The organism is Mesorhizobium sp. NZP2298 (assembly GCF_013170825.1).
GTDB lineage: Bacteria > Pseudomonadota > Alphaproteobacteria > Rhizobiales > Rhizobiaceae > Mesorhizobium.
In genome coordinates this window covers 3,000,123-3,054,570 of sequence record NZ_CP033365.1, presented here as the reverse complement: position 1 = coordinate 3,054,570, position 54,448 = coordinate 3,000,123, and the positions used below count along the sequence as shown (strand labels likewise).

The following is a 54,448-nucleotide window of genomic DNA, read 5'->3' as shown; positions in this document are numbered from 1 at the left end:
GTCGTACATCATGCTGGGGCTGGCGATCGCCGCTGTGGTGGCGGTGCTTGCCGCACTGTGGTGGTGGCTGGGGTAGCTGCGCCTGGACCCCGCGGTCCGAAGCGGAACCAACAGCTGTATCCCGAGTTTCGCCTTCAGTCTTTCATGGATTGGAGTCCAAGCATGGCACCGCGCAGCAAACCACGCACCAACGATGACGATAGCCCTGAGGTCGAGGGGCCTACCATCGCGCAACTGGACTGGGATGCCGTCAAGGGCGGCCAGATCCTGCCGGATTCCGTCTCCGAAAACGGCGACATGCGTTACGGCACGGAAAAGGATGGCGAGCTGCCGGACGAAGACGACGACAACGCCAATCAGGACAGCGACGACGCCTTGCCCGACGACGAGGAAGAAGCCGCGATCAAGCGCCACCCGACGCGCGAGGGTCGGTTCGACGAGACGTGAGGGCTGGAAATCACCGGCCCTTTTCAGAGCTGCAAGCACCTCTTCCCGCAATTTCGGCGTAGTCCCTTGCAGCTGACCCCACTCCCGCAACGGTGTGGGGATGCATCTTGAGTTTCGAAACGAGCGAGTGTGCCTGGCCGCGGGAAACCGGCAATGTCTTCAGCCAGCTCATCGATCTTTGCGGGCGGCTGCGGCAATCCAGGATTTTCCTGCTTCGCCTGCAAGCCGGTAAGCCTCTTCAAATGGGTCCGCTTCCTCGCGGACTTCCGTCGTCGGCATCGGCATCGGCATCGGCATCGGCATCGGCTGGGGTGCCGCATGACGACCTGCCGCGCAAGAAGCCCTATAAATTCTTTGTCCCTGGGCTGCGGCCTTTGCCTGATGAAATGTGGCGAATTACACCTCGCAGCCACATGTCGCCGGCTGATAATTTGCCCTTCCCAACACCCTTCTGCCTCTCGGGAGGGCAAGGGCATTATATCTCCTTTGGCTAAAATAACGGAACGTCCAATGGACATTGCCGGAACCGAACAGGGCCTCCCGGACCTTTGCTACAGATACCCAAGACCTTGGTCCTGCAAGGAAACGCAAAGGGCCGATGACGCTCCTCATCGGGAACATCCCGCCTCTGCCATCGTTTGCCGCAAGGTCCCCAGACCGGATCATTTAGGAGGAAAAGCGATGTCACATCGGTCCATCATCACCAGGACAGGCCACGGCCCCGGTACGGCGATCGCCGTGTTGATGGTCGGGCTGATGGCGGTGGGAATTGTGTTCCTCGTCCTTGGCGGCGCGCTCTATTTCGGCGAGGCGTCTTCGGACTCACACGCCCTGTCTTCGGTGCCGGCGCGATCGTTCCAGCAAGCTGATCGCGGAGCGGCGAATTGATCGATCCGCGCTTCGGAGCGCCCTCTCGCCTCATGTCAAGGACGCCGCCTCAGCGCGCCAGTATCGTCTCGTCCCCGGCCACCGCCTTGCCCCGGCGATAGACCGTGCGGTCCTTCGGCACGGCCACCACCGCCTCGGGCACATGCAGCGCCCGCATGGCCACAAAATCGGCCTTGGCGCCAACCATGATGCCCTAATCCACCACCACATCGAAGGCAGCAGCCAGGTCGCGGTTCCTCGTAGAAGCCGGAGCGGTAGAGAAATCCGCCAGCGACCCATCGGCCAGCTTCGCGTTGCGGAAAATCGTCAGTTGGCTCACCGGTCCTGTTGAAAGCGCCGGTCCTCGCGCCCGCGCGCCGCGGGTCAATGCGGCGGAGGCGAGAACTGTTTCACGCAACAGCCCCGGCCGGGAACCACATCTTGGCTCCTGCCTATTCCGCTTTCGCGGAAGTTTCGGCGGGCGCCGCGATATGCAATGATGCTGTCGCGGCGGTACGAGCCGCCCTGGTTGACGCGGGCGCCCAAGCACACCAACAATGCGCCCCGCCCGCGTCGGCCACGGCAAGCGCATGGCGCCAGACGACGCCGCCGCGCGACGTGATGATCGCGATAGTCCAACATTGCGGAGCAGATGCTGCCGGCAATCCAGCAAAAGCCGATCCACCAATTCATCCAAGCGTCTTATCGGACCAATCGTCAGCTCGGAATTAAGCCGTCGTTGTATACACAGTGACAAATCGTCAAGGCGCGAGCCGAACATGGCTTGTCTTGCCCTCGGCCTCTCCAGCCCTCACTGCGGCGCACCGGCAAACAGCACCACGCCGTCGCCGCCGGCCGCCGGCCAATCCCTGATGGTGCGGTCGTAGCCGCCGGTCAGCACCGTGCCGTCGGGGGCGAAGGCCACCGCGTAGATCGGGCCGGTCTGGCTGTCGAACATCGCGATCTGGTTGCCGGTTTCCATGTCCCACAGGCGCGCCGTGCCATCGAGCGAACCCGACAGCAGGCGCTTGCCGTCCGCCGACAGCGCCACCGTGTAGACCGTGCCCTCATGGCCGTCGAAGCGCTTCACCTCGCGGCCGCTGTCGAGATCCCAGACCTTGATCGTCAGGTCGCCGCTGCCGGTGATCAGATGGCGCCCGTCGGCGGTGAACACCGCGCCATAGGTGCCTTGCTCGTGGCCGTGCCAGCTGCGCAACTGCTTGCCGCTTTCGACGTCCCAGAGCTTCAGCGTGCCGTCGATGCTGCCGCTGAGCGCCTGCTTGCCGTCGGGTGAGACGGCGACCGCGCTGATCGACCAGTCGTGCCCGGTCAGCACATGCAGCACCGAATTGTTGACGAGATCCCAGACGATGACGTTGCCGGTATCGTGTCCGCTGACGGCGCGCTTGCCGTCCGGGCTGATCGCCAGCTTGTTGACGCCGCCATTCTGGCCGGCCTGGAAGACATGCAGCACGGCGCCATCGGCAAGTTTGCGCAGAACGATCTCGCCGTCGTCGCCCCCCGTCAGCGCGCTGACGCCGTCGGGCATGTAGAGCGCGGTGCGCGCCATGTCCTTGTGGACGCCGAGGTTGCGGATCAGGTGCTTGCCGCCCATGTCCCAGAGCTTGATCACATGGTCGGTGCTGGCGCTCATGATCGATTGGCCATCGGGCGCCACCGCCAGCCACACGACCGCGTCGCGATGGCCATCGGGCTGCGTCGGAACCGCCGGTGGCGGCGGCGGCAACGGCGCCACGGTGGGCGGCGGAATGACCGCGACCTCCGGCGGGGCGACGGGCGCCGGCGCCGGTGCGGCCACGGGCGGTGCTGGCGGCGCCGGTGCCGGCGGCGGATTGGCGGCTACCGGCGGCGGAGCTGGTTGCGGGGCTGGCACGGGAGCCGGCTCCGCTGCCGGTGGCGCGCTGGCCACATCCTGGCCTTTTGGTTCACCGGGTTTGGGTTCGGCAAGTTTGGGTTGATCTGGCTTGGGTTCGCTGAGCTTGGGTTGATCTGGCTTGGGTTGATCTGGCTTGGGTTCACTGGGCTTGGGCTCGCTCGGCTGGCTGGCCACGTCGCCGCCATCATGCCACGGGCCGAACCGGTCGGCGGCCAGCGCCGCCAGCACAACCAACGGCAAGGCGAAGAACACCTTGCGCAGGCCGGGCCTGCCAGTCTCCCGCACCTCGGCCGTGCGGCCGAACAGCGGCGCCCCGGCGGCATGCGCCGGCCGCCCAGGCAGAAGACCGGCCCAGAACAGCAAGGCGCCGACCAGGCAGGCTAACGCCGCCACGGAGAAAGCCGCCAGCCGGGGCAAATTCGCGCCCGGCCCGGAAAAGCCGTGCAAGGCAACAGCGCCGATCAGCGGATAGATCAGCGCCAGGCAGGCGATCGCAAACGCGGCAAGGACAAGCGCAGCCAACCTGTCAGCCAATCTGTTCATCGCGCTCCCCCCTCGCCGGGCTCTCGGGCCAGACTACCAGCGTCAACCGTCTATCGCAAAACGCATCCTGTGCCTGCATGCGACGGATGGATGCGTCTAAAACCTTGAAGAAGATCGGTTAGTGACCTCGATCAAGAGAGCAGTTCGAAGCTGATCGCGATCGCCCGCGTCGCGGCGCAAAAATGTGTTCTTCGGCTTGATCAGGCGCTACAAAAAGAACCGATGTCAATTTACCACAGTCATCACTGATACGCGTTGGACTATCCCCTGCGAAATATTGACACCAGGCGGCACTGTGTCACTGTCGCGCTGGGATATAGTGGAGAGTCTGCATTATGAAGAGAATTTATGAACGGCCCGTATTGGTCAAGAAGGGCAATCTGAAATCCGTCGTCGCGGTGACGCCGTCGATCCAGCCGCAATAAGAATATCGCGTCTTCGCCGGGTTTTCCGGTATGGCCGTGGCTGTCAATGGTGTTGATTTGACGGCTTTAAGTGATTTACGCCATCACCATTGTCGAGAGCTGGAATATGAAGAAGACCTATGTACGGCCCGTCCTGGTCAAGAAGGGCAATTTGAAATCGGTCACGGCGACCGCCTCGGCTCCGCCGGTCTTGGATTGACCCTCGGAACCTGATCAACCAACACGACCGCGCCTGGATTGACGGCGGGCACGGATAGGCCGCTGGAGATTTTGTAGGCTACGTGTTGGCGCTGCCTGTTCGTGTGACGATTGTCGCGCGGCCGCTCACTTCAACTCCACCCAGACCGGCGCATGGTCGCTGGCGCCGTCCTGCCCGCGCACGTCGCGGTCGATGCCTGCCCCCATCAGCCGGCGGACGAGCGTCTTTGACAGCAATATGTGGTCGAGCCGCAAACCCGCATCGCGCGGCCAGCGGTTCCGGCGGTAATCCCAGAACGTATAGAGCGTCTCCTTCGGATAGACTTTCCGCAACGCGTCGACCCAGCCCTGCTCGATGAGGGCGGCGAAGGCGGCGCGGCTTTCCGGCTGCACCAGCGCGTTGTCGTCATAGGAGCGGGTGGCATAGATGTCGCGCGGCTCGGGCACGATATTGTAGTCACCGGCCAGCACGACAGGCAGGCCGGTGCCGAGAAGCTGTTCGGCATGCGCCTCCAGGCGCTTGTGCCATGCGAGCTTGTACTTAAATTTCGGCCCCGGCTGCGGATTGCCGTTCGGCGCGTAGAGGCAGGCGATGACGATGCCGTTCACCGCTGCCTCGATGTAGCGGCTTTGTTTGTCGGCATCGTCGCCGGGCAAGGCATCGCGGGTCAGGACGGGTTCCGCGCCGCGCGCGAGAATGGCGACGCCGTTCCAGGTCGGCTCGCCCTTCCACACCGCGCCATAGCCGGCGTCCGCCAGCGCGGTGCTCGGGAACTGCATGTCACGCGCCTTGAGTTCCTGCAGGCAGACGACGTCGGGTTCTGCCGCCGCCAGCCAGGACAGGAGGTTTTCCAGCCGGCTGTTGATGTTGTTGATGTTGAAGGTGGCGATTTTCATGGCGCTTCGTCATCCTCGGGCTTGACCCGAGGATGACGAAGTCGATGGTTGCACCATCCAAACCTTCACCGTCTCGGCCAGCGTCTTCAGATGATCGGCCGCCGAAAATCCCGAAATGCTCTTGCGCGGCTTGAGATCATGGTCGCCATCCTCGAGCCAGATCACCTCGATCGCATCGGACAGCCCATAACCGGCCACCTCGTCGCGCGTGCCGAACTCGTCGCGCGTGCCTTGAAAAATCAGCGTCGGCGTCTTCAGCCCTATCAGATGCTTCGTGCGCAACTGGTCAGGTTTGCCGGGCGGATGGAAGGGATAGCCGAGGCACAGCAGGCCTGATATTTCGCCCTTGGCGAACATCTCGTCCGCGACCATCGAGGCAACGCGCCCGCCCATCGACTTGCCGCCGATGATAAGCTTCCCGGTCACGCCCCTGGCGCGCAAGTCGGCGATCGCCTTGATGTACTCCGGATTCACCGTCTCGGCGCGCGGCGGCGGCTTGCGCTGGCCGTAGCGGCGGGCCGCCATATAGTGGAATTCGAAGCGCGCCACCTGGAAGCCAGCGGCGGCCAGCGCCTTGGCGGTGGCGGTCATCGAGGGCGAATCCATTGACGCGCCGGCGCCATGCGCGAGCAGGATGGTGACGGGGGCGGTGTCGTCGCCGTCGAAGAGGAAGGTTGTCATGGCAACTCCAGCGTTGACGACCCCTTCTCCCCTTGTGGGAGAAGGTGGCCGAGCGAAGCTCGGTCGGATGAGGGGTGTTCCAGCTTGGCGCACACGGTCATCAACGCCTCGGCAAACAACAAGCTGGTCAACCTCTCATTCCTTCCAGCACCCCTCATCCGTCTCGGCGCTGGCGCGCCGATCCACCTTCTCCCACAAGGGAGAAGGAAAGGCCCTCACCCCGTCGTCCGCGCCAGCTGCAAATCCACGAACTGCACCCCCCTGGCCGCCACACCGGCCCATTCGGACTCCGCGTCGAGTTCCAGATACCGCACCCACAGCCGCCGTGCCTCGGGCAGATTGCCGGCGTCGAATTCCAGCCGCGCCAGATTGAACACCGGGTCGGCATAGGCCTTGTCGAGCGCGATCGCCTTCTGCAGATGCTTTCGCGCCGAGGCGTCGCGGCCTTGCTCGCTCATCAGGCCGGCAAGGTTGAACCAGGCTTCGACGAAGGCGGGGTCGAGCTTTATCGCCCTGGCATAGTCATGCGCGGCCTCGGCAGCGTGGCCGCCGGCGCGCAGGCAATTGGCGCGGTTGAAGGCGGCGATAGCGTCGGTCGGGTCGATGGCGAGGCAGCGCTGGTAGAGCGCGGCGGCACCTTCATGGTCGCCGCCCTCCTCCGCCGCTTCGGCCTCGGCGAACAATTCTTCCAGCGTGTCGTCGCCCTGTGCAGCGCTGCCAAGATCGAACAGCAATTGCCCGTCGAGCTCGCTTTGGCCGCCCTCGAGATAGATCGCGTCGGGCCGGCCGTGCTGCGAGCCGACAGCGAGCGACTTGGCGGTGAGCGAGGCGACCGGACCGGAGCGGTGCACGGAGCGCGCGATCGCGCCCCAACTCGCCCCGCCGGCCACCAGCCCGGCATATTTGCGCGCCAGGATCAGGTCGCGGAAGGAATAGGGTTCGCAATCATGCTCGAAGGCATCGAACAGCGAGAGCAGATCGAGGTCGGCGCCGGACAGCCGCGACTGATCGATCAGCGACTGCCTGGACAGTGACGATACCTCCGGCGCCTTCATCAGCCCGAGCAGGCGCAGAAAACCATTCTCGCTGATCAGCACGCGCCCTGCCGCACGTTCGGCGGCGACGCGGCGCCCGATCCCGGCATCGCCGTTTTTCGTCAGACCAGCCTTGGCGAGAAGCGTGCGGCCGAACACGACATGCGTGGTGCGCCGGGTGATGCCGCGCCTGAGCTGGCCATGCTGGCGCTCGACCTCGCGGGCGGCGAGCCTGAGCGGAAACGCCGACAGCGCGCCGACAGTCCCGAAGACGGCGCCCGGTAGCCCGACGGCCGGTGCCGTCATTTCTTGCTCTTGCCGACCGCCTTGAGCAGACTGGCCTTCAGCGGATTTTCAGGGGCACCGCCCGCTGCCGCCTTCTTGGCGGCGGGCTTGGCCGCCACCTCGTCGGCCTTGCTCTTCGACTTGGCCGGCGGCTTCGACTGCGACAGGCTGGCCTTCAGCGCGTCCATCAGGTTGATGACATTGCCGCGCTCGGGCGCCGCCGCGATGATCGGCTTGTGGCCCTTGAGCTTCTCGCGGATCATCGCCATCAGCGCGATCTCGTAGCGGTCCTCGTAGTTCTTCGGATCGAAGGTGGTTTCCTTCTGCTTGATCAGCGCTTCGGCGAGTTCAAGCATTTCCGGATCCGGCTTGCCGGCCGGAATGTTGCCGAAATATTCAGCCGTGCCGCGCACTTCGTTCGGATTTCTCAAGGTACACACGAACATGCCGTTCTCGCGCGCGCCGATCGTCACCACCCGCTCGCGGCTGGACAGAACCAGCCGCGCGATCGCCAGCTTACCGGATTTGCGCATGGCCTCGCGCAAAACGGCGAAGGTCTCCTCCGCCATCGCCCCATCCGGCGCCAGATAGTAGGGCGCGTCCTGGTAGATGACATCGACCTCGCCCTCGTCGACGAAGGCTTCGATGTTCATCGTATGGTTGGACTCGATGCGCACCGCGTCGAGGTCGGCATCATCGATGATGATGTACTGCTTGTCCTCGTACTCGTAACCCTTGACCAGATCCGAGCGCTCGACAAGCCCGAGTTCCGGGTCGACGGGCTTCATGTTGATGCGGTTGTGGGTCTTCTTGTGCAGCTGGTTGAACGAGATGCGTTCGCTGGTGGTCGTTGCGGGGTATAGCCGCACCGGACAGCTGACGAGGCTGAGCTTGAGGTAACCCTTCCAACTTGCCCTGGGCGCCATGATACACTCCTACGCGGCCATGCACTGACATTTTAGCTTGAACATGATCTTACCCAAAAACCGGTTCCCACTTTTTGGGATCATGCTCTCTGCAGCGCTTTCGTCCGAAGGACGATTGGCGCCGTGGTAATCCTACACCGACCCCGCACAATACCAGCAAATCCCTGACGAAATCTTCCATCTCGCCGGAGGGGTCAGGGGCGGAGAATAATTCAAATTGTCGGAAGCGTCGATGGTGGGCGAGGCGCTGGTGATTGGCCGATTGCCTCGAAGCTTCGTCACCCTAGGGCGGAGCAAGGAGCGAAGCGACGCGCGCAGACCCCAGGATGACGAATGCGAGGGTCGCGCGCCATCACGAATGATCTACCGCGCGGTCCCAAACACCGGCAAATCCCGCGCGAACTCATCAATCTCCGCCCACGGATCGCCCGACGTCTCCAGCAACCCCGGCAGCGAGGAATAGTTCAGATCCTGCGGCGCATCGATCGCTTCCAGGTCGCTCCAGCTCACCGGCGTCGAGGCCGGCAGATTGGTCCGCGCCCGCAGCGAATAGGGGGCGGCGGAGGTGTGGCCGCGCGCGTTGCGGTGATAGTCGATGAAGATGCGCTTCTTGCGGTTTTCCTTGCCCATGGTGGTCGTGAAGGTGTCGGGCGCGGTGGCCGCCAGATGGGTTGATATGGCGCTGGTCGCCTGATGCAGCTTCTTCCAGTTCTGTTTTGGCGTCACCGGCACGGTGATGTGGATGCCGTTGCCGCCGGATGTCTTGGCGAAAGGAACCAGCCCCAGCCCCTCCAGCTCGCCCTTGATATGGACGGCCGCCTCCACCACCTCGCGCCACGAAATCCCCTCGCCCGGGTCGAGGTCGAAGACGATCTGGTCGGGCTTGTCGAGGCTGGCGCGGTGCGTGCCCCAGGTGTGGAACTCGACGACGCCGAACTGCGCCAGCGCCAGATAGCCCTTGGCGCCTTCGACCGAGAGATAGGATTTGGTTTCGCCTTCGGAATTGGTCGCCTGGAACGTCACCACCGAGGGCGGCATGCCGGTGAAGGCGTGGCGCTGGAAGAAGCAATCCTTGGGCAGGCCGGTCGGACAGCGCACCAGCGACACCGGTCGGCCAAGGATGTGCGGCAGCATGAAGTCGCCGACCAGCGCGTAATAGACGGCGATGTCGAGCTTGGTCGGTCCGGTCTTGCCGAACAGGCGCCGCTCCGGATTGGTCACCCAGATGGTGGCGAGGTCCGCCTCGGATATCAGCCGTTTGCGCTTGGCCGAGACCGGTGTCGACAGGCCGACATCCCTCAGACCGCGAAACACGCCATGGCGCAGCGAATTGTCCGCCGTTCGGTTGGCATAGTGGATGCGCGCCGAAAACAATGGCTTCACCCAGTGCATCTCGCGCATGATCTCGCGCGGCACGCCTTCGGGCGGCGTCGCGCCCGCTGTCAGCGGCTCCAGCCGTGCCAGCAGGTCCGAGGCCGTCTCGGCATCGAAGCCGGTGCCGACCTTGCCGCGATAATGCAGTTCGCCGTCCTCCCACTCGGCCATGCCAAGTGCGGCCAGCCCTTCCGCCGCTTGCGAGGTCGTGTAGCCCGCGATGACGAAATCGTCCTTCTGGAGCGCCTTGCTTTTGGTCCAGCTCTTGGTGCGGCCGCTCTGGTATATGGCGTTGGCGCGTTTGGACACGACGCCTTCGAGCCCGATCTCCGTAGCCTGATCGTAAAGCCCCTGCCCGGAGCCTTCGACATGGTCGGAGAACTGGATGGCGGAGTTGGCGCCAAGGCCGGCAAGCAGTTCCGCCAGCAGCGCCTTGCGCCGGATCAGCGGCACCTTCGTCAGATCCCAGCCGTCGAGATGCAGGAGATCGAAGGCATAGAAATGCAGCTTGCTGCCGGCACCTTCGGCCAGCGCATCCTGCAGCAGCGCGAAGCGGCTGATGCCCCGGCCGTCGAGCACGACGATCTCGCCGTCGACGATTGCCTCGCGGCACGGCAATCTGGCGAAGGCGTGCGGCAGGTCGCCGTAGCGTCTTGTCCAGTCTATGCCGCCACGGGTGATCAACCGCACCTGCCCGTCGGAAACATGCGCCATGGTGCGGTAGCCGTCGAACTTGATCTCGTGCAGCCAGAGCTCGTTTGTGTTCTCGGCAACGCTTTCGCCGCCCGGCGGTTTTGGCACCTGCGTCGCCAGCTGCGGCTCGATGCGGCTGAGCGCCGGCGCCTTGACGGCGCCAGGCAGCGTGCTTGGTTTCAGGGAACCCGGCTTGGGCGAGGACTTCGCGGCCGGCTTCGCCGTTGCGGCCAGTTCCTCGATGCGCAATCCCGATTTCACGCTTTCCGGCCGCGCTTCGAGGATGTTCAGCGTCGTGTCTGCGGCAAGGTCGCGCTCCTTGAACAGCAGCCAGTTTTTCTTCTCCGCGCCCTCGCCGGGCTTGGGCTTCAGGCGCGTCAGCATCCAGCCGCCATTGAGCTTGTCGCCGGCCAGCCGGAACTTGAAGGCGCCGGTCCTCAGGCTCTTTTCCACATCGTCCATCGGCGCCCATGTGCCGGTGTCCCAGACGATCATCGGCCCGCCGCCATACTCGCCCTCGGGGATGACGCCCTCGAAGTCGATATATTCGAGCGGATGGTCCTCGGTCTCGACCGCCAGCCTCTTGTCGGCCGGGTTGAGCGAGGGCCCGCGTGGCACCGCCCAACTCTTCAGCACATCGCCGACCTGCAGGCGCAGGTCGTAATGATCGGCGGTGGCATGATGCTTGTGGACGACGAAGCGGTTGCCGTCGCCGGTAATGAGGCCGCCCGCCGGCTCCGGCGTCTTGGAGAATTCACGCTTGGCGCGATAGGGTTTGAGCTTGGAGGAAGCGGGCATGGGTCAGCGCCCAAAGCGTTTGGCAAGCAGGAGCAACCGCCGCGTTCCGTAACCGATGGACGTCACGCTCTCAATCGTCGGCGGCCGGCGTGAGTTCGAGCTCGGCCGGCGACAGCCCCTGCCGAAGTTGCTCGAGCCGGAACTCATCCACCCAGTAGGCCTCGCCGTCGACCAGCACGCGCGCCCTGTAGGCACCGTCCGAAAAGCTCTGCGCGGTGATGTAGACCTTGTGGGCGTCGAGCGCCTTGCGCACCGCGGCGCGCTTGGCATTCTGGCTGGTTACGGGACTGAACATGACGCTGCCCTCGGTCGCCCTGACACATCGGGCGACTGGGCTCAAGGATGACGGAGACAAGCAGTCCTGTCAATTTCGGGCGCGGGACCATGCCGCTGGTCCCGCGAAAATCCGGCATCGCTGTCGAAATCCGCTCCCGGCGAACGACATTGGTGCGGCGCCGACGAGGCGCGATCACCTCAAGCAGGGAGCTCCACCATGGCCAAGATGCTTGTCATCTACAAAACTCCCGCCGATCCAGCGGCGTTCGAGCGCCATTATCACGACATTCACGTGCCGCTGGCCAAGCAATTGCCCGGACTGCGGCGCTACGAGATCAGCCGGTCGCCGATCATGAATGTCCTGCCGGGCGAGACGCCCTACAGGGTCGCCATCCTCCATTTCGACAGTCCGGAGGCCATTCGCACGGCCTTTGCCAGCGAGATCGGCCGGGCCTGCGCGGAGGACCGGCGAAAGTTCGCCGGCGATGATGATCTGGTGACGATGCTGCTCTTCGACACCGAGCCGCTCTGAACCATCACGTCATCGCGCACGGCCATCAATTCCTGCTCCCGAAGCCGCTTCGGGAGCCGTTCTTCAGTTCTTCAATCGCCGCAGCCGGCGCATCACACCCTGCACGGTCTTGTACAGTTCCGGCTTGGAGCGCACGAAAAGCTCGATCCTGCCGCGCAACTTGATATAGGCCGTCGCCCCGCTGCCTCGCAGCGTGATCGGCTCGCACAACTCCGCCAGCACCGAGCTTGAAGCGCCGATATGCTGCTTGTAACCCTGGCTGCCGACCGACAGGTCGAAATAGCCGAGCCCTTGCGCCACCCCCCACATCATCAGCTTGCCGATTGTCGCCAGGCCCGGCGAGGCGTTGGCCACCGCGTCCTGGTCGATCCCGAGCAGAAGGGCATGCAAGGTGCCCTTCATGACCAGCACATAGATGACGGCGAGATAGGTTTGCCCGACACGCAGCCCGAACAGCCGCACCGAGCCGTCGGACAGGCCTTGCAGGGCGGCGTTGCGATAGAACTCGACGACCGGTGCCTGCGTCAGGAGGTCGAAACGCCCGAGCTCGCGGAAGCGATTGAGCCTGAGCTCCAGCAGCGTCGCGAACTGCTCTTCCACCATATCCGGTGTCTCGGCTTCGGCCAGGTCGAGCTTGCCCATCTGTTCGAAGCGGCGGCAGTGCTTGTGGAAGTTCTTGGCGAAGGACGATTTGCAGATGCGCTTGATCAGCGTCGCCGGCTCGCCATGCATGGCCAGGCCCGAGGCGATCTGGATGGAATCGCGCGTCGCCGAAAGCAGCGCCAGCGGATTGGCGACGCCATGGATCTGTTGCGGAATGCCCGCTATGTGGATGCGGTCCGCCGGCGGCAGCACGGCGCGGACCGCTGCCCATGCGGCATCGGCACCTTGCCTGGTCCAGGGTCTCGCATCGGCCAGCAGCGGCGCCGAATAATCGCACACGCCGCAGCTCAGCCATTCGATGACATAGTGCCCAAGCGCCCGGCGCCGCATCAGGGGCAGCAACATGGCCGGCCCGCCCGTAACGGCGTCGTTGACCTCGACGACCAGCAGCTCGGCGCTTCCGGGCATCAGCCGTTTGGCGATCCCTTCCACCCAGGCAAGGCCCTGATGACCGGTGCATAGGCCGGTCGCCTCAAGGCGCTGCCACAGCGGCCTTACGCTGTCGAAGCTGGTGTGCAGACGCGCCGTATAGTGCGCGACGGCGCCCAAACCGGCGACATCGGGGGAAACCAGCTGGCCCGATACATCCGCCGCCGCTTCCATTCGCATTGCCTGGCCTGCCACGTACTTCTCCCGTCGTTCAGGCCCGCCTTCGTCATCCCCCACGAAGACGCCGCAAACCCCGCATCATCCCCTGGGCCGCGCTGCGCAGCCGGGGGTTGGAACGCACGAAGGCCTCGGTCCGGTTGCGGAGCTCGATGGCGGTGCTCGCGACACTGCCCCGCACCGTCAACCCATGGCGAAGCTCGGCCAGCACCGAAGCCTTGGCGCCCATACGTTCCTTGTAGCTCTGGTCGCCGACCGACAGGTCGAAATAATCGAACCGCCGCTCGCGCGCCCAGCCTATCAGCCGGCCCATGATCAAGAGGCCCGGCGAGACGTTGGGCACCACGCTCTGGTCCATGGCTATCAGCAGAGCATGAACAGTCCCTTGATGGACCACCGCATATTGGACGGCGATCAGGGCATCGCCGACGCGCAGCCCGAAGAGCCGCACCGATCCGTCCGGCAGGCCCTGCAGGGCGGCGTTGCGGTAGAAATCGACAACCGCCTCCTGCGTCAGCAGGTCGAAGCGGCCAAGTTCGCGAAAACGGCTGAGCCGCATCCGGATCAGTTCGCCGAAGAGCTGCTCCACCTCGGCCTGCGTGGCGGCCTCGACCAGTTCCACGCCGCCGAGCCGTTCGAGCCGCCGCCAGTCCTTGCCGAATTCCTTGACGAAGGATGGCCTGCACAGGCGCTTGAGGACGGTTTCCGGCTCGCCGTCGATGGCCAGGCCGAAGGTGGTCTGCAACGAATCGCGCGTCGCCGGAAGCAGCGCCAGCGGATTGGCGACGCCGTCGATCCGCCGCGGAATTCCCAGGATGTTGACGCGGTCCGCCGCCGGCAGCACGGAACGCACCGCCGCCCACGCGGCCTGCGCGGATTGTGCCGTCCACGCGCTCGCATCGGCCAGCAGCGGTGCCGAATAGTCGCAGACGCCGCAGCTCAGCCATTCGATCACCCGATGGTGGAAGGCTGGCCGCAGCATCAGCGGCACCAACATCAAGGGCGCGCCCGTCACCGCGTTGTTCACTTCAACGATGAGCGGCTCCGCGCCTGCAGGCATCAGCCGCGCCACGATCCCCTCCACCCACGCGAAATGCTGGTGGGCGGTGCAGACGCCATCCGTCTGGAAGCGCAGCCAGAGCGGCCTGACCGTTTCGAGGCTGGTGTGCAATCGCGCCGTGTAGGCGTCGTTCGCGGCGACGATGGCGGGATGAGAGGCCTGCCCGTCGGGCAAGTCGGTCGCCGCGGCAATGTGCAATGCCTGGTCTGTCACATCCCTCTCCTATCGCTTTGCCGCGGCGAACGTGACCGCCCGCCGCCAGGAGCCCAGGCGGCTGTGCCGCTGCTGGTCCGGATGCTCGATGTTCCACATGCGGTGATGCGCGAAATACCATGATGCCACGAGCACGAAGGTCTCGGAGACCGCCGAGCCCAGCAGCGCCCATGGCGGGGACGCGACGGCCAGCAGGATCGCGATCAGCGCCAGCCCGACGATCGCGCCGCCCATGGTGATGAAGGCGACGATCCGGAAATCACCGAAGATCTCGAGCACGATCCGGGGCATGATGTAGAGCATGATCGGCACGAAATTCGCGATCGCGAAAAGCCCGATGAACCCGACCGAGGCATCCTGCAGAGCCTGGGATTTTATCATCGGCAGGACGAACATGATGGCGCATCCATAGGCCAGGCCGCCGAGCCCCATGACGAGCGACCAGATCTTCGCCTGCGTCCAGACGCGGCGCGTTTCGTTGTTCTGCATCAGCTTCGCGAGTTCCGGCTGCGTCATGTTCACGAAGGCAAGGCTGATGATGCGCAGCGGAGCAAACAGCACGAGGACCGCCGCCAGCGGCGCGTAGGCGGCCGGTCCGGCAATGCCCGCGACCAGCAGCGCCAGGGATTGCCCCTGGATGTTGGTGGTGGTCGCGCTGAAGCCCGACCAGCACAGCTGGCGCCAGAGCTTGGTGTAGCGCCGGCGCGTCGGCATGCGGAAACTGACGCGAACCCTGCGGCCCGCCAGCCGGACCAGGACGAAGATGCCAAATAGGTTTGCCGCCGCGAGGGCGTAGAACACGGTCTGCAGCACGTCCCTGGCGAACCAGATCGCAGACCCGGCGAGCACGGTGCCGGCGATCGTGAAGGCGGCGTCGCTGATGGAGACGACCACCTGCTGGCGACGCGTGAAGAATGCCGTTCGCATATGGCTGCGCAGCGACCAGGCGCCGACGAAGCAGCCGGCGGCAATGCCGCTTGGGTCGCCCAGGAGATGCATCAGAATAGCCGTGCCGGCGGCCATCAGCAGCGCCACGACCAGCGCCGCCGTCCCGAAGGCCACGTCATGGGCATCGACGCCGGCCCTGTTGCTGCTCTTGCTCATCCATATCGAGGCGGGGACGGCGGTGAGCGACCTGATGTAGGAGAGGCCAACGCCGCCCATCACCATGGCGAGGGCGAAAAGGCCGTAGCCTTGCGCCGACAGCATGTGCAGCAGCGCGAGGTTGAGGGCGAAGTGAAAGCCGCTCTGCATTGCCTCGCCGCCGATCATCAGCACGAGGCGCCGCACCAGATGGACGGGGAACTTCACGGCTGCGTCTCCGCCTGGCGGGTGGTAGCCGCCTTGCCTGGCCTTGCCATCGCCGCCTTCAGCTTGTCGGCGGCGATCGCGGCGATCGCCGCGGCCGCGACCGGCTCGCTGAACACCGTCTCGTAGCGCTTGCGCCCGGCGGCGACGAACCCGCGCCAGGCTTCAGGGGCGAGGACGATCTCCTGCAACTTCGCGGCAAGCGCGGGAGCATTGTCAGGCGGAACATGCCAGCCGGTCTCGCCGTCGCTGACCACCTCGACAAGTCCGCCGATCGCCGACACCAGCGGCGGCCGGCCATAGGCCATCGCCTCGATGGCGACGCGGCCGAGCGATTCCGGGCGTCGCGACGGCACGGTGACGATATCGGCCCAGCGATAATGCTCGGAAGGGTCGGATATGAAAGGCAAGGTGCTGACCTGGTCGGCCAGCCCCATGGTCCCGACGAGTTCGGCCAAGGCGCGCTCGCGCTCGACGCTTTCGAAAGCGCCGCCGACCAGCCGCACCTCGATCCTCGACTTCAGCTCCGCCGGCATCGAGGCGATCGCCTCCAGAAGCACTTCCTGGCCCTTGATCCGGTTGATGCGGCCAAGCAGCAGAACCCGCAGCGGGCGTTTGCCGTCATAGGTCATCGCTTCGGCCGCCGGCGGGCCGGCAACGCCGTTGTAGACGACGTATGAGCGCGCGGATTTGGGATCGCCGAACGCGGCGCGTGTGGCGCGCGAGTTGAAGATGAGATCGGCATGGCTCCAGTGCATCAACCCGACCAGGATCCGGCGCAGCACGCCTTCGGGAATCTCGTGGATGTGCAGCAGGGCTTTCGTCGGCAGCAGGCGCGAGGCCAGCGCATAGTCGGCGACGATCGAGGTGTTGACGTAGACGAGGTCGCAATCGCGCAGGCGCCGCCATGCCCGCCACAGCGCGACCGGCAGCCGCGCCATCTCGATGGTCGCCAGCCTCAGCATCGCCTGGCGCCGCAGCACCCAGAGCGGTTCGAAGACGATCCGGCTGGCATGAGGCTCCAGGATCTGCAGGATCGGCCCGCTGCGCGGCAGGACCACTTCGATGTCGGCGGACGGAAACGCGGCGCGCAGCGCCGCCACGCTCTCCGCGAAGCTGCGGTCGGAGCCGTAGAGTTCGTAGCCTTGGTGGATGCAGGCAATCCGCATCTTCACATGCATCTTTCTGTCAGGGGTGGTGTGACGATCCCGCCGCCTGACGCTACCGGCGGCCGGAAACACCCCTTTGGACTTCACTGGTTGCGAGTGTGGTCGTGAACGGGATCACCACACCAATGCTGCACGCCCTCCGCCGATTCCGGCGCGCAGAAGTCCATCAGCAAGGATCATACCGGGCTAATATACCCATCCGCGGGCCGACTGGCCCCGGCATTGCCTCGTTTCGATACACATACGTGCGGAAAGTTGACCGATAGTGAAACAACTCCGGCGGTTGGAAGAAATATTTTACAACCCCAGTGCGATGATGGCCGGAACTGAGTCTGGCATGGATATCGCTAGGCTGCGGTTCTGAGATGACACAGCCTCGCGTCACGGATCGAGCGGACCTGAAAGTACCAGCAGTCATGAAACCGGAACAGCCTTCCATCCTGATCCTGGGGACGCGCGGCATTCCCGCGGCCCATGGCGGCTTCGAGACCTTCGCCGAGAAGTTGGCCCTTTTCCTGGTCGCACGCGGCTGGAAGGTCGGCGTCTACTGCCAGGAAGAGGTCGAGCGGGTCGACCAGCGGGTGCGTCTCGACAGCTGGCGCGGCATCGACCTGATCCACATCCAGGTCGCCTCGAAAGGCCCGCGCGCGACGCTGGAATTCGACTGGCAGTGCGTGCTCGATGCAGCGCGCCGGCCCGGTGTCTGCCTGGTGCTAGGCTACAATGGCGCGGTCTTCCTGACCTGGCTCAGGCTGATGCGGCGCAAGATCATCACCAATATGGACGGCATCGAGTGGCGCCGCCCGAAATGGGGACCAGCGGCGCGCACCTGGTTCTGGCTCAATGAATGGATCGGCGCCTGGGCTTCGCACCGCCTGGTCGCCGACCATCCTGTCATCGCCGATCACCTGGCGACGCGCCGGCCGCGCAGCGCCATCGCCACCATCACCTATGGCGCCGACCCGGTGACATCGGCACCCGAGGCGCCGGTACGCGCGCTCGGGCTCGAACCTGGAAAATACCTCATCTCGATCGCGCGCATCGAGCCCGACAACAACATCCTGCCCATCGTCGAAGCCTTCTGCAGCCAGAAACGCGACATGAAGCTGGTGGTGCTGGGCACGCTCTCCGACCAGAATCCCTATCATGTCGCCATCCGCAAGGCGGCGAACGCCTCGGTGGTCCTGCCCGGCGCCATCTACGACCAGGCGGCGGTGAAGGCGCTGAGATATCATGCGCGCGCCTATATGCATGGCCACACGGTTGGCGGCACCAACCCGTCGCTGGTCGAGGCGCTGGCCGCCGGCAACATGGTGATCGCGCACGACAATCCCTACAACAGGTGGGTCGCCGGGGCCGCCGCCGTCCACTTCACCGATACGCAGAGCTGCGCCGAGCGGATGCGGCAGGCGATGGAGGATGACGCGCTGGTCAAGGCCTGCGGTGAAGCCGCCAGGACGCGCGCCCGCGAAGCCTTCCGCTGGGAGGATGTGCTGCTTGCCTATGAGGATGAAGCCTACCGGCTTCTCGGCGTGACATCAGAGCGGACAGCCGCGATCGACCGCCCCTCGCCCGGCGCCGTATGACGGGCTGGTCGCGGCGGCGGTTGCTGCGCACCGCGCTGTCGACGGCGCTGGTGCCCGCGGCGCTGGCGCAGCTTCCCGCGCGGTCCGCCTTTGCCGGCGCCGGCGAATGGCGTTTCCGCCGTGGCGTCAACGCCTGGCCCTGGTTTGCACTGACACGCGAATTCCCCGCCCCGCGCACCGACTATGACTGGCCGCCCTTCCAGTCGCAGCGGCCGGTGCCAACCCCAGACGACCTAGGTCGGCTGCGCCAGACCGGGCTCGATTTCATCCGCCTGCCCGTCGATCCCGGCCCGTTCCTGGCAGCCGACGCCACCACGCGCGGCAAGTTGCTGGATATGCTGGACGCCGCCGTCACCGCCACGATCGACGCCGGTCTCGGCATCATCGTCAACGTCCAGGCCAACGGCGCCACCCATTACTGGAACCCCGACCGCATGGTCTCCAGCACCGCGGCACCCGAATTCGCGGCCTATCGGGCGCTGGTCGGCGAGCTTGCCGGCAGGCTGGACCGGTTCACGCGGGGCATGGTGGCGCTGGAGCCGGTCAACGAACCGCCTCAGTCCTGCGACTCCAATGTCTGGTCGCAGGTCCAGGCATCCCTGCTGACCGCGGCCAGGGCGTCATCCCGGGCCTTGCCGCTGGTCGTCACCGGCGGCTGCGGCTCGATGGTGAGCGGGCTGGCCGCGCTCGATCCGGCGCCGCTGGCGGCCTACGAGCCGATCCTGTTCACCTTCCACTTCTACGAGCCCTATCTGTTCAGCCACCAGGGCGCGCCGTGGATGCGCGAGCCCGTCTACCGCGCGCTGAACAACGTGCCGTGGCCGGCCTCCGCCGGTTCGCTCGAACGGACGCTGGCCTCCGTCCGGGCGCGCATGGCCGCGGATACCGAGACCTCCGAAGCGGACAAGAAGGCCGCCTATGCGGAGACCGAGCGCGTGCTGAAGGTCTATTTCGACGCCCGGCCCGACCGCTGGTTCATCGACAAATATCTCAGCCAGGCGCGCGACTGGGCAGACAGAAACGGCATCGCGCCGCAGCGCGTCATCATGGGCGAATTCGGCGCGCTGCGCACCGACGCGCGTTATGTGGCAGCACCCAACCCCGACCGCGCCCGCTACATCGCCGATGTAAGGCAGAGCGCCGAGGCCGCCGGCTTTCCCTGGGCGTTCTGGGACCTCTTCGACGGCATGGGCATGATGGACGACACCACGCGCGCGCTGGATCCGGCGATGGTCGAAGCACTTGGGTTGAGGATGCCGGCGGAATAGCGCGCCGACCGTCGAGATTGAGCTTCCCCCTTCGTCACCCTAGCGCGAAGCAAGGAGCGACGCGGCGCGGTGCCGCCCCTCAAAACACCATCTTCACCCCGACATTGGTGTCGATGCTGGCATTGTTGTTCAAGGCCGTGCCGTTGACGGCGCCGTAGAGCGAGACGGTGTCGCTCATCTTCCAGTTGCCGCCGAGACCGAAGCTGATGCCGAAGAGGTTGCTGTCGCCTTCCGCCACGGTCGAGGCGATGCCGAGAAGGCTGACATCCGTGCCCGAGCCCTGGACGCGCTGCAGGGCGACGACGCCGAGAGTGGTGAAGAGGCTCCAGCGCTCATTGTCGAATTGAAGCTTCGCCAGCGCCCGCTCCTCCAGGAAGCCGGTATAGTGCGAGGACACCGTCATGTCGGCGCTCGAGCCGGTTTCGCCATAGCCCTCGGCGTCGACGCCGAGATAACGGACGCGCAGTTGCGGCGTCAGGCTGGTGCCGGGCTGCAGGGCGACACGATAGCCAAGGGCGAGCTCGGGCGATACGAAAGTCGAGCCATAGTCGCCGCTGGCCGTTTCCGTGGCGAGGCCGTTGGTGACCATGCGCTCGGAACGGTTCTCGGCATAGCCGCCAGTAAGGTTCCCCTCGACAAAGGCGGCACCGGGCGACCAGCTGCCATAGAGCCCTGCATAGTACCATTTGGACTTGAGCGAGGAATTGCTGTCGGTCTCGGTGCGGCTGTCCGCGAGGCCGAAGAAGCCGCCGAGGCGCAGCGTGTCCGAGACGCGATGATCGCCGCCGAAGGCAACGCCGACGAAATTCATCCAGGAGTCTGCACTGGCCGCGTCCTGCGAAGCCACGCTCCGCCCGGCCAGGACACGCGACCAGACGATGTTGCCGGCAGCATCGCCGACAGCCCCGTTCGAGAAGCCCGAGAACGCGTTGTCCTGGCCTGAGCCGGTCAGCGCCGCGGAGGTAAACCTCCGATCGACGGCATTGTCGTCGGCATAGGCGAGCGCGCCGCCGGAGGAACTGGCGCCGGAGGAACTGGCAATGGGCAAGGACGACGGCGACAGTGACAGGGCGTCGCTGGCGAGGCCCGAGAGCGAGCGGGTGATGTCGAGCGCGCTGCGCGCGCCGGCCTGCACCGCGGAGCCATCGGCGACGATGATCTGGTGTCCCTTCACGACATAGGCGCTGCCGCCGGTGACGATCGTGTTGTCAGCGGCATCGTAATTGGCGACGTCGAGGATCCAGCTGCCACGGCTGAAGCGGGTGGTGTTGCCGGTGGTGCCGGCATAGTCGATGGCACCATCGAAGCGAGCACCCTTGTCGAGGCCGATGCTGTTGCCGTCCTTGTTCAGCAGGACCGCGGCAGCACCGCCCGAGATCAGGCCTGTATTGGTGAGCGTGAGCAAGCTGCCTGCGTTGATGCCGTATTGGTCGCCGGCGATGGTCCCCGAATTGTCGATCGTCGTCGTGGCGACCATCGATGAGACGCCCACGTTGCCAGTGATCGTGCCACTGTTCGTCAGCACCAGGGATGCGCCGGAAAGTGAGCTGTAAGCACCGATGCCAACGCCGAAATAGGCCGCACCGGCGATCGTTCCGGCGTTGTCGATCGTCGTCGTGGCGACCTGTGCATTGACGCCGAAGCCGCTGGTGATCGAGCCAATGTTGGTCAACAGCAGAGACGAGTCGGCGCTTCTGCTGAAAGCATAGACGCCAGTACCGAAAGCGCCCGTGCCGGTGATGGTCCCCGAATTGTCGACCGTCGTCGTGGCCACCTGCGCGTTGACGCCGAAGTAACCGCCGGCGATCGCCCCGCTGTTGGTCACCGCCAGGGACGCATTGGCAAGCGCGCTGAGCGCAAAGACCCCGGAGTCGCCTGTGCCGGTCATGGCCCCCGAATTGGCGACCGTCGTCGTGGCAAGCTGGGAATTGACGCCTTCATAGCCGCCTGTGACCGTGCCGCTGTTGGTCAGCGCCAGGGACGCGTCGGCAAGTGCGCTGCGGGCAAAGACGCCGGAGTCGCCTGTGCCGGTCATGATCCCCGAATTGGCGACCGTCGTCGCGGCCACTTGCGAGGAGACGCCGGACACGCCGGTGATCGTGCCGTTGTTGGTCACCGTCAGGGATGCGGCGGCGGCGGCGTTTTCGGCATAAACGCCGGCATCGTATACGCCGGTGATGGTGCCCGAATTCGTGATTGTCGTTGTGACAAGCTGCGAATCGACACCGTACTCGCCGGTGATCGTGCCGCTCTTGCCGTTGGTCAACGCCAGAGACGCGTTGGCGGCCGCGCTGTCCGCGTAGACGCCAGCGCCACCCGTGCCGGTAATGCCTCCGGAATTGTCGATCGTCGTCGTTGTGACCTGCGAGGACACACCGAACGTGGCGGTGATCCGGCCGCTATTGGTCAACGCCAGGGACGCGTTGGCGTCGGTGCCGTCGGCAACGATGCCCGTGCCATAGACGCCGAAATTGTCGATGTTGCCCGAATTGGTGATCTTCGTGGTGACGCCGTGGGCCGCGACACCATCCCAATCGCCCGAATTGCCGATGGACTTGATCCAGCCTGAATTATCGAGGGTCAGATCTCCATCGGTTGAAATGGCCGCCGAAGAGCCAGAAATCGTACCGGAATTGACAATAGTCGCACTGACAGTGCTGAGACTATTGGAGGCGGTATAGACTCCGATGTCGCCGCCGATCGTGCCGCTGTTGGTCAAGCTGAAAGAGCCGACGGAAACGTTTTTTACGTAGACCTCCGCGTGGATGCCATAGCCGCTGTCGCTCCAGATCAGCCCCGAATTGGTGATCACGGTGGTGCCGCCCCAAGCCCTGACAGCCGTGCTGTTGGTCGATGGGTCGGTGTCCGTGACGATGTCGCCCGAATTGTCGAGGGTCAGGTCGCCGATGGCCCTGAGCGCGAAGTAGCCACCCGAGATCGTGCCGGAATTGGTCGCCTTCACCGTGTAGCCGTCGATGCCGAATGACTGCCCCGCCATGACCCCGGTGTTCGTCAGGTCAAGGTAGTGGTCCCCATCGAGGGCGTAGATGCCTTCGATCCTGCCATCGTTGACGATCGTGGTGAGGCCACTGGGGCCTACATTTATGGCTCCTCTCGATCCAAAGATGGTGGCGCCCAAGCGATTGGTCAGGGTCAGCGTTCCTTGCAACCTGATTGCCGAGAAGGAGCTGCTGATCGAGCCGGCATTGTCGATCGTCGTGGTGTCGGTGCTCGCCGTATCCCCAACGCCGCCTATCATGCCCGTATTGGTGTTGGTCAGGTCGACAACGCCGCTCGTGGTGACGAAGCAGATCGCCGTCGCATTGGTGTAGGCCTGGTTGTCGAGGGACAACTGAGGGCAGCTGGCTCGCGCCACCGCAGGTGCGGCGAGGAGCGCGAGGCTCGATGCGGAGGCAAGGAAAAACGGCTTGATCGGCACGGGGCGGGTCTCGAGGGCTGGAACCAGATTGTCCCACCCTTGCCATGAATCTCCTGCGTAATCTTCTCGTTCCAGGGGACCGCGTCAGACTTTTTCTGGGCGGACTTTTGCGACCGGGTCGCCTGGAACCCATGCCGCGAACATCAAATGAGGCAACGGTCGAAACCTGACGTGTTGCGCCTGACGATGGCCCCTGGGAGAAGCGCTGGCACGGATGACGAGGCGCGGGGGAATCTGACGCTAACGACGCAGCGGCAAGCCCTTTGGCTGACCATCCCCCGGTCCGCGCACTCCTTGCCTCACCACCCCCCTCGTCGGCCGATACAGCGCCAGCGCGATCACCACGAATTTGGTCGTGAGCGTCGTCTTCGACGCCAGGCTTTCGGACGTGTTGAGCAGGATCAGCCAGCCCAGCATCAGCAGCCAGATGCCGGCATGGCAACGGCGCGCCACTTCATGCATGAACAGCGCGAAGCCGACGAACAACAGCAAGGTGAAGAAGGCGCCCTGGTAGAGGACCATGCGGATGATGGGGTTCTCGATGCCTTGCTCGAGGCCGCTGATGCGGCGCAGGCTCTCGATGAGGTCGATATCCGGCCCCACGATCACGTCGCGCAATTCCAGATGATTGAAAAGGTCGAACATCTCGACGCGGGCGTTGGCGCTGCCGGAGTCCGACACGAAGCGCTCGAGCAGCGCGTCGAAAAAGCCGTAGGACGCCGCCACCGCGATGACCACCGGGACCAGCGCGGCAAGGATGAGGCCCAGGGCCGCGCCAAGCAGGTTGACGCGCCCCGTGCGCAAGCCGCGAAGGCCCTGGATGAGCAGGTAGCAACCGCCGAGCAAGATGGTCAGCACCATCGCGGAGCGGCCGCCGAAGGCGACGAGAGCCGCGCATTGCAGGCCGATCAGCCCCAGCCGCAGCGGCACGGACAGCGATTTCGAGCCGGAGAGCAGCGCCAGCACATAGATCGAGGTGACCGTGGCATTGGACAGCGGATGGCCCTGAAGCGCCGTCGAGCGCAGGTCGGTCATGAACGCTTCGCCGTCGAGGCGATAGGGAAAGATCAGCGTCTTGGTGGCGAACTCGAACAGGGCCAGCAGTGCGTTCACGGTCATGATGGCGTGAACCACGGTCTGCATCCGGGTGAATGTCTTCTCGTCGTCCTCGGCCAGCATCATCACCAGCAGCGCCGGCGCCACGAACGTGTCGATCATGCCGGCCATGCCGGGGCGCTGGCGCGCGATGACGACGACCAGCAGCACGATCGAGATGACCGCCATCAGCGTGCTGGCCGGCCGCCGGTCGGCGATGGCCACCATGTAGCCGACCGGATTGCCGAAGGTGCAGGCGCGCCAGGCAAACACCAGCACGAGCAGATAGGTCGACGGATGGATCTTGGTGGCGGGGTTGCCGGTCAGGCCGTCGTAATTATAGCCCACCAGCCACAACATGCCGCCGGAGATGGCGAACAGCAGCGCCACGACCGCGACCAGGCCGAAGCGCGTCACCCAGTCGACGGAGTCGGCGCGGGGTGCGGCCGCGACCTGACCCGAACCGGCCCAGCCGGCTGCCGGGTTGGCGGTCCGGATCGCGGCCATGTCAGGCCGCCTCGTCGACCAGCAAGGCGCCGGTCGGCAACCGCCCCATGACGGAAATGGCCTGCGAGGCCGTCGTGACATCGCGCATCGGCGTCGAGTTCAGTGTCGCGACCATCACGATCTCGTCGACCATGGCGACCAGCGGCGAGGCGTTGAGATTGTCGGCCAGCGCGCCGCCGTCGACGACGACGAGGTCGAAATTACGGCCCGCCTGCGCCAGCATGTGCTGCGTGAAGTAGACGGCCTGCGCCTCGGAAAGGACGGCCTTCTGTCGGCCCCTGCCCAGCACCGCGACATTGCTGCCGGCCGTGTACTGGCTCAGCGACTCGAAGGCATATTCGCCGCGCAGCACGTCGAGGAGACCGGGTTGCGGCTCCTTCTTGCCGCCGGCATTGTTGGTGTCGATGAACAGGACACGGCTGCCCCTGGCCGCCGCCGCATTGGCGAGCAGGCGCGCCACCCTGCCCCGTTGCGCGGCGTCCTCGGGCGGCGATGTCAGCAGGATGGACGGCACCAGCGGCCAGTTCGGCGGACGCCGGCTGGAGGCGAAAAGGCGCCTCAGCGCCAGGCCCGCGACCGCATCCGTTTTCTGCCCGGCCGAGGCGGCCGCGCCGCCGAAGGGCCACCAGCGGCGGCGCGCCGATTTCGCCGGCAGAACGCCAAACACCGGCGCGTCGATGGCCGATTGCATCTGCGCGCTGGAAAGCACGGTCGGCGAGGAATATTCCGCGATCAGCGCCAGCGCGGTGCCCAGCCCCAGCCCGCCGAAGAGGGCGCCGAAAAGCAGCAGCGGCAGCGGCGGCCAGCTCTTCTTCAAGGCGGGCATGGCCTGCGAGATGATGCGCGCATTGGTGCTGTCGACGTTGATCTGCTCGCGCGTTTCCTGCGCCCGCTGCAGATAGGTGGCGTAGACCGAGCGCACCGCCTCGAGGTCGCGCTGCAATTCACGCAGCTTGACCGACGCCTGGTCGGTGTCGAGCGACTTGCTCTTCATGCCGGCGACCTTGGCCTCCAGCGCCTGCTGGTTGGCCAGCGCCCGTTCGTAGTCGGTCTCGGCGGCGGCACTGATGCGGCCGAGTTCGCGCGCGATGAGGGCGCGCGTGTCGCGCAGCTGCTGCTGCGCCGCGATCATCGAGGGGTGGCGCGGCCCGAGTTCGGTGCCAAGCTGCGAAACCTGGTCGACAAGCGTCGCCTCCTGCGCCCGCAGGCTCGATATCACCGACGAGCGCATCGCTTCCGAGGTCGCGTCCGGCGCACCGCCGGACCGGCGCAGCTGGTCGACCTGCGCCTTCAGCGTCGCGGTGCGGCTCTGCGCGGCGGAAAGCTGCGTGTTGATCTCGGTCAGTTCCTGGTCGCTGACCAGATTGCCCGCCGCCATGACCATGTTGTGGGCGGATTTGTAGGCCTCCACCGCGTTCTCGGCCTGCTGGACGCGCTTGCGCTGTTCGTCCAGCCGCGCGGTGATGGAATCGGAAGCGTCGGTGGCCATCTTCGCGCGCGCGCTCGCCTGGTCGGCGAGGTAGGCCTGCGCGATGGCATTGGCGAGCTTCGCCGCCTTGTCGGGGCTCTTGGCGGTGACGATCACATCCAGGACCAGCACCTTGTCGGCCCGCTTCACCGCCAGCCGCCGGCGCAGCGCATCGAGCGTCTTTCCGGTCCTGTCGGTTTCGGCCGACCCCGAACCCAGCAAGCCGCCAAGCAAACGGCCCACCAACCCGCCCTGCCCGTTGAATTCCGGATCCTCGGTCAGGTTGGTTGCCTCGATGGCCCTGAGCAGCACGCCCGTCGACTGGACGACGCTGACCTGGCTTTCCACCATGGTGATGCCGCCATCGGGCGGAACGCGGCTCGGATTGACGTCGTTGGTGACCACCTGCAGGTCTTGCGGGTCGATGATGATCTCGGCCACCGAACTGTAGAGCGCCGGCGTGAACAGGCCGTAGAGCAGCGTCACAAGGGTCAGTAGCGCGGCGGTGGCGAGGATCAGGAAACGACGGCGCACCAATATGCGCTTCAGGTCACCCAGCTCGACGGTCGAGGATGCATAGGACGCCGTCGGCGCTGGCTCCGGGGCGTATTGCGTCACCTCTGGAGCATGTTGTTGCGGCAACGAGAGCAGGGATGATTGCAAAGGTCGCTCCGACAACACTCCATGTGCCTGCAAGATTAATTGCGGCCTCAGCCTAGCTATTCCTCCAACTGTTAAAACACTGTTAATTATGTTGGGAGCTCTCCTGATTTTTGGCACGGAGTTTGCCTGATAAAGGCACGAGCGTGGTGACGCGGGCGCAGGCGAGCAGGAGACGGACGCAAATGGGGCAACATTTCACTTCGACCCATCCGTCCGGGCCTCTCGCGTGTCCAATTTTCGAACACCGGCCAGATGCCGAACGTCGGAATGCCAGGGGTGCGACATGCGGGTGAGCCTGCGCCTGGACAGCGAGCGCGTCCGTGCTTTTCACCTGCTGCTCCTGCAGCGTCTGGCCGAGCTGGCCCCGGTCGAGGTTTCCGTCGACGCCAGGCCGGCCGGGGGCGGCATTCCAGGCAGCGCCACGGCGCTGTTTCAGCTTGAAACGGCCATCCATGGCCTGCCGGCGGACGGGCTGGCCAAGCGCCTGCCGCTTTCGGCTTTGGCGCCCTACCGGACGCAGCCGCCCGCCTCTCCTGATCTGGTGATCGACCTCTGCGGCGACGTCCGCCTGGAAGGAACGCGGGTCTGGCGCGTGACCTATGACGGCGCCGCCGGCGAAGCGGCCCTGCTGGCGCTGATCCTCGACGGCCGCACGCCGGTCGCCCGCATCGAGGAGAACGGCGCCGCCGTCGCCGAAGGGCGCCTGGGCACCGAATATGGCGGCATCGCGCTTGCCTCGTTCCAGGACATGCTGGCGCGCACGGCAAGCCTGATCGTCGCGGCGATGCCCCCGTCGGCAATGAATGGCACGGCGCGCACCGTGCCCGTCCTGCCTGAACCGGCGCAGGCCGGCGCCTCGCCGCGGATACCCTCCACCGCCAGGCTTGGCATCAGGGCGGGCAAGGCGCTGGCGCGACGCGTCGTCCAGAAGATCTATCACCTCTGCTACAATGCCCCGCACTGGAAGGTCGGCTGGCGCCAGACCAATGGCCGCGACCTGTTCGACCTGCGCGCCCATCCGGCAACGGGCTGGCAGGTGCTGCCCGACGATGGCAGCCGCTTCTACGCCGATCCGTTTCCGATCCTCTACCAGGGACAGGTAACCCTGTTCGTCGAGGACTATATCCACCGCCTCGGCAAGGCCATCATCTCCGCCGTGCCGTTTGGCCCATCGGGGCCGATCGGACGTCCCGAGCCGGTGCTCGACCTGCCCTATCACCTCTCCTACCCCTTCGTCTTCGAGCGCGACGGCGAAGTCTGGATGGTGCCGGAAAGCTGCGCCAACCGCACGGTCGACCTTTACCGTGCCACCGCCTTCCCCGGCGGATGGGTCAAGGAGGCGACGCTCTTGTCCGACATCGTCGCCAGCGACGCTACGCTGGTCGAGCATGGCGGGCGCTGGTGGCTGTTCGCCACCGTCCGCGACGGCGGCGGGGCCTTCTCCGACGCGCTGTATCTGTGGTCGGCGCCGGATTTTCGCGGACCCTGGACGCCGCATCCCAAGAACCCCGTATTGGTCGACATCGCCTCGGCGCGGCCGGCCGGCCGCATGGTCAAGCGCGGCAACGACCTGCTGCGCCCGGTGCAGGATTGCCGCAGGAGCTACGGCGCCGCCCTTGGCATCGCACGCGTCGCTCACCTTGATGTGAACGGCATGGAGCAGGTGGTCGAGACCATCTTAACCCCAGGCGCGCTATGGAATGGGCGCAAGTTGCACACGCTCAACGAGGCGGGCGGCCTGGAATTCATCGATGGCTCGGCGATCGCGCCGCGCTGGAAACAGGAGAGGCGCCCACCATTAACCTAAACATTGGTTACCACCAGCCACCCGTGCTGGTTGCTTGAGGTTGATATGGGCCCGGAAGATAGTTCCACCAGAGATTGTGGAGACGGAAATGACTAGCATAGAGGGCGTCGACATGCCCCCCGCCGAGGCTACCCCGACTGAAGTCGACGTGGCGATCATTGGCGCCGGGATGGCCGGCATCACCCTGGCAACACTGTTGGGAAACGCCGGCCGCAAGGTGGCGCTGATCGATCCGCACCGCGTCCATCACGACGAGTTCCGGGCCGAGAAGATCGGCGCGAACCAAATGCGACTGTTCGAGAAGCTCGGCCTCGACAAGATGGTCATGCCTCTCGTCACCCCGTTTACCGACGTCGATGTCTTTCGCCTCGGCCAGTTCTTCGCCCGTGAAAAGAAGTGGGAATACGCATTTTCCTACGGCGCGCTGATCAACGGCCTGCGCGACGCCTTGCCGCCGCGGGTGCCGTTGACGGTCGGCAAGGTAACCGAGGTCTCGACCGGACCGGACCGGCAGCGGCTGGTGCTGGCCGACGGCAGCGTCATCAATGCCCGCCTGCTGGTGGTGGCCACCGGCTACAGCGAGGCGGTGCGGCGCGCCATCGGCGTCGAACGCATCGAGCTGTCGAAGGCGCATTCGCTGTCGATGGGGTTCGACCTCGCCATTGCGCCGCGTGATTGCGCCTATCGGGCCGTCACCTCCTACGGCAAGCGGGCCTCGGACCGCGTCGCCTATCTCACCGTTTTTCCCATCGGCGACAGGATGCGGGCGAACATGTTCGTCTATCGCACCGTCGCCGACCAGTGGACGCGGGATTTCCGCGCCGATCCGCAAAAGATGCTCTGCGAGCTGATGCCCGAAATATCGGCGCAGTGCGGCAACTTCGAAGTGGCGAGCCCCGTCGAGGTCAGACAGGTCAATCTGACCATGACGCAAGGCCATCGTCGCGATGGGGTCGTCTTCATTGGCGATGCATTCGTGACGACATGCCCGACGCCGGGCGTCGGCATCGGGCGGGTCATGATCGACGTCGATCAGCTCCATTCGGTTCACATTCCGCGCTGGCTGGATACGCCAGGCATGGCGGCTGACAAGATCGGCGCTTTTTATGACGACCCGGTCAAGGTGGCTTCGGATGAGGAAGGTATGCGTGTGAGCGTCTACGCCAAGCAGATCACCACCGAAACCGGGCTGGAATGGCGCGTGCGGCGCCTGCGCAACAACACGGCACGTCAACTGATGATCATCGGCCGCAGGATGCGTCATCTGGGACCGCGGCGGGCGCCCGGCATCGCGTGAGGGGCCAAAAAGCAAAAGGCGCGATCGAGCGACCGCGCCTTGCGTTTCGGCAGGTGAATGCGCCAGACCGCTCAGGGCGGCGGCGTCGCACCTGATGATGGGCTCGCCTGGGCCGTGACGGCCGAAAGCCGCTCACGCTTCTGCCAGCTTGGCTTCTCGTATTTCTTCACCGGATAGTGCCCTCCGCGTTGGATACCGCGCCATAAAAAACCGCTTCGGCGCGCGATGTCAATTGTGCGAGCCGCCTCAGGCACGGCGCTATGGACGATGCGGCTGCTATTGTCGGTCCCCTTCCCCGGAAGGCGGGCCGCTGCCTGGCGAGCCAACGGATTCCCGCATCAAGACCCGGCAAGGTTCGAGCCGCGCCGTCGGCGGTCCCTCCTTGCCTTCGATCCTGGCAAACAGGGCGTCCATCGCGTGGCCGGCGATCTGGCGCACCGGCTGGACCACGGCGGCGATGGCCGGCCATGTCGCCTGCATCCATTCGGCGTCGTCGAAGCCGACCAGCGAAATGTCGTCGGGGCAGTGCCAGCCGCGACGGCGGAATTCCGACAACGCCACCAGCGTGCCCTTGAGAAACAGCGAATAGACCGCCGTCGGGCGCTCGCCTTCTGCAAAATAGTCGCGCAACCGTGCCCTGAGCGGCTCGACATCGGTTTCGGCAAGCACGACGTCGATGCGCACATCCGGCGCCAGTCGCAGCGCGGTGGCGCGGAACCCGTCGAGGCGGGCGCGCACCGTCGCCGCCTGCTCGCCGAGGCCGACGACCAGTATGTGGCGGTGGCCCTTGCCGAGCAGCTCGCGCGCCACTTCGGCGCTGGCCGAGGCACTGTCGGCCGACACCGTGTCGAAGGCATCGTCGGACAACACGCGGTCGATCAGCACGCCGGTCATGCCGTTGGCCTTCATGAATGCGGCCGCCGGGCCATGCTCGTTGCGCACCGGCGCCAGCACCACGCCGGCGACGCGCCAGTCATGCATGCGGGCCAGGATCTCCGTTTCGCGCGCTTCGGATTCGCGGCTCGACGCCGCCACCAGCGTGTAGCCGCGCTGCTCGGCGAGGCTCTCGAGCTGGGTGAGCATCTGGCCGAAGAACTCGCTTTCGAATTCCGGCATGATGGCGCCGATGATGCGGCGCCTGGCCCTGCGCATGTCGGAGGCCAGCGGATCCACGCGGTAGCCCAATTGCTCGACGGCATCGAAGACGCGTTGCGCATTCTCGGGCTTCACCGTGGTGACGCCGGCCATGACCTTGGAGACGGTGGCGGCCGACACGCCGGCGCGGCTCGCCACATCGTGGATCGACGGACGCCGCGGCTGGTCCTGCCTATGTGCCATGGCTCGTCCTCCCGAGGCGCGGCCAGAGGCATATTCTTGTCCGCCGAGGACATGAATAATCGATTTTTGCGAGTTGTAAATCGGTTCACGCGAGGTGATTATTGCCGCGAGAGCGCGGGTCGCGCCGGGAGGAATCATCATGTCGAACAAGGATTTGCCGCTGGTGATCAGCGCGCCGGAACCACGCACGCTCGAGCTGATCTTCACGCCGCCGCAGCTGGCGCGCTTCAAGGCGGAATACCGCGTCGTTGAAACCACGGCCGATGGCGTCGCCAGCCTGCCGGCCGATGTGCTGGCGCAGGCCCGCTACATCGTCGGCCAGCCGCCGATCGCGCCCGGAACCCTCGACGCCATGCAGGCGCTGCGCTGCGTCTTCAACGTCGAGAGCAACCTCCTCAACAACATGCCTTACGAGACGCTGTTCGCGCGCGGCATCCATGTCGTCACCACCGGCCTCGTCTTCGCCGAGCCGGTGGCCGAGCTTGGCCTTGCCATGGCGCTGAACCTTGCCCGCGGCATCGTCGACGCCGACCTCGCCTTCCGGCAAGGCAAGGAGTTGTGGGGCGGCGACGGCAATTCGACGGCACGGCTTCTGTCGGGCGCCGATGTCGGCATCGTCGGCTTCGGCGATCTCGGCCGCGCGCTGAACCGCCTGCTGTCGGGCTTCCGCACCCGCACGCGGGTCTTCGACCCCTGGCTGCCGCCATCGATCCTGTTCGACAATGGCGTCGAGCCGGCCTCGCTCGACGAGGTGCTGTCGCGCAGCGACTTCGTCTTCGTCCTCGCCTCGGTAACCTCCGAGAACCAGGGTTTTCTCGGTGCCGATGCCTTTGCGAAAATGCGCAAGGGCGCTGCCTTCATCCTGCTCAGCCGCGCCGGCGTGGTCGACTTCCCGGCACTGATGGCGGCGGTGAGAAGCGGCCACATCGTCGCCGCCAGCGACGTCTTTCCGGAAGAACCGCTGGCGCCGGACCATCCCGTGCGCACCCTGCCCGGCTTCCTGCGCTCGGCCCACCGCGCCGGCGCGCTCGACATCGCCTTCAAGCGCATGGGCGACATGGTGCTGGAGGACATGGACCTGATCGACCGCGGCCTGCCGCCGCTGCGCTCCAAGCGGGCGGAGCGCGAGACGGTGTCACGCATGCGCTCGAAGCCGGTGGACAGGAACTGACGGAGAAAGAGCGGAACCTTTGCGCGGCGTTTGCGTTTCAGGGGTGGATCGTCTCCCATTCGATCCGCTACTCCTCCAATCAGCCCCGCCAGGCCCCGGCCGGCGGGGTTTCTTTTATCTGGCGATCAAGGCCGCCCGCATGCGTCGCGGAAGACGGGCTTTTCGTCACGATGGAACGATCGTCCCGCTGACAGGTTTTGCAAACGGCCGGGCGGTGGGACGCCCGGTCTACTCCAGAAGGCCCGTCACCCCTCGCGTCGGTGGCGGGCCTTTTCGTTTGCCGCGCTCTCCATGGCATGTGGAGCACGGCATGCGGAACCTTCCCGACAAAGCGACGTTGGTCCTCGCCGGTCAGGCAGACAATTCGCAAAAAGGAACATTCCATGGGAAGCACCAGTGACAAGGCCTCGGGTCTCGCCAATCAGGCTGTAGGCAAGGCCAAGGAAGGTGTCGGCAAGGCCGTCGGCAATGATCGCCTGCGCGCCGAAGGCGCGGCACAGGAAGCCAAGGGCAAGGTCCAGAAGGCCGTCGGCGACGCCAAGTCCGCGGTCAAGGACGCGACCAACAAGACCGCCGCCGCGATCAACAAGAACCTCTGAGGGCTTCTTCGCTCTTGAAGCACCTGAAGGCCGCCGTACCAACCGGCGGCCTTCTTTACGTCCGGATTTGAAATCGGCAGGGAACACATTGCCCTGCCAGAGATTGAGGAACCAGCGCAGCCCGCGCATTGACCCCTCGAGGACTTCAGTCATGGCCAAGCAGACATCCAAGCCGGCCGGAACGGCCGCGACCATTCACGATCAGAAACTGCAGCGCGGCGAAGGCGGCGAACTGCACCAGACCGGATCCGGCTCGACGCCGGTGCTGACCACCGCGCAAGGCGGGCCGGTCTCGGACGACCAGAACTCGCTCAAGATCGGCGCCCGTGGCCCGACGGTGCTCGAGGACTTCCATTTCCGCGAAAAGATCTTCCACTTCGATCACGAGCGCATTCCCGAGCGCGTCGTCCATGCGCGCGGCTATGGCGCCCACGGCTATTTCGAAACCTATGAATCACTGGCCAGATACACCCGCGCCGACATCTTTCAGCGCGCCGGCGAGAAGACGCCGGCTTTCGTGCGCTTCTCCACGGTCGCCGGCAACAAGGGTTCGGCCGACCTTGCCCGCGACGTGCGCGGCTTCGCCGTCAAGCTCTACACGCAGGAAGGCAACTGGGACATTGTCGGCAACAACATACCGGTGTTCTTCATCCAGGACGCGATCAAGTTTCCCGACCTGATCCACGCCGCGAAGGCCGAGCCCGACAGCGATTTCCCGCAGGCGCAGACCGCGCACGACAATTTCTGGGACTTCATCTCGCTCACGCCTGAAAGCATGCACATGATCATGTGGGCGATGTCCGACCGCGCCATCCCGCGCTCGCTGCGCTTCATGGAAGGCTTCGGCGTCCATACCTTCCGGCTGCTCAACGCCAAGGATGAATCGACCTTTGTGAAATTCCTCTGGAAGCCGAAGCTCGGCCTCCAGTCTGTCGCCTGGAACGAGGCGGTCAAGATCAACGGCGCCGACCCCGACTTCCACCGCCGCGATCTCTGGGACGCGATCCATGCCGGCAATTTCCCGGAATGGGAGCTGCAGCTGCAGCTGTTCGACCAGGCCTTCGCCGACAGCTTCGATTTCGACATCCTCGATCCGACAAAACTCATTCCCGAGGAGGTGCTGCCGCCGATCGCGGTCGGCCGCCTGGTGCTCGATCGCATGCCCGACAATTTCTTCGCCGAGACCGAGCAGGTCGCGTTCATGACGCAGAACGTGCCGCCCGGCGTCGACTTCTCCAACGATCCCCTGTTGCAGGGCCGGAATTTCTCCTATCTCGACACGCAGATCAAACGGCTGGGCAGCACCAATTTCACCCACATCCCGATCAACGCGCCGAAATGCCCCTTCCACAATTTCCAGCAGGACGGCCACATGGCGATGCGCAACCCGGTCGGGCGCGCCAACTACCAGCCCAACTCATGGGATGAAGGTCCGCGCGAATCCCCGCAAAAGGGTTTCCGTTCCTTTGCCGAGGTCGAAGCCGGACCGAAGGCACGGCTGCGGTCGGAAACCTTCGCCGACCATTACAGCCAGGCGCGCCAGTTCTACATCAGCCAGGACCCCGTGGAGCAAGGCCATATCGCCGCCGCGCTGACCTTCGAACTGAGCAAGGTGCGGACGCCTGTCATTCGCGAGCGCATCGTTTCCCACCTTCTCAACATCGATGACGGCCTGGCCGGCAAGGTGGCGGATGCACTCGGCCTGAAAGCCATGCCGAAGCCCGCCGATGCGGCGGTGCCGACGCGCAGGGATCTTCCCGCCTCGGATGCGCTCAGCATCCTCAAGAACGGCCCCGGCCGTTTCGAAGGCCGCAAGCTCGGCATCCTGGTGACCGAGGGAACGGATGCCGGTTTGCTGAATGCCTTGAAGCAGGCGCTGACCAAGGCCGGAGCCAAGTTCGAGATCATCGCGCCTAAGGTCGGCGGCGCCAAGGCGAGCGACGGCGGCTGGATCGACGCGCAGCAGATGATCGCTGGCGCACCGTCGGTTCTTTACGACGCCATCGCACTCTTGCCGGCAAAACCCGCAATGGCCGACCTGCTGAAGGAATCGACCGCCCGCGACTTTGTCGCCGACGCCTTCGCGCACTGCAAGTTCATCGGTTTCGTCGAAGCGGCGGCGCCACTGTTGGACAAGGCCGGCATTGTCCGGGATGAAGCGGTGATCCCGCTTGCATCGGCCAAGGACGTGGCAGGCTTCGTCACCAGTCTCGGCGACCTGCGCTTGTGGGCACGCGAACCGAAGGTGAAGCTGGGCTGAAGCCGATCTTAGTGACATCAGCTGGAACCGGCTTCTTTCCCGGACATTACATCAGTCAGTCCGATCGGCCGCTTGCCGATCGGCAAGGAGCCCGCCGCCCTCATCGGCATGGCGGGCTCCTTGCATCCTCAATCGGAGATTTGGGTGGACAGACCTCTCTATGCCCTCGCCGAGTTCTTCTCCAAGCCGCCGGGCTTCTACGTGATGCTGGCCGCCGCGCTCGTCTGCGCACTGCTCACCAGCGCGACGCTCGGAACCTACATCATATCCATTTCAGCGATGTGCCTGACAGGCGTGGTCCTGATCCAGAACTACCGCGACACCTCGGCCATGCAGGCGAAGCTCAACGAGATAATCGTCGCCCTGGACGCCGCCCGCAACGAGGTGGTGGGGCTTGAACACGCTTCGCCCGCGGCCATCGATGCAGAGCTGAAGGAAATAGAGAGCCGGGCCACGGCCGCGCCCCCACGCGAGGCTCAAGGAGGCTAGGCCTTTTCCGCCTTTTCCGCCTTTTCCGCGTTCGCCGTCTTGGCCCGCTCGCAGGCGGAGCGAAATTCCTCCACCTCCCTCTCCGTGAGATGCTCGATCCCGATAAAGTCATTCTTGCCCAGACCGGACCGGATGAGTTCGTCCAGCTTGGCCTGGATGGCCGCACCATCCCGGTTCTGTGTGTTCTGGATGAGAAAGACCATCAGGAACGTGATGATCGTGGTTCCGGTGTTGATGATGAGCTGCCAGGTCTCGGAATAGTGAAAGACCGGACCGGTCGCCGCCCAGATCAACACCGATGTCAGGCACAGGGCGAAGGCCGAAGGTCTGCCGGTGGCGCGGGCGACCGCGCCGGCCATGCGGTTGAACGTTTTTTCCATGGAGCGGCTTTCGAAAGGGTTGAAGGAGCTTTGCCACAACTTCCCCGTCGACTCCCGGTTCCGGGCAATGAGTTCGTTTTCGTCCCATCCCCGTCGGAACATTTTCTCCTGGCGCGCATTCTGCTGCCAATCGAAGGAGAATTCCTTGGGCCGAATGCCGCAGGACAAGAACCGGATTGAACGCGCCACCCGCGAGTCTCGATCCATCATTGCCGGAGAACGTCAGGCGCGTGAGGCCAAGACCGCTCGGCTGCGGGCACAGCGGCTCTCTTCCGACGAACCAACTCCAGCAGAATCCGCCGGCTCCAAGCCCAGGACCGCCGCCCGCAAAGCCACACCGAAAGTCAGCGACGTCGACTGACGCCGTGCGGGTCCTCTTCGGCGGACGGCAAAGCCTACTTGGCCACAATCCAGTCCAGAACGTCCGGGTCGATCTCGTCAATGTCGGTCAATTCGCGCGCCAGCTCCTCGGCGTGCATTCGCCATTCCTGTTCGGCAATGCGATTTTCCACGACCGATTTCCTGAAGGCACCGCGAATAATCTCGCAGTCCTGGGCGGATATATTCTTGCTTGAATGGTAGTCAGCCATTTTAGCCTCCGCATTGGTGGCGGGAGCACCTGAGTTGGCTTCCAAGCGTCCGGATGCCGTGAAAGGCGGACGACCGGGGGACTGTACGCCTCCATGCAGCAATGGCGAGTCAATTCATCATGGGGAACGTTGCAACCACTTGGTGGTTGTAGCCTGAGGAGGGATGCCCGTGTCAAACCAACCCAGCGTTGTCGAGACCTTGCGGATCGTCAGGGGATTTTTGACCCTCGCGCGAAAGGCGGTCATCGATGCGCACCATGTCGAAGCCATGATCGAGATCGATACGCTGATGCAGGTCGCGCAGGTTGAGACCGACAGACGCATTGCCGTCCTCGAACGGGCAGCGTCAGAGAAATAGGTGCCGCGCGCGATCCCCGAGGGCACGGCGCGGGCCCCATTTGACAGTGCCGGGCCAGGGCAGCCGTCGAACAGTGCAAGGGCCTTATTGGCCAAAGGTCCCATTCGCGTCAGCGCGATGGTGTGAGAGATTGACGAAATATAAGCAATTTCTTGGATAGCGATCCGGACAGCTGTCGAGAGGCGGTGTCGTGCCAATCCGCGGGAATCTTGCCAGGAATCTCCGACGGCTGGTGAGCAGCCATGCGTCGGTGGCCGCCGTATGCCGCGGACTGAACATGAACCGCACGCAGTTCGAGCGCTATTTGCAAGGCAAGAGCATGCCCAACCGGGCGACGGCCAAGCTGATCTGCGACTATTTCCGGATCGACGAGGATGAATTGTACCGCGCGCCGGAAGCGCCCGCGGACGCGGGCCTGTCGCCCATCCACCAGATCCTTTACGAGAACATGGTGCGCGGCCCGTCCCCCGCCATCGCCAGCGGCACCTATTTCACCTACTTCGCGGTTCCGGACCGCCCCGACCTTGTCATGCGGTCGGTCACCTTCGTGCGGCGCGAGGCCGAGCGCGTGACTTTCAGGCGCGTGACCCGATGGGCCGAAGGCCACCGCCAGGGCGGAGCGCGCGTGCCCGGCTGGCACTATGGCGTGGCGATCTCGCGGCTGAACTGGATCTATTTCGCCGGCATCAACCGGCGCCAGACCAGGGAGCCGTCGGTGATGGCCGTGCAATGGGCGCCGTTCTCGGAACCGGTCCTGATCGGCAATGCCTTCGTTCTGACCGGATCCGGACCGGCCTGCGTCTCGGTCATAATGCGCCAGGCAGTCGGCGGGCTCAGCCTCAGGCAGACGCTGCGGATGTGCCAGCCTGTCAGCCTGGACGACCCGCTGCTTGACAGGCTCGTGGTCAGCCTTGTGCGCGAACGCAATTCCTGAAGAAGTGTGAAGCGGTTTCCCGGGAAAGCGTGCGCTTCCCCAGGGAAATCGCGTCAAGCAAGACAGATCGGTTCGGCGTTTCCGTAAAACGATGAACCGCCTAGAATGACATCCCCGCCAGACAAGGCGCCGGGAACGACAAGGATTCGCGATGCTCAACGGCTTCGACTATGGCGGCAAGGAAGCCGACACGGTGCACGCGCTGGAGGAGGACATCATCTTCGGCAGGCTGGCGCCCGGCACGCGCCTGGTCGAGGATGTGCTCCTCGCCCGCTTCCCGGTTTCACGCCACACCATCCGCCAGGCGCTCTACCAGCTGGAAAAACTCGGCATCGTCACGCGCGAGCGCAACAAGGGCGCCATGGTGCGCCGGCTCTCGCCCGAGGAGGTGCGGCAGATCTATGAAGTGCGCGAAATGCTGCAGCGCCAGGCGGCGCTGATGATCCCGCTGCCGGTCAGCGATGAACTGATCGCGCAATTGACCGACATCCACCGCACTTACAGCAGCCATGTCGACAACGGCTACCTCAGAGGTATCCACGAGGCCAATGACCGTTTCCATCTCACAATGTTCTCGGCCTGCGGCAACGCCTATCTCGTCTCCTCGATCGAGCATTACATGCGCCTCAGCCTGCCCGTGCGGGCCAATTCGCTGGCCGACCGGGAAAAGCTCGACGTCTCGCGCCAGCACCACACGATGATGATCGAGGCACTGAAACGCAGGGACAATTGGGTGCTGGCGCAGCTCTGCGTCGACCATTTGCAGCCGAGCAAGACGTTCTATCTCCAGGAGATCGAGGCGGCGCCGGCGGGCAACGACGCCGGCTAGGCCAATTCCAGGAAGAGTGTGAGACGGTTTTCCCGGGAAAAGCGCGGCCAGGCCGGCTCGAACAACAGCTCGAACCGGCCTTTACCCCTCGCCGCGAAAGCGGTGCGGATTTCGGTCTGTCAGGTCGCTTCGAGCACCATGTTGAGCGGCGTCTGGGCGGCGCGCCGGACACGCGAAAAGCCACCTGACCGGATGACCTCCGCAAGGCGGGTCTCTCCGGCCTGGGCGCCGAGCGCGAGCCCCGTCTCCTGCGCCAGCGAGGTCGGCACGCAGATCATCGTCGAGGCCGCGTAGTAGAGCCTTCCGACCGGATTGATGTTTTCCTCCAGCGTGTTGCCGGCCATCGGCTCGACCACCATCCAGGTGCCGCCTTGCTTCAGCGCCTGGCGGATATGCGCCGCCGCGGCCTTCGGATCGCCCATATCGTGCAGGCAGTCGAAGCAGGTGATGAGGTCGAAGCCGCTGCCGCCGAAATCCTGCGCCCGGCCGACCTCGAAAGTGAGGTTGGCCAGCCCGTGCGAGCGGGCATGCGCGGTCGCGGCGGCAATCGAGGCCGGATGGAAATCATAACCGGTGAACCGCGAGGCCGGGAACGCCTGCGCCATCAGGATCGTCGACAGCCCGTGCCCGCAGCCGACATCGGCCACGACAGCGCCCGCCTTAAGCCTGTCGACCACCCCGTCCAGCGCCGGCAGCCAATCCTGCACGAGGGCATTGACGTAACCCGGCCGGAACAGGCGTGCGACCGCGCAGAACAGGCAGCCTGCCTGATCGCCCCAGGCAACGCCGCGCCCGGTCTTGAAGGCCGCCTGCACCTTGGGCTGGTTCTCGACCATCGCGGCCGCGGTATCGAACCCGCCGATCAGATTGACCGGGCTGTCGGGCTCGGCAAAAACGAAGGACTGCTCCGGCGTCAGCGAGAACCGCCCCTGCTCATAATGCACGTAGCCGGAGGCCGCCTGCGCCGAGAGCCATTCCCTGACATAGCGGGGCGAGCAGCCCGCCGCGTCGGCGAGCTGGTCGGCACTTGCCGGGCCGATCTCCTTCAGCGTCTTGTACAGGCCGAGCGCGTCGCCGATGCGCACCAGCGGCACGCTGACCGCGCCGCCAAGGTCGCCAAGGATGCGGCCAACCAGTTCATTGAGCGTTGCTTCATTGAGTTGCGTCATGTCGGTTTCCCCTGTCGAACGGCGCCTTGTCGCGCCGCCGATCGAGGGGATAGACCCCGCAATGGCCCTTGGCATGATACGGCGGTCCCGCGCGGCCAGGAAAATCGCGGCCATCGAGGGACAGATGTCCCGCCTTCGCCCCCGCCTCGGCGACCGATGCGCTGTCGATCCGCCCCAAATGTCCGGCCCTTGCCGGACAATGTCACGATGGCGTCCGGCCCATGCCCGACAGGGCCATGACGATCGCCTGCGATCGGCTGTGCACGCCAAGCTTGCTGAAGATCGCCGACAGCTGGTTGCGCACGGTCTTGACGCTCTTGCCGAGGCGTTCGGCGATCGCTCGGTTGTCGAGCCCCTCCGCGACCAGTTCCAGCAGCGCCGTCTCGGCGGCTGTCAGGCCGGCCTCGCGGATGATTTGTGGCTGCTTGGGCCGCTCTCGCCCGAGGAAGGCGGCCAGTTCGTCCTGGAACACGGCCCAGGCCGGTTCGTCCGGCAACAGCACGTGATTCTTGCTTTCAAGCGGCACGAAGCGTGCGCCGGGGATCGCCGCGGCAAGCTTGCAGCCTTCGTCGAACGGCACCCGCATGTCGCCTCGGCTATGCGCGATCAGCGTCGGGACGCGCAGCCGGGCCGCAAGGTCCAGCACGTCGATCCCCTGCATGTGCGAGAGCAGCTGCGCGGCGACGTCGGCGGTTGCCGTCACGCGTTCGAGGTCACCCCACCAGCGATGCTGTTCGGGCGTCCCGTCGGGGATGAACAAATTGGTGAAGAACCGGCAGAACGCCGGGTTTTCGCGTCCCCAGCCGATACGGACAAAATTGACCAGCGTTTCCGCTTCCAACCGTTCGGCCTCGGTCTTGGCCCGCACCCGCCCGCCCTGGCCGTAAGCGTTCAAAAGCACAAGATGCGACACACGCTCGGGATGCCTCAGCGCGTACGCAATGCTGAGCGCGCCGCCCTGTGACAGGCCGAGCAGGACGAATCTTGGCTCCTCGATGGTTGCCGTCACCGCGTCGAGGTCGGCGTGCCACGCTTCGATCGAGAGATCGGCGACATGGCGGTCCGACAGGCCGCAGCCGCGCGGATCGTAGCGCACGAACCGGTTGCGGGCCGATAGCGCCTGCAGCCATGGCCGCCAGATGGGGCTTTCCAGATCATAGTCGACATGGCTCATCCAGTGCGCCGCCCGCACGATCACCTCGCCCTTCCCGCATGAGGCGACGGCGATGCGCGTGCCGTCGGCGGAGGTACAGAACCCTATGCTCTGGCCGAGTTTCATCGCCAGAGAATATCGCAGCGCGGCGCCGCGCGACAGGCCGGCCTCAGGGGCGGGTCGGGAGCCGGTCGATCCCGGCCACCCACGGCAACAGCCGCGCCCAGGGTCGTGAAACTTTTCGCAAGCCGTTCTCGTTGCTCCAGGGATCGCCCCCGGGCGGTAGCAGACCTCCGATCAATGCCCCGCTGGCCCTGCCGGTGGGGCCTTTTTCGGCGGCCGGCACGGAACAATCACGGGGCCGGGAAATTCTGAAATTGGCCGGATGCTGCCGCGTCCGGCCCGCCCATGCCGCCCGTGTTTCGCGTCGGCAGTGGGATTGCTGATGCAACAAAAGAGCTTTCATCCTGGATTACGACAAAATCCAGAAAAGTTTCAAGATTTTTCAGATATATTTTGGAAAATCGAGCGCCATTTCGCGCTGGAAACCGGAACTTTTATCCAAATCCTTCCGTTATGACCTTGATCGTTGCTTCGACGGTCACAAAGCAACAGGGAAGGATCCTATCATGAATATCAAGATGATCTGTCTTGGCGCCGTGGCGCTTTCAATGGCCGCCGGCTCTGCTCTCGCGGGCGGCAGCACCGGCACATCCGCTCTCGACGATCCGGCCAAGATGCAGCCCTTCTACACCGATTCCAGCATGAAGACGCTGCGCGGCAATGACGATTTCGTCAAAGCCTGGAAGGCGCTGACGCCGGACGACCAGGCTTCGATGAAGACGGCTTGTGCGGACGAGGCCAAGAACGCCACTCCCGCCAACTCCCATCCGGAATTCTGCAGCAGCGTGAAATTGAACGGCGGCAGCTGATAGCGTTTGCCCTCCGTTAAAAAAACAGCCCCGTTCGCGGGGCTGTTTTGTGATGGTGGGCTGTCGAACAGTCGAGGTGCCCGACAACGGTCCGCCTCGCCGCCCGCCTGCGAGCGGCGAAACCAGCCGGCTTAGACGGGCTTTCCCGATGCCACACTGGCCGCGGTGACGCGGGAAAGCTGCTCGCGCTTCACGAGCACCGGCTTTTCGTAGGTCTTCTTCATGATATCCCCTTGCCAAAATGACGAGCCGAGATCGCATCGCCGCCGCGTCGCGTCAAGCAAGGGCCAGACACGGTTCCGTGATCGCCGGCCGCGCGGCCGTGGCACGCCTTGAGTCTCTCCCTCGTCTCCTTGTTCTGGCCATGTTGCACTGCGAAAAACTTGCTGCATTGCGATAGCGACCTGCCCGGCCGAGATCGGCAAGCGCTGGGCTTGGGCAGGGTTGTTGGGCTTGGGCGCACGAAGGAGGCCTCGTGACGGCATCGTTCCGGCCAGACATACAGGGGTTGCGCGCGCTGGCGGTCGGCGGCGTCGTCGCCTATCATTTCGGCCTCACGGCCTTGCCCGGCGGCTTTGCCGGCGTCGACATCTTCTTCGTCATTTCCGGCTGGCTGATCACGACGCATCTGATGGGCGAGATCACCAGGACCGGCCGGCTCGACCTCTGGCGCTTTTATGCCCGGCGCGCCCGGCGGCTTCTGCCGGCGGCCCTGTTCGTCATCCTGGCGACGCTTGGCGCGGGCTATTTCATCCTCGCGCCGCAGGAGCAGGCGCTCTATTCGCGCGGCGCCATGTTCGCCTCGGCCTACGCCATCAATCTGTGGCTGCTGCGCTGGTCGTTCGACTATTTCGCCGCCGATGCCTTGAGCAATCCCTTCATCCATTTCTGGTCGCTGTCGGTGGAGGAGCAGTTCTATCTCGTCTGGCCGGCGCTGCTGCTCTTCGCCGCCTGGCTGCATCGGGGCAAGCGCATGGCGGTCGTGGTGATCGGCGTCGCCGGCCTCGCCTCCTTTGCCGCCTGCCTGTGGCTCACCAGCCTTTCGCCGGCCTGGGCCTTCTACTTCTCGCCATTGCGCGCCTGGGAGTTCGCCGCCGGCGGCCTGGCGACGCTGGCGCCGGCGGCCTTGTGGCAGCGCCGGCCAGGGCTGCGCGCGGCGCAGGGCTGGCTCGGCCTGGCGCTGATCGCGGCGGCCTATCTCACCTTGAGCGAAGACCTGCCCTTCCCCGGCTGGTACGCGGTTCTCCCGGTTGCCGGCACGGTGCTGGTGCTTTTGAGCGGCGCGGGCGAGGAACGCGACGGCCACAGAGCCAGCCCGACCGGTTGGCAGGCCCTGGCGCCGGCCACCATGCTTTCGCTGCCGCCCCTGCAATGGATCGGCACGCTCTCCTATTCGCTCTATCTCTGGCATTGGCCTGTCATCGTCTATGCCGGGATGCTGGCGCCGGACCTCACCACCCCGCAGCGCCTCGGCTGCGCCGCGCTGGCGCTGGCGTTGGCGTTCCTCACCTACCACCTGATCGAGAACCCGGCGCGCCTCGGTGGCGGGCTGATGGCCGGCGCGCGAGCGCTCGCCCCCGCCCTGGCGCTGACCGGGGTGGGCGTGGCCGTGGCCTATGCCAATGCGCATCTGGCCACGCGCAACATCGACCCGGCCCAGCGCGGCATCGAAGAGGCCGCCGAACAGCCCTCCATCGCGCGCGCCACCGACAAGAACTGCCTGCTCGACTTCCACACGGTGAAGCCCAAACCCTGCACGTTCGGCCCGGCCGACGCCGCCCACACCATCGTGCTGTTCGGCGACTCGCATGCCGACCACTGGTCGACACCGCTGGTCGAGGCGGCGAGCCGCAACGACACAAAAGTGGTCACCTATCTCAAATCCTCGTGCCGCGCCTCGCGCCTCTCGACCTTCAACACCGTGCTGAAGCGCGACTACACCGAATGCGACGCCTGGCGCGAACAGGCGATAGCGGAAATCATCCGCCGCAAGCCGCGCCTGGTGGTGATTTCGGAATTCTCGATCGGCAATCTGACGCGCGACATGAGCGCCGCCGGCCGCAAACAAGAAACCGCGCGCTGGCAGGCCGGCCTGCGCTCCACCTTGCAGGCCTTCAGCCAGGCCGGCGTCGAGACGGCGGTCATCCGCGACACGCCGATCGGCGACAGCTTCGCCGATTCCTGCGTGGCCCGCGCGCTGTGGTGGCGCGAAGCCCCCTCGCGCTGCGACACGCCGAGGGCGCAGGCCGCCAATGACGGCACCGCGGCGCAAGAGCGCGCCGTGGTGAAAAGCGTGCCCGACACGCTCTATGTCGACCTCACCGACCGCTTCTGCGGCCCGACCGAGTGCCACGTCTACATCGGTGGCAAACTGGCGTTTCGCGACCGGCACCACCTGGCGACGGCGTTCGCCGAGACGCTGGAGGGGCCGCTGGAGAAGGCGCTGTTTTGAGAAGAATTCCTGATGGGTGACTAATTGGGGACCGCAAGCTGGCTCCCATTCCATGTCGACAGACTGTCTTTACGACATCTGTGCGAACCTCATGCAGGTTCAATTGATAAATAGGCCAAAATGGCCAAAAGTGCACTATGATTCGGATAGAGAGCTAGCAGTGCAGAGCATGTCCGCCAAGGAAGCCAAGTATGGTTTCGGGCGATTGATCGATCTCGCGCGGGCGGAACCAGTCGTGGTTGAAAAGCATGGTCGCCCGGTCGTGGTCGTGCTGGCCATCGAAGAATACAAACGGCTTCACGAAGCCGGTAATTTGACCTCTGCATCTTAGGATGCTGAGCGTTAGGCTTGTCGCGAAGCGATAAAGAACGGTTGGTATGAGTCGCGACGACATCAATTGGATTCCGAATGAGGGGGGCGGCACCTGACGATGCCCATTCCCGCGCAGCCCAAGATCTATCACATCGTTCATGTCGATAATCTTGCGTCGATCGTGAAGGACGGGTTTCTCTGGCCAGACGCGGTGATGGTGAAACGGCAAGGCGCGGCTGTCATCGGTAACAATGAAATCAAGATGGACCGGCTTCACCTTCCGGTGGACTGCCATCCGGGAACATGCGTTGGCGATTACGTCCCCTTCTACCTCTGCCCGCGTTCGGTGATGCTCTATGTGATTTCCAAGCGTAATAATCCCAATGTTCCTTACCGCGATGGGCAAGGGCCGGTCGTGCACCTGATGGCGGACATGCGCGAAGTGGTGGAATGGGCGTCGAGGATCGAGAGGAAATGGGCCTTTACAGATATCAATGCCGCCAATCGAGCTGCTGACTTCTATGACGATTTGGCGCGGCTCGATCAATTGAATTGGGATGCGATTACCACGAGGCAATGGATGTCTTGCCGCGACCACAAGATGGCGGAATTTCTCATGCATGAAGGCTTTCCGTGGAAACTGATCCGTGGGATCGGTGTACAATCGGAAAAGATCGGTGCCCGAGCCATGGCCGCATTCGGTGCGAACACACATCGTCCGCCGGTCAGGGTAAAACGAGAATGGTACTATTGAGAACGAGATGGCGATGATCGAATTCAGGACTGGCGACATCTTGAGGGCGGACGTGGAAGCGCTCGTCAATACGGTCAACTGCGTCGGTATCATGGGCCGCGGTATTGCCCTTCAGTTCAAGAATGATTTTCCGGAGAACTTCAGGGCCTACGAGGCCGCCTGCGTGCGCGAAGAAGTGCAGCCAGGCAAGATGTTCGTCTTCGAAACCCGAACCCTGACCAATCCGAAGTTCATCATCAATTTCCCGACGAAGCGCCACTGGCGCGGCAAGAGCCGGATGGAGGATATCGAGTCCGGCCTCAAGGCGCTTGTCGAAGAGATTCGCGAGCGCGGCATCCGTTCTATCGCCATCCCACCACTCGGCAGCGGCCTCGGCGGGTTGAAATGGGGCGACGTGCGGCCGCGCATCGAAGATGCGCTACGCGGCATCACCAATCTGAATGTAATCGTCTATGAGCCAACCAGCGCGCCCGTAACTACAAAGTCGCGTGAGGTGCCAAACATGACGGCAGGTCGCGCTGCGCTCGTCGTGCTGATGCATAGGTATCTGAGCGGGCTGATGGACCCATTCGTGACGTTGCTCGAAGTCCACAAACTCATGTATTTCATGCAGGAAGCAGGCGAACCCCTGCGCCTGCAGTACACCAAGGCTCCTTACGGTCCATACGCCGAGAATCTGCGGCACGTCTTGCGTTCGGTCGAGGGCCACCTCGTTTCCGGCTACGCCGATGGCGGCGATGCGCCCGACAAGCAGATTGAGTTGGTTCCGGGTGCTGTGAAGGACGCCGAGTTATTTCTTGCTAAACAACGCGAAACGGTCGCCCGCTTCGATCGTGTCGGAGACCTTGTAGAAGGTTTCGAGACGCCTTTCGGCCTTGAACTGCTTGCGACCGTTCATTGGGTCGTGAGGAACGAAAAAGCAGCAAGCGCCGAGGATGCTGCTGATAAGGTCCATGCTTGGAGCGAACGCAAGAAACACTTCTCGCGGCGGCAGGTTAGGATTGCCTTCGAGACGCTTTACGCGAAGGGGTGGTTAGCGGCTGCATGAGACGGTGCACATCGTACATGCCTTCGGACGGCAGCTGCCGGTTGGGGCAAGGCTGTTCGTGGAGTTTCTGGCGCTGCGGATGGGGAGGCTGGGGCGCTAGGGCATTTCACCGTTTCACGGAAACGGCGAAACGCTCCAGCTCTTTGTTTTGACGCCGGACAAAGCGCACCGCGCTTTCCCGAGAAAACCGTTCACGCATGCCGCCTGTAGCGCAAATGCTCGACGAGGGCCGTAAGCGCGGCCGATTTCTGGTGCCTGCTCGGATAGTAGAGATGATAGCCCGACCAGACGGGGCAGAACGTTTCCAGACACGTTTCCAAACGCCCCGAGGCGAGATGCCCGGCAACGTGCGTTTCGAAGATGTAGGCCAGCCCCAGGCCAGCCAATGCGGCTTCGATCATCACGGGCGCATCATTGACGATGACGGCGCCCTCGACCGGCACGTCGACCGTGCGCGCGCCGTCCCTGAACATCCAGCGGTAAACGTCGCCATGGCTTGCCGTGCGAAAGTTGATGCAGTCATGCGCCGCAAGATCCTCGAGCCGGACGGGCCGGCCTCTCCTGAGGTAGTAAGCCGGCGCGGCGACAATGGCCGCGCTGACATCCGGGCCCACCGGAACAGCCACCATGTCCTTCTCCAGATGCGCTCCGAAGCGAATGCCGGCATCGAACCCTCCCTGGACGATGTCGACGAACCGATCGCTGACATGGATGTCGACCCGAACACCGGGATAGCTGGCCAGGAATTCGCTCAGCGCCGGCACCAGGATGGCACGCGCCGGATATTCCATCACGGTCAGCCGCAACGTGCCGGACGGCTGGTCGCGGCTGTCCTGCAACTCCAGCAGCCCGCTTTCGATCTGGCGCAGCGAAGGCGTGATCCGATCGAGCAGGCGGCGGCCCGCCTCGGTTGGCCGCACGCTGCGGGTGGAGCGCGCAAGCAGGGGCACGCCCAGCCGCGCCTCCAATGCACTGATTGTCTGGCTCAGCCCGGACTGCGCACGCCCCATGACGGAAGCGGCCCGCGTGAAGCTGCCCGCCTCCACAATGGCTTGGAACACGAGCAGGTCGGCGATATCGCGACGATCCATTTATCAGCCAGCGTGATAGACCCATTCATATAAATCACTCTACTGGCGAAATGCAATTCGCCTTAGGTCTCTGGCTCCAACCAACCGGAGCTCCAAAATGGACAGGATCGGCACCCTTCTCGCCTCGCTCATGATTGTTGCCGCCGCCGCGGCACTGCCCGCGCCCGCAGCGGCGAAAGCCGGCAATATCGTGCTCGTGCACGGAATGAACATGGATGGCGGCGCCTGGCGCGGCGTCTACGACCGCCTGACAGCCGACAAGTATCATGTCACCGTGGTGCAGCTGCCGATGACCTCCATTCAGGACGATATCGCCGCCACCCGCCGCGCGATCGACGCGCAGGATGGTCCCGTCGTGCTGGTCGGTCACTCCTATGGCGGCATGGTGATCAGCCAGGCCGGCACCGAGCCGCAGGTCCGTGCCCTCGTCTACGTGGCGGCGTTCCAGCCCGAGATCGGCGAAAGCCTGGGCTTCCTCAATGCCTCCATCCCCGGCAAGCTGCCGGCGGACGCGCTTACCGTGTTCAAGGACGGCTTCTACCTTGTAAAGCCCGACGCCTGGATCGCCGATGTGGCGAACGGCCTGCCCGAGGCCGAGGCACGCTATACCGCCATGTTCCAGACGCCTGCGAACACGGCGATTTTCGGCTACAAGGCCGAAGCCGCGGCATGGCACAATACGCCAAGCTGGGCAGCCATTGCCACGGAGGACCGCACCATTGCGCCGGATCTGCAGCGGCGGATGTCCAAACGTTCGGGCGCCAAGGTCGTTGAGATCCACGGCGGCCATTTGCTCCCGATGTCGCATCCGTCGGAAGTCACCGCGGTCATCGAGGATGCCGCCGCTTCGGTAAAGTGAAGCTGGGCATCCGCGCCCGGCGCCCACATGGATTGCCCTGCGAATCCATGGAACGAGGTCGCGCCGTTGCGTCGGCCGCGGCGATGATCGCCCCCGCCGAGGCCCGCAGCCACGTGTTTATCGACATCGGCGGCTACGGCAACGATTACGGCAATGACTATTACGATGGGAACTATGGCGGCCGCTATGTCCATGGCCCCTATGACCCTTATAATGACGGCTACAGGTACAGGCCGCGTTATTTCCACCGGCACCACCGCTGCCACCTCGAACTGGTCAGTCATTGGCGCCACCACCACCACCGGATAGTCGAGGAAATCCGCGTCTGCCGATGACCTGATCCTGTAAAGCGGATCCGGCCGGCATTGCCGGCCGGATTGTTACGGCTCTGTCACCCCTCACCGCCGCCCCATCATCATCCCATAGTGCACCGCCAGGAGGTCCAGCCCGACCTTCAGCAGCTTCGTCACCACGTCGCGGCCCTCGCCGGTCTGTTCCGCCACACCTTTCACCGACTCCCCCGCGCAGCAGACTTTTTGCACCACGACGGCAACCTCCCAATGACCCAGCGCCCGTGTGGCGGCGGCGTGGGCGCGGCCGGCGTCGAGCACGCTGTCGGCGATGCCGCCGCCCTTGCGGCCGCCGTCGACGCGTTCGCTCCAGCGCATCGGTTTGACGCTCGCCTGCTGGCAGCACTGGAAATCCTCGCGGTAGCGCTGGCCGGCCTCGCGCTGCTGGCGCGACAGCGAGGTGATGCCGATGAGCGGATCGACAGTGCGGACCCGCACGATGCCTCCGGTCGAGGTGTGACCGTCATTCGACACCTCGTAGACGCGCCGTGCTTCAGCCGTGCCGGCGGCCAGCCGCTTGCGGCCGAAGGCGTCGTCGCTCAGCGCGAAATCATGGCCGATCTCGCGGCGGATGCGCACCTGCTCGGCCTCGCCCTTCGGCAGTTTCGGCGCCTGCGGTTTGGCGGCTTTGGTTTTCCTGGGCATGGGGAGGCTCCTTGGGTTTGAGGTATGGTGTTTTTGGTGGAGAGGTCGCTTGTCCCGCCGACCTCATCCCGTCACCTGCTTCACGGGCGCCTGCGCCGCCCTTCTTGCCATCAGCTCGCGCATCGTTTTCCTCTCCCGCACTTCGATGCAGAGTTGGGCGCTCGACGGGCAGAACTGGGCGTTGCCGCTCCTCACCTCGCCGCGCACGAAGCGCTGGATGGCGGCCTGCAGATCGGCAAGCTCGGCGTCGCGCACCGCGCCGAGATAGCCGCGCATCTGCATCTCGACATCAGTCAGGGCGGATTGCGGGAAGCAGGAGAACATCGCGGCCAGCGCCTTCGTCGCCTGCTGCAGTTCGGCTGCGGTCATGGCTGCGGATCTCCTCGATGATGGCGTTGGCGGCGTCGGTGTGGGTTTTCGGCCTGACCCAGCCGGGTTTCTTCCCCGGGAAAGCGGGAGCTGTCTTGCCCGCGCGGGACAAAGGCTCCGCCTTCTCCCGGGAGAACACCGCCTCCGCTTGTGCTCCTTGAGCCGAAAGAGCTTCCGCATTTTCAGGGGAAAAAGCGGAAGCTTTTTCATTCTGGTTTCTGGAGTCTGGAGAATGCCGCGGCAACGCGCCGGCATTTGGTCCCGCATGCGCCTTTGTTTTCAAGGCGGTGGCGGCCCCGCCGCGTGCGCCGGCGGCGGCCCTCGCCTCGCTTTTGACCAGCGCCTTGTGCAGCTCCTTCGTCAGCCTTTTGTGGCCGATCTCGCCCGCCTCGCGCTCGAAGAAGGTCAACAGATCGGCGCTGATGGCACGCCATCTCTTGAGCGACAGGCGCGCCACGCGCGCCAGTTTGGCGTCATCATCGGGCAGCCGGCCGCCAGCATTCCACATCGCCATCAGAATGAGCATGTAGGCGCCGATCTGCTCGGTGGAGAGTTGAAGCGTGTCGCCGACGAAATCGGAGACATAGAGCTGCATGAAGGGCCGCTCGCTCATGCCGGCCCCATATCTGCACGCATACTGATGGAACCAGCCGCCGGCCCGCACGTTATGACGCGTCCACGCCAAGGGGAGGTTTGCCGATGACAGCTTTCATACCGGTTACGCTGCGCTTTTGCGACAACAAGACCATGCTGGTTGGGTCGGTGGCCGAAGCCGAGACGGCGTTGCAGCACCAGTGGCCCGACAAGACAGCCCCCGCCTTTCTCGACGCCGCGCGGCTGGTCAGGCAGGCGGTCGAGGGCAATTGCTGCCCGCGCACCGCCTTCGAAGCCTTCACTGGCGCCGCCGGGCAACAAGGCATACTGGTGGTCAAGCCGCGAAGTCGCGCGCATGACTGGCTCGACGCCGCAGCCAACCCCTGAAGCAGGCACGAAGGTAATGCAACCGCCTGACGGCCTCGCGCGTTTATAAGCGCTGGCTTGAAAGCCGCGCCCAGAACGAAGGTGAATGCCATGGGTACGATGAAAACCGGAGTGCCGCTTAAAGTGTCGCTGGACGGGCATGTCGAAGAGATCGACAGCGTCAGCGACGCCGCTGATTTCCTGCAGCGCTGGCCGATCGAGCGGCGTGGCCATGTCTACCGCAGCGCGCTCAACGCCTGCAGCGCCGCGATCGCGGCGCAGATCTCCGAATCCGACGCCATAAAAGTGTTCACCGGCTTCGCCCGCGTCACCGGCATTCTGCTTGCCGACAGCGGCCCGGCCATGAGGCTGGAGGCACGCACGGTGCAGAGCCGCATGCCCAAACAGGGCCGCCAGATGCCGAAATAGGCTCACGCGCAGACCCGGCGCTGAAATCGGGCCTGGTGGTAGCCGCAATAGCTCTTCAATGCCTTCGTGCGCATGCCGCAGCACAGCATCTCGGCGCCCGGCCGTCCGCCCGGCGCATCGTTTTGCGGATCCTCCTCCAATGTCAGGTCGAGCGGCGCCCGGCAGCGGGAAAACAGGCAGTCGATGAAGCGCATCGCCACGCCATGCGGCTGGCGGCCGATGGGTCCGCGCTGCGGCGCCGGCACCTTGAAGCGGTAAGCTTCGCCATCGGCGATCAGCACGCCCACCTCGCGCACGAACAGGCGTGTCGGCAACCATGCGGGCGACGCATCGTGCCTGGCCCGGACCTTGTTCTTGCGCGCGACGGCGGCCTTGTCGGCGTCCGCCCCGGCGGCCGTCTTGCCATTGGTTTTGCCCTTCGCCGGCCTTGCGGGCGCCGGCTTTCGCATTGCCCGTTCGGCACCTTGCGGCCGGCCATTGGCAAAGCCGATCGCGCCCAGCATGGCGTTGCGGTGCACGATGCCGATGATGGCGTTGCGCGAGACCGGACTGCCGCGCAGCGCGCTGAACGCCGCCGCGATCCGCGAGGCCGAAAGCCCATCCTTCAGCCAGCGGGCGATCTCTTGCAATTCGGCGTCGCTGTAGCTTGCCATGTCCAGGCTCCATCCAAGGGTCTGCCTTCGGCAGCACTCGGGAGCGCGAGCCGTCGGCCAGGCATCAGGGTGCGGGCCCGGTCAGGGCCACGGTCAGGGTGTTCGGTGCGAAAGCCGGCTCGCCGCCGGTATCAGTCGGAGGCGGATCAGCCCGAGCGGATCGAGTGCCCGGCGGTGAGGCGCGCCAGCCGCGCCTCCGCTGTCTTTCTGTCGGGAGCGGAAACCGCCCTGCCCGTCATCGGCTCGAACAGGATGACGGTGCCGTCCTGCGTGCGGATGCAGGAGCGGGCATAGGGACCGGCAGCGTGCCGGTCGAATGGGGGGCCGGAGCCGAGGGGAGCGGCGGCTCCGGCCGTTCCGGCCGCCGGTGACGGGCGGGCCGGACCCGAGGCATCAGAGCGCTCGGGCTTCGCCCCGGCCGGGGAGGAGGACGGCCGGGACGGAAGGGAATGGCTGGCGACTTCGGTCGCCGGATGCGCCTCACGGGAGGCCGGCGCTACCGCGCCATCAAAGCTGGACAGGTTCTGCATGGCCAGATATAAGCATAACTCAAAAATAGATGCAAGCCATTCTTTCATAGACGAGAGCCGCTTTCATCGCTCACATGGGCGCCATGGCAAAAACGGAACTGTCGATCAAGGTCGGGGCGGCGATACGCCAGGCACGCAAGCAGCGCGGCCTGGTCATGCGCCACATTGCCGAGCACAACGACACCGATGTCGCCGCCGTCGGCAATTGGGAAACCGGGCGCAACCTGCCCAAGACCGAGAACCTGCTGAAGACCGCCGCCTTCCTGCGCGTCGACCCGGTGGCGCTGGGCCAAGGACAGGTCGTCTTCCTCGACGATGCCGGCCCGGTGGCCGACGCCGAGATCGTCACCGATGCCGGCCCGATGCCCGCGGGATCAATGGATATCGAGGTGCTGGGCGCCGCGGTTGGCGGCGATGACGGCGACTTCACCTTCAACGGCGAGCCCGCCGGCTACGTGCAGCGCCCGCCGGGCGTGCGCAACCTGCCGAAGGTCTTCGCGCTGCACGTGCTCTCCGATTCCATGGTCCCGCGCTACGAACCCGGCGACCTCATCTATTGCGGCGGCCGCGACGCCGTGCCCGGCGACCATGTGGTGATCGAGACATTTCCGGAAGAAAACGAGCGCAACGGCAAGGCCTTCATCAAGAAGCTGGTCAAGCGCACGGCGGGCGAGCTGGTGGTCGAGCAGTACAATCCGCCCAAGACAATCACCTTCAACCGCTACGCGATCAAGCATGTCTGGCGGGTTATCCCGCTGAAGGAATTGCTGGGGTATTAGGGGCTGGGCGGTTTTTCCTTCTCCCCTTGCGGGAGAAGGAAGAACCAGCGCCTGCCCCGCCCCCTCAAGCCCGCCTCGCCTCCACCAGCACCTCGCGCTCGCTCAGCATCTGCGCCTCGCTGCGCACCCGCTGGCGCTCGTCGATGAACGCGGCCTGGATCGACACCGCCGTGCCCGGCAGCCCGTCGGCGCGGCAGGCCGAGCAGACGATGCGGCCCGAAAGCTCCGCCAGCGGCGTGCTGCCCGTGACCCCGAAGCGCCGGAGTTCATCGGGTTTCCACCATCTGTTGCGGCCGCAATCGGCGCACTCGACCGATATCGAGACGACATGCGCGATGACTGGTTTCCTGCCCGGCAATGCCATTGCCTCTCCACCCCATTTGTTCCTGATTTGTTCGTATATTCCTGCCTTTTCAGCCCGGAGTCGAGTCGCAGTTTTAACACTTCGCCAAAAGTTTCTCTTCTATGATTTTTTGAGTTATGCTTATATACTTGAATAAATGTGAGTCGCCTGCCACAGACCCGGGAGCAACGATGGATGCCGCCGATTTCGCCCGCGCCTGCGGTTACACCGGCGACAGCCCTGCTTTGCTCGAAGCCTTCGAAGCAATCCGCCGCAACGGCATCGCGCAGGCCCGCCAGGACCATTTTCGGCGCAAGGCCATCATCGACGAGCTGAAGCAGTCAGAGCCCCTGTTCCTGGCCGCGATCGGCCCGGCCCTGTCGGCGGAAGAAGCCATCGAGGATACCACCCGCTTCATCGCCTGCTGGCGCAACATGCCGCGCTGGCGCCAGGAGCGGCGCCTGCCCGACCTTACCAGGGCCAGGCAGCAGCGCCTCTTGGCGCGCTTCTTCCGTCGGTACCGCCATCAGTTGTGGGCAAGGGAGGCGGCGTAGGCGCCCAAACCTGTTGAGGATGGCTGGTTGGGCGTCCCCGCAAAGGAGCGCTCGCGCAGCCATCACTGATGCGGGATCAACTCCAACAATTCAAAA

The 54,448-nt window shown here is 64.8% G+C and carries 60 protein-coding genes (2 of these 60 only partly in view); 30 read left to right on the top strand and 30 right to left on the bottom strand.

What is annotated here, in order from left to right; translation table 11 throughout:
- From EB231_RS14775 to EB231_RS14760, 4 genes are all read left to right on the top strand, one after another.
- Positions 1–76 carry the 3' end of a sulfotransferase family protein gene (locus tag EB231_RS14775; protein ID WP_340163210.1) on the top strand. 674 nt of this gene lie to the left of the window's left edge, so only the last 76 of its 750 coding nucleotides appear in the window; its start codon lies off the left edge, out of view; its stop codon occupies positions 74–76.
- Between the two features lie 86 nt (positions 77–162).
- Entirely contained in the window at positions 163–447 is a 285-nt protein-coding gene (locus EB231_RS14770) for a hypothetical protein (RefSeq protein WP_172349446.1), read from the top strand.
- A 107-nt stretch (positions 448–554) separates the two neighbouring features.
- Complete coding sequence (locus EB231_RS14765; RefSeq protein ID WP_172349445.1) at positions 555–941, top strand: hypothetical protein; 387 nt, start codon at positions 555–557, stop codon at positions 939–941.
- A gap of 187 nt (positions 942–1,128) precedes the next feature.
- Positions 1,129–1,335 (top strand): hypothetical protein, encoded by a 207-nt coding sequence (locus EB231_RS14760; RefSeq protein ID WP_172349444.1) that lies wholly within the window; start codon positions 1,129–1,131, stop codon positions 1,333–1,335.
- A gap of 49 nt (positions 1,336–1,384) precedes the next feature.
- On the opposite strand, the gene EB231_RS14755 is transcribed toward EB231_RS14760, so the two are convergent.
- From EB231_RS14755 to EB231_RS14750, 3 genes are all read right to left on the bottom strand, one after another.
- Entirely contained in the window at positions 1,385–1,522 is a 138-nt protein-coding gene (locus EB231_RS14755) for a hypothetical protein (RefSeq protein WP_246740957.1), read from the bottom strand.
- A gap of 6 nt (positions 1,523–1,528) precedes the next feature.
- Positions 1,529–1,732 (bottom strand): hypothetical protein, encoded by a 204-nt coding sequence (locus EB231_RS35140; RefSeq protein WP_246740956.1) that lies wholly within the window; start codon positions 1,730–1,732, stop codon positions 1,529–1,531.
- Between the two features lie 393 nt (positions 1,733–2,125).
- Positions 2,126–3,754, bottom strand: a complete 1,629-nt coding sequence (locus EB231_RS14750; RefSeq protein WP_172349443.1) for a WD40 repeat domain-containing protein — start codon at positions 3,752–3,754, stop codon at positions 2,126–2,128.
- A gap of 335 nt (positions 3,755–4,089) precedes the next feature.
- Between EB231_RS14750 and EB231_RS14745 the strand changes: the two genes are divergently transcribed.
- Both EB231_RS14745 and EB231_RS14740 read left to right on the top strand, forming a co-directional pair.
- Positions 4,090–4,179 (top strand): putative RiPP precursor, encoded by a 90-nt coding sequence (locus EB231_RS14745; protein ID WP_172349442.1) that lies wholly within the window; start codon positions 4,090–4,092, stop codon positions 4,177–4,179.
- Between the two features lie 30 nt (positions 4,180–4,209).
- Entirely contained in the window at positions 4,210–4,392 is a 183-nt protein-coding gene (locus EB231_RS14740) for a hypothetical protein (protein ID WP_172349441.1), read from the top strand.
- Between the two features lie 111 nt (positions 4,393–4,503).
- Here EB231_RS14740 and EB231_RS14735 read toward each other — a convergent pair whose 3' ends face one another.
- From EB231_RS14735 to EB231_RS14710, 6 genes are all read right to left on the bottom strand, one after another.
- Positions 4,504–5,274, bottom strand: a complete 771-nt coding sequence (locus tag EB231_RS14735; protein ID WP_172349440.1) for an exodeoxyribonuclease III — start codon at positions 5,272–5,274, stop codon at positions 4,504–4,506.
- Between the two features lie 9 nt (positions 5,275–5,283).
- Positions 5,284–5,955, bottom strand: coding sequence for an alpha/beta hydrolase family protein (locus EB231_RS14730; RefSeq protein WP_172349439.1), 672 nt, complete (start codon positions 5,953–5,955; stop codon positions 5,284–5,286).
- 215 nt (positions 5,956–6,170) lie between these two features.
- Positions 6,171–7,295, bottom strand: coding sequence for a tetratricopeptide repeat protein (locus tag EB231_RS14725; protein ID WP_172349438.1), 1,125 nt, complete (start codon positions 7,293–7,295; stop codon positions 6,171–6,173).
- The gene (gene ku / locus EB231_RS14720; protein ID WP_172349437.1) at positions 7,292–8,200 is read right to left on the bottom strand and encodes a non-homologous end joining protein Ku; all 909 of its coding nucleotides are present in this window, start codon (positions 8,198–8,200) and stop codon (positions 7,292–7,294) included. The genes EB231_RS14725 and ku overlap by 4 nt, the downstream gene beginning before the upstream one ends.
- Before the next feature lie 363 nt (positions 8,201–8,563).
- Positions 8,564–11,065, bottom strand: coding sequence for a DNA ligase D (gene ligD / locus EB231_RS14715; protein WP_172349436.1), 2,502 nt, complete (start codon positions 11,063–11,065; stop codon positions 8,564–8,566).
- 70 nt (positions 11,066–11,135) lie between these two features.
- Positions 11,136–11,360, bottom strand: coding sequence for a hypothetical protein (locus tag EB231_RS14710; protein WP_172349435.1), 225 nt, complete (start codon positions 11,358–11,360; stop codon positions 11,136–11,138).
- A gap of 198 nt (positions 11,361–11,558) precedes the next feature.
- Between EB231_RS14710 and EB231_RS14705 the strand changes: the two genes are divergently transcribed.
- Complete coding sequence (locus EB231_RS14705; protein WP_172349434.1) at positions 11,559–11,873, top strand: EthD family reductase; 315 nt, start codon at positions 11,559–11,561, stop codon at positions 11,871–11,873.
- Between the two features lie 63 nt (positions 11,874–11,936).
- Here EB231_RS14705 and EB231_RS14700 read toward each other — a convergent pair whose 3' ends face one another.
- The 4 genes from EB231_RS14700 to EB231_RS14685 are packed head-to-tail and all read right to left on the bottom strand — an operon-like array spanning position 11,937 to position 16,892.
- Positions 11,937–13,160: a GNAT family N-acetyltransferase gene (locus tag EB231_RS14700; RefSeq protein WP_246740955.1), complete on the bottom strand. Its 1,224-nt coding sequence runs from the start codon at positions 13,158–13,160 to the stop codon at positions 11,937–11,939.
- Between the two features lie 31 nt (positions 13,161–13,191).
- Positions 13,192–14,415 (bottom strand): GNAT family N-acetyltransferase, encoded by a 1,224-nt coding sequence (locus EB231_RS14695; protein ID WP_172349433.1) that lies wholly within the window; start codon positions 14,413–14,415, stop codon positions 13,192–13,194.
- 9 nt (positions 14,416–14,424) lie between these two features.
- Positions 14,425–15,726: a lipopolysaccharide biosynthesis protein gene (locus EB231_RS14690; RefSeq protein WP_172349432.1), complete on the bottom strand. Its 1,302-nt coding sequence runs from the start codon at positions 15,724–15,726 to the stop codon at positions 14,425–14,427.
- Positions 15,723–16,892 carry a glycosyltransferase family 4 protein gene (locus EB231_RS14685; protein WP_246741019.1) on the bottom strand — a complete coding sequence of 390 codons (1,170 nt, stop codon included), beginning with the start codon at positions 16,890–16,892 and terminating at the stop codon, positions 15,723–15,725. Before EB231_RS14685 ends, EB231_RS14690 begins: the two co-directional genes overlap by 4 nt.
- A gap of 416 nt (positions 16,893–17,308) precedes the next feature.
- Between EB231_RS14685 and EB231_RS14680 the strand changes: the two genes are divergently transcribed.
- Both EB231_RS14680 and EB231_RS14675 read left to right on the top strand, forming a co-directional pair.
- Entirely contained in the window at positions 17,309–18,478 is a 1,170-nt protein-coding gene (locus EB231_RS14680) for a DUF1972 domain-containing protein (RefSeq protein WP_172349430.1), read from the top strand.
- The gene (locus EB231_RS14675; protein ID WP_172349429.1) at positions 18,475–19,746 is read left to right on the top strand and encodes a glycoside hydrolase family 5 protein; all 1,272 of its coding nucleotides are present in this window, start codon (positions 18,475–18,477) and stop codon (positions 19,744–19,746) included. Before EB231_RS14680 ends, EB231_RS14675 begins: the two co-directional genes overlap by 4 nt.
- Positions 19,747–19,825: 79 nt before the next feature.
- Here EB231_RS14675 and EB231_RS14670 read toward each other — a convergent pair whose 3' ends face one another.
- From EB231_RS14670 to EB231_RS14660, 3 genes are all read right to left on the bottom strand, one after another.
- Positions 19,826–23,185 (bottom strand): autotransporter outer membrane beta-barrel domain-containing protein, encoded by a 3,360-nt coding sequence (locus tag EB231_RS14670; protein ID WP_172349428.1) that lies wholly within the window; start codon positions 23,183–23,185, stop codon positions 19,826–19,828.
- 240 nt (positions 23,186–23,425) lie between these two features.
- Positions 23,426–24,787, bottom strand: a complete 1,362-nt coding sequence (locus EB231_RS14665) for a VpsF family polysaccharide biosynthesis protein (protein WP_172349427.1) — start codon at positions 24,785–24,787, stop codon at positions 23,426–23,428.
- 1 nt (position 24,788) lies between these two features.
- A complete protein-coding gene (locus EB231_RS14660; protein WP_172349426.1) occupies positions 24,789–26,918 on the bottom strand; it encodes a GumC family protein in 2,130 nt (709 codons plus the stop codon).
- Between the two features lie 283 nt (positions 26,919–27,201).
- Here EB231_RS14660 and EB231_RS14655 point away from each other — a divergent pair, with 283 nt between their 5' ends.
- Both EB231_RS14655 and EB231_RS14650 read left to right on the top strand, forming a co-directional pair.
- A complete protein-coding gene (locus EB231_RS14655) occupies positions 27,202–28,725 on the top strand; it encodes a glucosamine inositolphosphorylceramide transferase family protein (RefSeq protein ID WP_172349425.1) in 1,524 nt (507 codons plus the stop codon).
- 88 nt (positions 28,726–28,813) lie between these two features.
- Positions 28,814–30,022 carry an FAD-dependent oxidoreductase gene (locus EB231_RS14650; RefSeq protein ID WP_172349424.1) on the top strand — a complete coding sequence of 403 codons (1,209 nt, stop codon included), beginning with the start codon at positions 28,814–28,816 and terminating at the stop codon, positions 30,020–30,022.
- 276 nt (positions 30,023–30,298) lie between these two features.
- Here the strand turns inward: EB231_RS14650 and EB231_RS14645 are convergent, their stop codons facing one another.
- The gene (locus tag EB231_RS14645) at positions 30,299–31,360 is read right to left on the bottom strand and encodes a LacI family DNA-binding transcriptional regulator (protein WP_172349423.1); all 1,062 of its coding nucleotides are present in this window, start codon (positions 31,358–31,360) and stop codon (positions 30,299–30,301) included.
- Between the two features lie 139 nt (positions 31,361–31,499).
- Between EB231_RS14645 and EB231_RS14640 the strand changes: the two genes are divergently transcribed.
- From EB231_RS14640 to EB231_RS14625, 4 genes are all read left to right on the top strand, one after another.
- Positions 31,500–32,531 carry a hydroxyacid dehydrogenase gene (locus tag EB231_RS14640; protein ID WP_172349422.1) on the top strand — a complete coding sequence of 344 codons (1,032 nt, stop codon included), beginning with the start codon at positions 31,500–31,502 and terminating at the stop codon, positions 32,529–32,531.
- Positions 32,532–32,914: 383 nt separating this feature from the next.
- Complete coding sequence (locus EB231_RS14635) at positions 32,915–33,130, top strand: CsbD family protein (protein ID WP_019859538.1); 216 nt, start codon at positions 32,915–32,917, stop codon at positions 33,128–33,130.
- A gap of 151 nt (positions 33,131–33,281) precedes the next feature.
- Positions 33,282–35,390 (top strand): catalase, encoded by a 2,109-nt coding sequence (gene katE / locus EB231_RS14630; protein ID WP_172349421.1) that lies wholly within the window; start codon positions 33,282–33,284, stop codon positions 35,388–35,390.
- Between the two features lie 72 nt (positions 35,391–35,462).
- On the top strand, positions 35,463–35,879 hold the full coding sequence (locus EB231_RS14625) for a low affinity iron permease family protein (RefSeq protein WP_246740954.1): 417 nt from the start codon (positions 35,463–35,465) through the stop codon (positions 35,877–35,879).
- Here the strand turns inward: EB231_RS14625 and EB231_RS14620 are convergent.
- The gene (locus EB231_RS14620) at positions 35,876–36,259 is read right to left on the bottom strand and encodes a low affinity iron permease family protein (protein ID WP_172349420.1); all 384 of its coding nucleotides are present in this window, start codon (positions 36,257–36,259) and stop codon (positions 35,876–35,878) included. The two genes, EB231_RS14625 and EB231_RS14620, sit on opposite strands and share 4 nt — an antisense overlap.
- 154 nt (positions 36,260–36,413) lie before the next feature.
- Here EB231_RS14620 and EB231_RS14615 point away from each other — a divergent pair, with 154 nt between their 5' ends.
- Positions 36,414–36,620 carry a hypothetical protein gene (locus EB231_RS14615; protein WP_172347036.1) on the top strand — a complete coding sequence of 69 codons (207 nt, stop codon included), beginning with the start codon at positions 36,414–36,416 and terminating at the stop codon, positions 36,618–36,620.
- A 34-nt stretch (positions 36,621–36,654) separates the two neighbouring features.
- On the opposite strand, the gene EB231_RS14610 is transcribed toward EB231_RS14615, so the two are convergent.
- The gene (locus EB231_RS14610; protein ID WP_172349419.1) at positions 36,655–36,849 is read right to left on the bottom strand and encodes a hypothetical protein; all 195 of its coding nucleotides are present in this window, start codon (positions 36,847–36,849) and stop codon (positions 36,655–36,657) included.
- Positions 36,850–37,018: 169 nt separating this feature from the next.
- Here EB231_RS14610 and EB231_RS14605 point away from each other — a divergent pair, with 169 nt between their 5' ends.
- From EB231_RS14605 to EB231_RS14595, 3 genes are all read left to right on the top strand, one after another.
- Positions 37,019–37,207 carry a hypothetical protein gene (locus EB231_RS14605; protein WP_172349418.1) on the top strand — a complete coding sequence of 63 codons (189 nt, stop codon included), beginning with the start codon at positions 37,019–37,021 and terminating at the stop codon, positions 37,205–37,207.
- 190 nt (positions 37,208–37,397) lie between these two features.
- Positions 37,398–38,141 (top strand): helix-turn-helix domain-containing protein, encoded by a 744-nt coding sequence (locus tag EB231_RS14600; RefSeq protein ID WP_172349417.1) that lies wholly within the window; start codon positions 37,398–37,400, stop codon positions 38,139–38,141.
- 151 nt (positions 38,142–38,292) lie between these two features.
- Entirely contained in the window at positions 38,293–38,970 is a 678-nt protein-coding gene (locus EB231_RS14595; protein ID WP_172349416.1) for a GntR family transcriptional regulator, read from the top strand.
- A gap of 119 nt (positions 38,971–39,089) precedes the next feature.
- Here EB231_RS14595 and EB231_RS14590 read toward each other — a convergent pair whose 3' ends face one another.
- On the bottom strand, positions 39,090–40,139 hold the full coding sequence (locus EB231_RS14590) for a class I SAM-dependent methyltransferase (protein ID WP_172349415.1): 1,050 nt from the start codon (positions 40,137–40,139) through the stop codon (positions 39,090–39,092).
- Positions 40,140–40,341: 202 nt separating this feature from the next.
- Positions 40,342–41,418: an alpha/beta fold hydrolase gene (locus EB231_RS14585; RefSeq protein WP_172349414.1), complete on the bottom strand. Its 1,077-nt coding sequence runs from the start codon at positions 41,416–41,418 to the stop codon at positions 40,342–40,344.
- A 503-nt stretch (positions 41,419–41,921) separates the two neighbouring features.
- Here EB231_RS14585 and EB231_RS14580 point away from each other — a divergent pair.
- Entirely contained in the window at positions 41,922–42,224 is a 303-nt protein-coding gene (locus EB231_RS14580; protein ID WP_172349413.1) for a hypothetical protein, read from the top strand.
- 131 nt (positions 42,225–42,355) lie between these two features.
- On the opposite strand, the gene EB231_RS34940 is transcribed toward EB231_RS14580, so the two are convergent.
- Positions 42,356–42,448: a putative RiPP precursor gene (locus tag EB231_RS34940; RefSeq protein ID WP_206681920.1), complete on the bottom strand. Its 93-nt coding sequence runs from the start codon at positions 42,446–42,448 to the stop codon at positions 42,356–42,358.
- Between the two features lie 251 nt (positions 42,449–42,699).
- Between EB231_RS34940 and EB231_RS14575 the strand changes: the two genes are divergently transcribed.
- The 4 genes from EB231_RS14575 (at position 42,700) to darG (ending at position 46,790) form a co-directional block, all read left to right on the top strand.
- The gene (locus EB231_RS14575) at positions 42,700–44,676 is read left to right on the top strand and encodes an acyltransferase family protein (protein ID WP_172349412.1); all 1,977 of its coding nucleotides are present in this window, start codon (positions 42,700–42,702) and stop codon (positions 44,674–44,676) included.
- A gap of 169 nt (positions 44,677–44,845) precedes the next feature.
- The gene (locus tag EB231_RS14570) at positions 44,846–45,007 is read left to right on the top strand and encodes a type II toxin-antitoxin system Phd/YefM family antitoxin (protein ID WP_246740953.1); all 162 of its coding nucleotides are present in this window, start codon (positions 44,846–44,848) and stop codon (positions 45,005–45,007) included.
- A gap of 99 nt (positions 45,008–45,106) precedes the next feature.
- Entirely contained in the window at positions 45,107–45,742 is a 636-nt protein-coding gene (gene darT, locus EB231_RS14565; RefSeq protein WP_172349410.1) for a type II toxin-antitoxin system toxin DNA ADP-ribosyl transferase DarT, read from the top strand.
- A 7-nt stretch (positions 45,743–45,749) separates the two neighbouring features.
- Positions 45,750–46,790 carry a type II toxin-antitoxin system antitoxin DNA ADP-ribosyl glycohydrolase DarG gene (gene darG / locus EB231_RS14560; RefSeq protein ID WP_246740952.1) on the top strand — a complete coding sequence of 347 codons (1,041 nt, stop codon included), beginning with the start codon at positions 45,750–45,752 and terminating at the stop codon, positions 46,788–46,790.
- Positions 46,791–46,981: 191 nt separating this feature from the next.
- Here darG and EB231_RS14555 read toward each other — a convergent pair whose 3' ends face one another.
- Positions 46,982–47,881, bottom strand: a complete 900-nt coding sequence (locus tag EB231_RS14555; RefSeq protein ID WP_172349409.1) for a LysR family transcriptional regulator — start codon at positions 47,879–47,881, stop codon at positions 46,982–46,984.
- A gap of 97 nt (positions 47,882–47,978) precedes the next feature.
- Between EB231_RS14555 and EB231_RS14550 the strand changes: the two genes are divergently transcribed.
- Both EB231_RS14550 and EB231_RS14545 read left to right on the top strand, forming a co-directional pair.
- A complete protein-coding gene (locus tag EB231_RS14550) occupies positions 47,979–48,740 on the top strand; it encodes an alpha/beta fold hydrolase (protein ID WP_172349408.1) in 762 nt (253 codons plus the stop codon).
- A 47-nt stretch (positions 48,741–48,787) separates the two neighbouring features.
- The gene (locus EB231_RS14545) at positions 48,788–49,075 is read left to right on the top strand and encodes a hypothetical protein (RefSeq protein WP_172349407.1); all 288 of its coding nucleotides are present in this window, start codon (positions 48,788–48,790) and stop codon (positions 49,073–49,075) included.
- 63 nt (positions 49,076–49,138) lie between these two features.
- Here EB231_RS14545 and EB231_RS14540 read toward each other — a convergent pair whose 3' ends face one another.
- The 3 genes from EB231_RS14540 to EB231_RS14530 form a co-directional block, all read right to left on the bottom strand.
- Entirely contained in the window at positions 49,139–49,735 is a 597-nt protein-coding gene (locus tag EB231_RS14540) for a DUF6456 domain-containing protein (protein WP_172349406.1), read from the bottom strand.
- A gap of 63 nt (positions 49,736–49,798) precedes the next feature.
- Positions 49,799–50,104, bottom strand: a complete 306-nt coding sequence (locus EB231_RS14535) for a hypothetical protein (protein ID WP_172349405.1) — start codon at positions 50,102–50,104, stop codon at positions 49,799–49,801.
- Complete coding sequence (locus tag EB231_RS14530; RefSeq protein ID WP_172349404.1) at positions 50,025–50,717, bottom strand: YdaU family protein; 693 nt, start codon at positions 50,715–50,717, stop codon at positions 50,025–50,027. Before EB231_RS14530 ends, EB231_RS14535 begins: the two co-directional genes overlap by 80 nt.
- A gap of 86 nt (positions 50,718–50,803) precedes the next feature.
- Here EB231_RS14530 and EB231_RS14525 point away from each other — a divergent pair, with 86 nt between their 5' ends.
- Positions 50,804–51,085 (top strand): DUF982 domain-containing protein, encoded by a 282-nt coding sequence (locus EB231_RS14525; RefSeq protein WP_172349403.1) that lies wholly within the window; start codon positions 50,804–50,806, stop codon positions 51,083–51,085.
- 90 nt (positions 51,086–51,175) lie between these two features.
- Positions 51,176–51,493, top strand: coding sequence for a DUF982 domain-containing protein (locus tag EB231_RS14520; protein ID WP_172349402.1), 318 nt, complete (start codon positions 51,176–51,178; stop codon positions 51,491–51,493).
- A gap of 2 nt (positions 51,494–51,495) precedes the next feature.
- Here the strand turns inward: EB231_RS14520 and EB231_RS14515 are convergent, their stop codons facing one another.
- On the bottom strand, positions 51,496–52,146 hold the full coding sequence (locus EB231_RS14515; RefSeq protein WP_172349401.1) for a GcrA family cell cycle regulator: 651 nt from the start codon (positions 52,144–52,146) through the stop codon (positions 51,496–51,498).
- Between the two features lie 146 nt (positions 52,147–52,292).
- Positions 52,293–52,724, bottom strand: coding sequence for a hypothetical protein (locus EB231_RS14510; RefSeq protein ID WP_172349400.1), 432 nt, complete (start codon positions 52,722–52,724; stop codon positions 52,293–52,295).
- Positions 52,725–52,750: 26 nt separating this feature from the next.
- Here EB231_RS14510 and EB231_RS14505 point away from each other — a divergent pair, with 26 nt between their 5' ends.
- Entirely contained in the window at positions 52,751–53,455 is a 705-nt protein-coding gene (locus EB231_RS14505) for an XRE family transcriptional regulator (protein ID WP_056571070.1), read from the top strand.
- A 64-nt stretch (positions 53,456–53,519) separates the two neighbouring features.
- Here EB231_RS14505 and EB231_RS14500 read toward each other — a convergent pair whose 3' ends face one another.
- Positions 53,520–53,819 carry a hypothetical protein gene (locus tag EB231_RS14500; protein ID WP_140774096.1) on the bottom strand — a complete coding sequence of 100 codons (300 nt, stop codon included), beginning with the start codon at positions 53,817–53,819 and terminating at the stop codon, positions 53,520–53,522.
- A gap of 170 nt (positions 53,820–53,989) precedes the next feature.
- On the opposite strand from EB231_RS14500, the gene EB231_RS14495 reads away from it, so the two are divergent.
- The gene (locus EB231_RS14495; protein WP_246740951.1) at positions 53,990–54,352 is read left to right on the top strand and encodes a hypothetical protein; all 363 of its coding nucleotides are present in this window, start codon (positions 53,990–53,992) and stop codon (positions 54,350–54,352) included.
- A 62-nt stretch (positions 54,353–54,414) separates the two neighbouring features.
- Here EB231_RS14495 and EB231_RS14490 read toward each other — a convergent pair whose 3' ends face one another.
- Positions 54,415–54,448 carry the 3' portion of a lysozyme inhibitor LprI family protein gene (locus EB231_RS14490; protein ID WP_172349398.1) on the bottom strand. It continues 434 nt past the right edge of the window, so only the last 34 of its 468 coding nucleotides appear in the window; its start codon lies beyond the right edge, outside the window — the gene reads right to left on this strand; the stop codon is at positions 54,415–54,417.

What these genes read in the sequence shown, in the direction of transcription:
- EB231_RS14705 (WP_172349434.1), top strand. Translation starts at nt 11,559, where the DNA reads ATGGCCAAGATGCTTGTCATCTACAAAACTCCCGCCGATCCAGCGGCG.
- EB231_RS14710 (WP_172349435.1), bottom strand. Translation starts at nt 11,360, where the DNA reads ATGTTCAGTCCCGTAACCAGCCAGAATGCCAAGCGCGCCGCGGTGCGC.
- katE (WP_172349421.1), top strand. Translation starts at nt 33,282, where the DNA reads ATGGCCAAGCAGACATCCAAGCCGGCCGGAACGGCCGCGACCATTCAC.
- EB231_RS14555 (WP_172349409.1), bottom strand. Translation starts at nt 47,881, where the DNA reads ATGGATCGTCGCGATATCGCCGACCTGCTCGTGTTCCAAGCCATTGTG.
- darT (WP_172349410.1), top strand. Translation starts at nt 45,107, where the DNA reads ATGCCCATTCCCGCGCAGCCCAAGATCTATCACATCGTTCATGTCGAT.
- EB231_RS14635 (WP_019859538.1), top strand. Translation starts at nt 32,915, where the DNA reads ATGGGAAGCACCAGTGACAAGGCCTCGGGTCTCGCCAATCAGGCTGTA.
- EB231_RS14680 (WP_172349430.1), top strand. Translation starts at nt 17,309, where the DNA reads ATGAAACCGGAACAGCCTTCCATCCTGATCCTGGGGACGCGCGGCATT.
- EB231_RS14530 (WP_172349404.1), bottom strand. Translation starts at nt 50,717, where the DNA reads ATGAGCGAGCGGCCCTTCATGCAGCTCTATGTCTCCGATTTCGTCGGC.
- EB231_RS14510 (WP_172349400.1), bottom strand. Translation starts at nt 52,724, where the DNA reads ATGAAAGAATGGCTTGCATCTATTTTTGAGTTATGCTTATATCTGGCC.
- EB231_RS14640 (WP_172349422.1), top strand. Translation starts at nt 31,500, where the DNA reads ATGTCGAACAAGGATTTGCCGCTGGTGATCAGCGCGCCGGAACCACGC.
- EB231_RS14585 (WP_172349414.1), bottom strand. Translation starts at nt 41,418, where the DNA reads ATGAAACTCGGCCAGAGCATAGGGTTCTGTACCTCCGCCGACGGCACG.
- ku (WP_172349437.1), bottom strand. Translation starts at nt 8,200, where the DNA reads ATGGCGCCCAGGGCAAGTTGGAAGGGTTACCTCAAGCTCAGCCTCGTC.
- EB231_RS14750 (WP_172349443.1), bottom strand. Translation starts at nt 3,754, where the DNA reads ATGAACAGATTGGCTGACAGGTTGGCTGCGCTTGTCCTTGCCGCGTTT.
- EB231_RS14735 (WP_172349440.1), bottom strand. Translation starts at nt 5,274, where the DNA reads ATGAAAATCGCCACCTTCAACATCAACAACATCAACAGCCGGCTGGAA.
- EB231_RS14685 (WP_246741019.1), bottom strand. Translation starts at nt 16,892, where the DNA reads ATGCGGATTGCCTGCATCCACCAAGGCTACGAACTCTACGGCTCCGAC.
- EB231_RS14725 (WP_172349438.1), bottom strand. Translation starts at nt 7,295, where the DNA reads ATGACGGCACCGGCCGTCGGGCTACCGGGCGCCGTCTTCGGGACTGTC.
- EB231_RS14580 (WP_172349413.1), top strand. Translation starts at nt 41,922, where the DNA reads ATGAATATCAAGATGATCTGTCTTGGCGCCGTGGCGCTTTCAATGGCC.
- EB231_RS14535 (WP_172349405.1), bottom strand. Translation starts at nt 50,104, where the DNA reads ATGACCGCAGCCGAACTGCAGCAGGCGACGAAGGCGCTGGCCGCGATG.
- EB231_RS14650 (WP_172349424.1), top strand. Translation starts at nt 28,814, where the DNA reads ATGACTAGCATAGAGGGCGTCGACATGCCCCCCGCCGAGGCTACCCCG.
- EB231_RS14540 (WP_172349406.1), bottom strand. Translation starts at nt 49,735, where the DNA reads ATGCCCAGGAAAACCAAAGCCGCCAAACCGCAGGCGCCGAAACTGCCG.
- EB231_RS14620 (WP_172349420.1), bottom strand. Translation starts at nt 36,259, where the DNA reads ATGGAAAAAACGTTCAACCGCATGGCCGGCGCGGTCGCCCGCGCCACC.
- ligD (WP_172349436.1), bottom strand. Translation starts at nt 11,065, where the DNA reads ATGCCCGCTTCCTCCAAGCTCAAACCCTATCGCGCCAAGCGTGAATTC.
- EB231_RS14615 (WP_172347036.1), top strand. Translation starts at nt 36,414, where the DNA reads ATGCCGCAGGACAAGAACCGGATTGAACGCGCCACCCGCGAGTCTCGA.
- EB231_RS14495 (WP_246740951.1), top strand. Translation starts at nt 53,990, where the DNA reads ATGGATGCCGCCGATTTCGCCCGCGCCTGCGGTTACACCGGCGACAGC.
- EB231_RS14665 (WP_172349427.1), bottom strand. Translation starts at nt 24,787, where the DNA reads ATGGCCGCGATCCGGACCGCCAACCCGGCAGCCGGCTGGGCCGGTTCG.
- darG (WP_246740952.1), top strand. Translation starts at nt 45,750, where the DNA reads ATGGCGATGATCGAATTCAGGACTGGCGACATCTTGAGGGCGGACGTG.
- EB231_RS14610 (WP_172349419.1), bottom strand. Translation starts at nt 36,849, where the DNA reads ATGGCTGACTACCATTCAAGCAAGAATATATCCGCCCAGGACTGCGAG.
- EB231_RS14760 (WP_172349444.1), top strand. Translation starts at nt 1,129, where the DNA reads ATGTCACATCGGTCCATCATCACCAGGACAGGCCACGGCCCCGGTACG.
- EB231_RS14520 (WP_172349402.1), top strand. Translation starts at nt 51,176, where the DNA reads ATGGGTACGATGAAAACCGGAGTGCCGCTTAAAGTGTCGCTGGACGGG.
- EB231_RS14525 (WP_172349403.1), top strand. Translation starts at nt 50,804, where the DNA reads ATGACAGCTTTCATACCGGTTACGCTGCGCTTTTGCGACAACAAGACC.
- EB231_RS14570 (WP_246740953.1), top strand. Translation starts at nt 44,846, where the DNA reads ATGTCCGCCAAGGAAGCCAAGTATGGTTTCGGGCGATTGATCGATCTC.
- EB231_RS14655 (WP_172349425.1), top strand. Translation starts at nt 27,202, where the DNA reads ATGCGGGTGAGCCTGCGCCTGGACAGCGAGCGCGTCCGTGCTTTTCAC.
- EB231_RS14770 (WP_172349446.1), top strand. Translation starts at nt 163, where the DNA reads ATGGCACCGCGCAGCAAACCACGCACCAACGATGACGATAGCCCTGAG.
- EB231_RS14745 (WP_172349442.1), top strand. Translation starts at nt 4,090, where the DNA reads ATGAAGAGAATTTATGAACGGCCCGTATTGGTCAAGAAGGGCAATCTG.
- EB231_RS14515 (WP_172349401.1), bottom strand. Translation starts at nt 52,146, where the DNA reads ATGGCAAGCTACAGCGACGCCGAATTGCAAGAGATCGCCCGCTGGCTG.
- EB231_RS14595 (WP_172349416.1), top strand. Translation starts at nt 38,293, where the DNA reads ATGCTCAACGGCTTCGACTATGGCGGCAAGGAAGCCGACACGGTGCAC.
- EB231_RS14645 (WP_172349423.1), bottom strand. Translation starts at nt 31,360, where the DNA reads ATGGCACATAGGCAGGACCAGCCGCGGCGTCCGTCGATCCACGATGTG.
- EB231_RS14675 (WP_172349429.1), top strand. Translation starts at nt 18,475, where the DNA reads ATGACGGGCTGGTCGCGGCGGCGGTTGCTGCGCACCGCGCTGTCGACG.
- EB231_RS14505 (WP_056571070.1), top strand. Translation starts at nt 52,751, where the DNA reads ATGGGCGCCATGGCAAAAACGGAACTGTCGATCAAGGTCGGGGCGGCG.
- EB231_RS14545 (WP_172349407.1), top strand. Translation starts at nt 48,788, where the DNA reads ATGGAACGAGGTCGCGCCGTTGCGTCGGCCGCGGCGATGATCGCCCCC.
- EB231_RS14550 (WP_172349408.1), top strand. Translation starts at nt 47,979, where the DNA reads ATGGACAGGATCGGCACCCTTCTCGCCTCGCTCATGATTGTTGCCGCC.
- EB231_RS14755 (WP_246740957.1), bottom strand. Translation starts at nt 1,522, where the DNA reads ATGGTTGGCGCCAAGGCCGATTTTGTGGCCATGCGGGCGCTGCATGTG.
- EB231_RS34940 (WP_206681920.1), bottom strand. Translation starts at nt 42,448, where the DNA reads ATGAAGAAGACCTACGAAAAGCCGGTGCTCGTGAAGCGCGAGCAGCTT.
- EB231_RS14500 (WP_140774096.1), bottom strand. Translation starts at nt 53,819, where the DNA reads ATGGCATTGCCGGGCAGGAAACCAGTCATCGCGCATGTCGTCTCGATA.
- EB231_RS14740 (WP_172349441.1), top strand. Translation starts at nt 4,210, where the DNA reads ATGGCCGTGGCTGTCAATGGTGTTGATTTGACGGCTTTAAGTGATTTA.
- EB231_RS14590 (WP_172349415.1), bottom strand. Translation starts at nt 40,139, where the DNA reads ATGACGCAACTCAATGAAGCAACGCTCAATGAACTGGTTGGCCGCATC.
- EB231_RS14730 (WP_172349439.1), bottom strand. Translation starts at nt 5,955, where the DNA reads ATGACAACCTTCCTCTTCGACGGCGACGACACCGCCCCCGTCACCATC.